Here is a 57,671-nt window from a genome sequence, read left to right on the forward strand (position 1 = left end):
ATTTAATAATGGTTCTGCTTCGTCGCAATCTGCTAGCATGGTTTCGTAAAAGTTTTCTGCTTTGGTGTATTCTTTGGTTTTTTGTATTTCTTGATTGAATGCGGCTACTTTTAAGAATGAATCGTCTACATTTGGAGTTTTGCCTTCTAAGAGTTGTTGCAAATCACGTTTGAATGTAGAGTCTGATAAGGCGTCGAAGATGATGTGGTGGAATCTAGCATATAATATGTTGCTGTCTTCTTTTTCATGAATCAGGAATCTGCATAGTGATTCTTTTAAGTTGAATGGTTTGGTTAGGAATTCTGTGATGCAGTCCTCATCAACATTATCTTCTACTGTAATCTTTGGTTCTGATCCTTTTATTAGGTGAGGTATTTCATACTCATCGCTTATGCACATGCCTAGGATAGGGTGAGCATTGAACATATTCTTTAAGTTTTTGATTATATGTTCGTTGGCATATTTTTTTGGTATTTTCATGGTTAATAGTATGATATATGAATCCTTCTTGTCATTTGCAATGATGTCTAAGTATACATTTAGCTGAGGCTCATTTAATGGACATGGTTCTTCAAGTGTATATATGTTTAAATCAAGGGTTTCGTCTTTTATGTTTGCTGCTATTGCTATTGGTGTGCGTAGGCTTAGCACGTCTGCAGCTGCAATGTTGTAGTCTTCGAGGTGGGATAATAATCTTATGGCTGTTAGGGAATCCCCACCAAGGCGGATGAAATCATCGTATATGCCTATTTTGTCGTTGCGGAATACTTTTTCAAAGGCTTTTACGATTGCTTTTTCGTTTTCGGTTCTTGGAGCAATGTAATCTGCATGTAGGCTGTCTGTATCGACTTGAGGTAAAGCACGCTTATCCACTTTGCCGTTTACAGTTAAAGGAATGCTTTCTAGTCTAATAACAAATGAAGGGACTATATAATCAGGTTTACGTTCGCTTACATATTCACGAACATGGTCAATCAAATCATTGTCATTTAAATAATTATTATATGAATAATTGTCATCTGAATCGTTATTATCTAAATCATTGGATACAACGACATAGGCTACTAATTCGTTGTTGCCGTTATTATTGGCTGTTTGGACTGTAACATCTTCAATGAATTCAATGTTTCTTATTACTGATTCGACTTCTGTGAGTTCGACACGATTTCCTCGGATTTTAACTTGGCTGTCATTACGGCCAACAATGCCGATTGTTCCATCAGGCAGCAATCTTGCCATATCTCCTGTGCGATACAATATATCATAATTGCAATCGCTGTTAAATGGATTCTTAATGAATGCTTTTTCTGTCTCTTCTTCACGGTTTAGGTATCCTGCAGACAGTTGATAGCCTGCAATGCATAATTCTCCTACTGCACCGAAAGGTACACGGCGATGTTCCTTATCTAAGATATAAACTTTTGAATTATAATTCAAGGCACCTACTGATGAAGGGTCCAATTTATCTGCATTATTGGTTGATGTGATAAATGCAAATGTTTCTGTAGGTCCAAAACTATCAAACAATTCATAATCCTTAGGGTTTGTGATTTCCCCTAGCTTTTCTCCACCAACGGTTAAAGCATTTAAAGTTGAATCATGGACATTTTCAATAAAGAGCTTTCCTATTTGGGTGGTCATCATAGTATGGGTAACTGATTGTTTGCAGAAATATTCATTTAAATCGCCCATATTCAATTTGATGTCTTCTGGAACTATGGATAAGCAAGCGCCGCTATAGAAAGTTTGACATATTGCTTGAGATGCTGCATCAAAACCGATTGAGGAATAGAGGGTGTAAACATCATCATTGCTTAATCCGCTTTGGTCAATGTAAGCTTCGATAAGATTAAGGATAGCTTTTCTTGTGATTTTTACACCTTTTGGAACTCCGGTAGTTCCGCTTGTGTACAGTATGCAAGCTAAATCATTATAATTTACTGATAAATTATTTAAACTGCCAATGCCCTCATTAGCAATGTCTGAAACGTTTATAAGAACAATATCCTCTCTAATGCTTCCATAGATATCATTACTGCTAGCATTTCTGCCATCATCACTGCTAGCATTACTGTTATCACCACTGTTATTCTCGCGAATATTATCAATTATCTCTTTAGCTCGGATATAAGTTTCATCACTTACAAGAATTGCTTTGGCATCTGTATCCTTAATCATAAACTCTATTCGTTCATTAGGGTAGTTGTCATCTAAAGGAACATAAATTGCTCCTAGGGATAAAATTCCTAAAGTAGAGAACATATAGTGCTCTGATCTTTCAGTGAAAAATCCTACGCAATCGCTAGGGGCAATGCCTTCATCTTTTAAGCGTTTGGCGATTTTATCTGCAATATAAGCTCCTTCGCCATAGGTATAGGACTTATCATTCATAGTCACAAGCTTCTTATCCTGGCCTTTTGCAAGATTGTCATTAAAGGCATCTAATATATCATCATATCCTAAAGTGTGCTCGGTTATATTTAAATCATTAAATATATGAACATCATCATCAGAAACATAATCAATATCCTTTAATTCATTTTTATCCAAGAATCCAAATAAAACTTCTTTAAATACATTAACAAATCTTTCTGCAGTATCCTGACTGAACATATCTAAATGACTGACACTGACAGCAAAGCCGTCATTCAAGTCATTAACTACACATAAAAAATCAGAAATGCGATCAGCATCATCACTAAATGTTATTTCATCACTAATCTCTTGAGTATCATTTAAATCATAATTATATTCAAAGGAAACGTTATTAATCAAATCAAATTCCCTTGCAAGAAGTCTAAATGGATAAGTGCTATTGGACATAGCCTCTAGAATCAAATCAGAAACATCACAAACATAATCTGTGATAAAATTATTTTTACAATCAACAATAATTGGTATGGTGCGAACAAACATGCCTAAGGCATTCTGATTGTATGCTTCATGACGGCCATGTTCTGTGAAAGTGAAATAAACTTTATTTCCTCCAGTAAACCGTGAATAAGTATATGCAAAAACGGCATTTAAAAAACCGCCAATGCTGATACCATTTTTCTCAATAAATGAATCTACTCTATCACGAACATGAGGAATAGGGAGAGTGACACTGCCTGTGGCGCCTTCAACATCTTTCAATATATGCTGAACATCATCATTATCTGCAAACAGATCTTTAAAGAATTCATAAGCGGTTTCATACCTTAATTCAAATTGGGAATTAAAGGAATCAATGCTGCTTTGAACAAAACCTAAATCAATATGATCATCTAATTTCCCTTCAAATGCTTTACTAAACTCATTATCCAAAATTGCACGGGAAGTTGCATCACTAATTATGTGATGCATCTCATAAAATACAAATCGGCTATCATCTCCGTCAACAATGAAAAATCTCGCCATAGATTTATTTAAATCAAAGGGCTGAATAAAATTAGCATAATCTTCAGATTCTACAATTTCAATTGAAGGAAAACTGTCACAAACTAAAATAGGCATGTCATCTGTGTCTAAAATTCGACCTTTCAATATTGGGTGCTTATCGATTATGGAGCAAATGACATTTTTAATTTCATCTACTGAATGATCTAATCCACAATCAACAAAACCTGGCACAGAGTAAGCAGTACTTTTATCATTAACCTTTTCATCCAGATAAACACCTAATTGGGATTCAGATAAACAACAAACAGTATTGTCTTCTTTAAATTCATAATTGGCAATGAATTTCATTTCAGATTCGATAGTTTCAATAAATAAATCAAACCTTTTCGCTAAATATGTGTCCATTGCATAATTTCCACCGAAAAGATAGGAATCTTCTAATGGTATTGCATTGAGAGTGATTCCATAAGACTCTGAATCCAACAAATTAAAATTAATCTCATTGCCTTGAGTCAAATAATAATTTATTGATTCAAATAACTTATTTTTAAATATAAATTCTGTACTTAAAAAGTTAAATGTAACTGGGCAATGCCTATATTCAAATTCCTTATTGTAAAAATCAAAGATGCATAATTTAGACCTAGATGATTAACATCTTTAAATGAGGTTTTAAGACTATAAACATCTTTTATTAAGGAAATATTATCATATTCACAATTCACATCAACAGCAACTGGATATTGGCTAGTGAACCATCCAACTGTTCTATTAAGATTGGCTATGCTCTCATCACGACCATAAGATTCACGATTGAAAATAATGTTTGAATCATAAACTTTCTTATACGCTCGTGAAATTGCTAAAGCTAAAAATTCATCTTCGGATAATCCTAATAAGTTATTAGCATCAAAATTTGAATCGACTTTAAATGAAAAAACATTAGATGGTCCTTTAATTTCGGAATTATCCAATAAACTATGAACCTCTTTCCAATGTTGTTTTTCCTCAATGGAAATGTCTTTAACTAATTCTTTTACATCCTTTATCCAATTTTTATAAGGGTATGGTCTTGATATGTCTATTTCTTTTCCCGCTTTTAGACGATAGTAAATATAAGTCAAGTCACTAAGCAAAATATTCCAACTCACTCCATCAACAATCAAATGATGAATAACAATCATAAGATAAGAAATGCCCTCATAATGAATCAAACTAACATCAATTAGTTTATTCTCAAGGTTAATTGAGTATGATGAATCAATAAAGATATCCCAAATTGCTTTTTCAAAATTCTCTAAAATGGAATATTCATTAATTTCAACAATGTGAGTATTTAAAGGCAATATCTCTTGAATTTGCTTTCCATCTTTATTATTATATCTTACACGCAAGATATCATGGATATTAGTCAATTCATCAAAACTTTTCTGTAAAATATCCTTATCTAAGTTTTCTTTAGCCTTTACTATAAACTGCTGTATGAAGATATTGCTATTGATTTGATCAAAGAAATACTCTTGAATAGGCAATAAATCAATAAGGCCTTCAGTTGATTCATAATGGACAGCTTCCTTATTTTCCTCTAAGTTTTGTGCAATTAAATAAGGGGGCCTATGATTTAAAATATTGCCTGCAGTGCAAAAAATATCCTTTTCTTGAAGCATGGAAATAAGACGAATGGCCTTAATTGAATCTCCGCCAAGACGAACAAAATCATCAAACAGACTGATATTCTTCTGTTCAAATACTGTTTCAAAAGCATCAATTATATGTTTTTCAGTTTCATTAGTTGCTTTGACATAATCAACGTGCAAACTATCCAAATCGACATCAGGTAATGCTTGACGGTCAACTTTGCCATTTACATTTAATGGAATATGGTCTAATGGAATAACAAATAATGGAACCATATAGCTTGGTTTATGTTCCCCTACATATTCGCGAACACGATCGGCTAATTCATTGCTGTCCAAATCATTAGACACAACAACATAAGCAACCAATTCATTGTTTCCTTCATTTAAGATTGTTTGAACAGTAGCATCAAGAACAAAATCAATTTCACGGATTACAGATTCTATTTCTTGCAATTCAACACGATTGCCTCTCACTTTTATCTGGCTATCACGACGGCCAACAATACCTAATGAGCCATCAGGCAGAATTCTTGCCATATCTCCTGTACGGTATAATGTGCCATATTCTGGATTATCATCAAATGGATTTTCGATAAATGCTTTATTTGTTTCTTCTTCTCGATTTAAATAGCCTTTAGCGACTTGATAGCCTGCCAAATACAATTCTCCAACAGCACCATTTGGAACGATTCTAAATTCATCATCTAAAATATATGCTTTAGTGTTATTGTTTAATAGACCAACAGAGGACTCATTGATCTTTAAGGAATTATTGATAGATGATACAAATGCGAAAGCTTCAGTTGGTCCATAAGCATCTATTAACTGGTAGTTGTGGGGACTGTCAACTTTACCTAACTTTTCGCCTGCTGCAAGCAAAACATCTAATGAAGTTTTCTCAATGCTTTGCATAAATAGCTTTGCAACTTGGGTTGTGATGAATGTGTGAGTCACGCCATGATTCATGAAATAGTCATTCATTTTTATCATATTGGACCTTAATTCTTCAGGAATTACACATAAGCAAGCTCTGGAATAGATGACAGCAGATATTACAAAACTGGATACATCAAAACCGATAGATGAGTATAGTCCAAAGATATCTGCGCTGCTTAAGTCATAAATATCGACGTAAGACTGTGAAACATTTAAAAGAGATTTTCTAGTGAATTTAACTCCTTTAGGGATGCCAGTGGTACCGCTAGTGTATAATATGCAAGCCAATTCACCGTATTCAATAGGCAATTTATTCAAAGAGCCGATATCCTCATTAAGGATATCTGAAAGATTTAAGATGCTTAAATCATCATTTTTAAGGTTTTCTACACGTTCAAGAGTTTCATTGGAAACTATGATGATTTTAGATTGGCTATCTTTTATTATGAAATCTATACGTTCCTCTGGCAATTTATCATCTAAAGGAACATAAGTTGCACCTGCAGATAAGATACCTAAAACACAGAACATGTATAATTCTGAACGATCCACTAAGAATGAGACATTATCTTGGAGTTTGATGCCTAAATCAACTAATTTTTTGGCTATTTTGTCTGCAATAAATGCTCTTTCGGCATAAGTGTAATTAGTATCTTTAAAGGAAACCAAATTATTGTTTTGATTCTTAATGAGGCAATCATTGAAGGCATCTAAAATATCATTGTAATTCAATTTAGTTTCAGTAGAGTTATATTGATTTATAATGTCTAAATCAGATGCTAATGTGTAATTAATGTCTCCTAATTTGTTGGCGTTGAGCATTCCATTTAAGATTAGTTCATAAGAAGATGCAAAGGATTTTATGAATTCGTTGGAATATTTGTCTGAGTATGTAATGGATAAATTATAATTGTCTCCTCTTTGAATGACTTCCACTGTTAAATCAGCAATCATGTCACTCATTTCTTGAATTATGCTGCTGTCAGTCTTAAGGATTTCATCTTCTTTTATCCAGTCTGGCATAAATTGGAATAGGATGTTTGAATTGATGTTATATTCATTTGCAAGTAATCTGAAAGGATAATAATTATATTTCATTACATCATAAACTCTATTTGAAATATAATCCATAAATGAATCAATATCTTGGTTTTTACAATCAATAATTATTGGCAGGGTATTTGCAAACATTCCTATTGAATCAAAATTATTAAATCTGCTGCGTCCATTTTCTATAATGTTAAACAATGCCTTTTCACTGCCAGTGAATCTGGACAAGGTATATGCAAATACACTAGTGAATAATGCATTCTCACTAATCTTATTTCTTGAAAAAAAGTCAGTTAAGTCTATATCTAATTCACTGGAATAATATCCGGAACTTTCACCGCCAATAAGATCTATCAAGTCATTAGTTTCATCAATATCTATTAGCATATTGTCATAAAATGATTTGGCTTCAGAATATTCCTGTGTTTTTTGAATTTGTTGGTTAAATGCAGATACCTTTAAAAATGAATTTTCAGGAGGGATATATAATCCTTCAAGAATAGTTGATAAGTCCCATGTGAATACTGTTTTAGATAATGCATCAAATATGATATGATGGAATACCTCATATAAGCTATAATCCTCATCATTTAAAACAATCAGGAACCTGCATAATCCTTCATGCAAATCAAATGGTTTGGTTAGGAATTCTTTCAAATAATCATCATTGCATCTGATTCAATGACAATAGGAGGTTTAGATCCTTTTACTAAATATGGAACTTCAAATTCATCACTGACGCACATGCCTAAAATCGGGTGAATAATTAGGATTTCCTCTAAAGCATTTTTGATTGCATCGATATCATATTCCTTTGAAATTCTCATATGCAAAGGAAGGATATTAGTGTCAAATTTATTGTTTGCAACAATATCCAAATAAACATTTAATTGGGATTCATTTAAAGGACAGCCTTCATCTAAGGAATAAACATCAGAATCAAATAGATTCTCAACAATATGATTTGCAATAGACTGTGGAGTGCGTAAACTCAATATATCTGCAGCAGCAATATTATAATCCTCAAGATAAGGCAATAGCTTAATTGCAGTTAATGAATCCCCACCTAAACGAACGAAATCATCATAAATACCAATATTTTCCTGATTGAAAACATTTTCAAAGGCTTTCACAATTGCTTTTTCGTTTTCGGTTCTTGGAGCAACATATTCTGCATGTAGACTGTCTATATCGACTTTAGGTAAAGCACGCTTATCCACTTTACCATTTACATTCAGAGGAATGGAATTCATTTTAATAACAAATGATGGAATCATATAATCTGGTTTACGTTCGCTCACATATTTGCGAACATAGTCAAGCAACTCATTGTCGTTTAAATCATTATTATCTAAATTATCTAAATTATCTAAATTATCTAAATTATCTAAATTATCTAAATTATCTAAATTTTCTAAATTATTTTCTAAATTATTTTCTAAATTATTTTCTAAATTATTTTCTAAATTATTTTCTAAATTATTATTGTCTAAATCATTGGATATGACTACATAGGCTACCAATTCGTTGTTGCCATTATTTTGGACTGTTTGGACAGTAACATCTTCAATGAAATCAATAGTTCTTATTACTGATTCGACTTCTGTAAGTTCTACTCTATTTCCTCGAATCTTAACTTGGTTGTCACGACGGCCAACGATGCTTAATGTGCCGTCACTTAAGAATCTAACCATATCTCCAGTGCTGTAGATGCGGCTATAATTTTCATCGTCATCGAAGGGATTTGCATGAAATGCTTTGCTGTTTTCCTCTTTTCGGTTCAAGTAGCCTGGTGTTAATTGATGACCTGCAAGGTGTAACTCCCCTACTGCACCAATAGGTACACGGCGGTGTTCCTTATCTAAAACATAACCTTTTACATTGCTGATAAAGTGTCCTATGCTGGAGTGATGAATACGTTTATTTGCAAAGATGCTGGTGGACACTGCAAGGTTTTCTGAAGGGCCATAAGTTTCAAATGGGCCGATGGAATCTGGTGCATTCAATTCACCAAGTTTCATTCCGCCGAAGCATAATAATTTGATTGTAGTGTCCATACCACTTTCAGCAAACAACTTACCTACTTGACTTGTGATATATGTATGGGTACAGCCATGCTCAACATAATAATCATTTAAGGCCTTTAAATCTAGTCTAATATCATCTGGAACAACATATAATGAACCTCCAGTTATGACCGGTGAATAAACTGCATGTGTATGCATATCAAAGACATAAGAGCAATGCATTCCGTAGATATCCTTAGATGTGAATTCAGTTTCATTAACCTACCATGAAACAAAGTTATTTAAAGCTTTTCTAGTTGTTAAAGAACCTTTTGGGGTTCCGGTAGTACCGCTGGTGTAGAGAAGAATTGCAATGTCGTTTTCATCAACATCTGCATGATCCAAATGATTTAAACTACCAATATTCTTGTTGATATAATCTGAAACATTTAAAATGCTTATATCCAAATTATTTTCAGTAATGATTTCATTCATGCGCTGTTTGCTTTCATCAACAGCAATAACGACTTCACATCCACTGTCCTCAAGCATTAGCAAAATACGTTCATCAGGATAAGAGGTATCAATAGGAACATAAACTGCACCAAGAGACAAAACACCCATGCTAGCTAAGAGGAACCATGCAGAGCGAGGAACAAACAAAGCTACAAAATCCTGTTTGCTGGTGCCTAGGCCTTTAAGGCCTTCAGCAACTTCATTAATTATAAATGCACTTTCTCCAAAGGTGTAAGCCTTATCCTTATAACCAACCAATATATTGTCTTCATATTTAATCAAATTATCATTAAATGCATCTAAAATGTCATCATATTCAAATTCATGTTCTGTTTGATTATATTTATCTAAAAGACTTATATCCTCATTTAATGTATAATTAATATCTGATAACTTATCTTTATGGGTCATATCCTGTAAAATCAACTTATATGAATCAACAAAATGTTTAACATAGTCTTTTGAATATTTATCAGAGTATAAAACTCTAATTGTAAATCTATTCTTATCAGAATCATATATGAAAAACTGATAATTCTGCATTCAAATCATGATTTAATTCATCAACAGAATAACCAAACTTCTCCTTATCCAACAAATTACTAAAAAGATCATGTGAATATTGGAATAAGATATTAGAATTCAAATCAAATGCATTGGCTAAAAGACGGAATGGATATAAATCATATTTCATCACAGAATTGATCACATTTGAAGAAACATCTAAAAAGGAACTAATGTCCTGATTTGAACAATCCAATAAAACAGGCAATGTGCGAACGAACATACCTACAGATTGGGATAAATCAATATGGCCTCTACCATTTTCAACCAAATTAAATAAGACTTTCTCGGAACCTGCAAATCTGGATAAAGTATAAGCAAAAACAGATGAGAAAAATTGATTGTAAGTTATTGAATTATTTTGCAAAAATGAATCAAGATATTCTTGGTCAATATCAAATGTATCAATAAATTCAAAATCAGAGCTGTCATAGGATAAATCCACCAATTCACCTGCATCATCCCTATCAGCCAATATTTCCTCAAAAAACTCTTGAGCATTTGCCATATAATCTGAACTGATATTTTCTTCAAATGAAATTGCTCTTAAAACACCATTGTCAATAAAATCATCATCATATTCATTATTCAAAATAGAGAATAATTTATTTAATAAAATGTTCAAGGAGGTACCGTCAAAAATCATGTGATGAATATCTATACATAAAAAAGAAGAATCATTATTTTTCACAAATAGAAATCTGGATAAGGATTCATCAAAATTAAAAGGCTGTACAAAGGAATGCAAATCACTTGGGAGACCTTTATCTATTTTTGGCTCGGCGTCAAAACTAAATGACAAAATACCATTATCATTTATTATGCGAGCTTTCAATATAGGGAAACAATCAAACAAACTGCTTAAAGCTTTTTTTATATCAGCAAATGAGTAATCATTTTTAAATTCAATTTTAAATGGATTATTATATGCTGTGTTCATTTCCTTAACAGTTTCATCAAGATAAACATTTAATTGAGATTCAGAGAGAGGACATAAATCCTCAAATGAATAACTGACAGTATTGGATAAATGACTTTCCAAATTATATTTGATATGATTTGCTATATTAACCGGTGTGGAAAGCTCAATTATGTCACTGGAAGATAAACTAACACCTAAGTTTTGATTTAACAGCATCTGCAGATTCATTGCAGACAAGGAATTGCCTCCCCACTCTACAAAATCACTGTCAATTAAAATAAAATCATTATTCAAAACTTCTCTAAAAGCCTCTAAAACAATGTTGAGGGTCTCGTCATCAACAATATGTATTTCAGTAGTTTCTCTGATATTTTTCAATGCAAACTTATCAATCTTACCATTTGCATTTAAAGGCATCTCCTCTAATTCAATAAAAAGAGAAGGAATCATATAGTCAGGTAATTCAAGCTTCAAAGCCTTTTTAACTTTCATGATATCGAAATCAGCATTGGTGGTATAATATGCAACAAGATTATCATGATCCACATCCAAATAAATATCTCTAATCTCATCAAAACCTTTCATGATGTTTAAAATCTCGTTGGATTCAATACGAAATCCCCTAACAGACAATTGATCATCTTCACGACCCATGATTTCAATTTCGCCATTGAAATTATAAAATCCAATATCCCCTGTTCTATACATTCTCTTATTATCTTCACAGGTACTGTAAGGATTGTCCACAAATTTTTCATTTGTCATTTCTGGATTATTGTAATATCCTGGACTTATGTAATCACTTGATATGCATATTTCTCCCGGAACACCAATAGGCATTTGATTTCCCTGTTTATCTAAAATATAAGCCCAAGCATTAGTGACAGGCTTACCAATTGGCACATGATTATCCTTAATGTCATTTAAATCATAAATTTTTGTAATGCCATAATTGATTTCTGTTGTACCATAAAAATTAACAATTTTAGTATGTCTTTCCTTTTTACTTAGTTCGTTTAATTTTTGCCCCTGCTAAGATAAGATAATCAAGTTTCAAATCTTCATTTTCAAAAATAGGAACACCTACGCTCGGAGGCAAAACTAAACTATTCATATGATTTTCTTTAAGTTCTTTAATTAACAGTAAACTATCTTTTCGCTCTTTTTCATTGAATATCCTGAACATCCTCCGAAGAATAGTGCATAAAATATTACAGATGAAGCAATAAAACTAAAACTGAGATAAGAGCCAACAACATCACCATAAGAAAAATTAAAAATATCCTTAAAAGAATAAGACAACAATGTAATCTGTTTATTTAAAACTTTCACTCCTTTAGGAAGGCCTGTTGTTCCTGATGTGAACATGATTGAAAATAAATCCTCACCATTTCCAATAATTTCCAATTCAACATCTTCGCTGTCATTTAAATCATCTATACAAATTACATTAATTTTAAAATCATATGATTGTGCAAATTCTTTTGTTGTAATTATGCTTTTAGCTTCACTAATATTTAACATATGTTCAATCCGCTTGATAGGATATAGTGGATCAACTGGAATAAAGCAAGCGCCTATTTTATTCAATGCCAATACTAACTCTGGAAAGTGATAAGTTCTTGGAAGCATTAAAGCAATATTATCCTTTAAAGATATGCCATGGTTTTCTTTCAAATCATAAGCAATGGAATTACTTGATTTTTCCAACTCTCCATAACTTATCTGTTCTAATCCATCATCTACTGCAATGGCATCAGGATGAATAATTGCATGCTCACGAAAACCTATTGACAATGTTTTATCTTTATTGACTTTTCTTGTTTTTCCTTTGCAGAAATCAGAAAGCAACAATTGCTCTTCTCTTGAAATAATGTTTATGTCTTTTAAAAGTTGATCATGGCAATTGGAAAGATTATCGATTAGTGATTTGAGATTATTCCCCATATGTTGGATGTAAATGTCTGAAAATATATCAGAATTATAAACCAAATCTAAATAATCATCATAAATGTTTAATGTTAAAGCTGAACCCTCTCCATTTAAAATATCAATATTATCAAATCCGCTAAAGTCATAAATGGAATAGGAAGTCAAAGTATCATCAATATAATAATCAATATCTACTTTAGTGTGTTCTACTGCAAGGTCAAAATAGATTTAAATTCAGATAAATATTCAGTAAAGGAATTATTTTTTAGAAATTCAATTTTTAGTAATGCATCTTTTTCACATATCTTTACATCATCATTTTCATAAGGAATGCTTGTTTTTAAAAGACAGCCTTTAGTTCTATCTATTTTAGACAGGTATAATGAAAATATTGAAGCAATAAAATCAAACTTTGAAGTTTCATTATTCATTAAAAAGGAATCAATACTTTTTTTATCTAAATCAAATTTTAATTTTTTATAATTTTTTGATTTGAGATTATAGAATTTAACATAATCTCCCCCATCCAAAAGATATTCTTTCCAGTAAGCAGATTCATTTTCAAAATCAGATGAATTTAAATAATCAGTTATTTTATCTTTATGTGCTAAAAGCTTATTTTCAATGGAACTTTCATTTGAATTATTAAAAAGCTTATAAATTTTTTTCATGATTGAATAATTAAAAATTGATGAATGTATATTGGCTAAAATTATCAGATTTTCTTTATTTTTTAAAACGAGAAATTTATAAAGTGGAACATTAACAATGCTGTCAAAAGAGAAATTAAAAAAATCATTGGTAATTTTATCAATATTTTCCTGTGTTTGATTTGAAATATCCTCATATTGATAAATATCTTGATTAACTGCAATATACGGATTAAGCTTTTCATCAAACTGAAGATTTAAAAAACTTCCAATATCTTTAAAGACCAAATCCAATTGGCTTTTATTAAATAATCTAGAAATAAATGTAAATTTCACTGCATAATTTCTCATTTTAATCATACCTAAAAATTTAGTATTTTAACACTTCATAATTTCTCATATTAGTCATACCTAAAAATTTAGTATTTTAACACTTCATAATTTCTCATATTAGTCATACCTAAAAATTTAGTATTTTAACACTTCATAATTTCTCATATTAGCCATACCTAAAATAAATTTAGTATTATAATAAATAATTATAGTGTCTTAATAATTTATATATTTACATATATTCTTAAATTAAATTAAATAATTTTTTAAAAATAGCATGTTTTTGAAATTAAAAATAAAAAAATTAAAAAAATTAAAAAATACTTTAAGAAAAAAATAAAATAATTTTGCAAGAAATCTTCAAATAATAAAGGTATATGACTTAAGTAAAATCAATATAATTTAATTATTTTTCAAATTTCATAAAGGACTTAATGATTTCTTCAAAGCCTTTTCCTTCTGATGAAGCTTCAATTACTTGTTTGACTACATCAAAAAGATTGTGTTTGTTTTCAGCAGGTGCTTCAACAGTTTTTGCACTGCCAAGAGCTAATGCAATATCTTCTTATTTAACAGTTTGTCTTTTCGCAGCTTTTGCGTTTTTAACTGCTTCTTTAGCAACTGCATCTGCTTTGTCTTCTAAGTATGCTACTAATGCATCTACTGCATCAGCACTTACTCTTTCAGCACCTTCTTCTTGAATAATCCTTTTTACAGGAGCTTTAGGAATAGCCATATTTTTCATCTCGTTATAATTGTATAATTCTATTATATCTTAATTATTATTAAAGTTTTTCCATCTTACTTACATTTATTAAGTTTTTATTTGATTAAAAGAATGCAAATTTGAAGAAAGTAAAATAGATTAATGGGAGTATTTACTTCAAATAAAATAACTTCCCTAGAACAAGATAGAAAAGTTTCAGTAACATCCTTTCATGTGATTTCTTGAATTTTTCCATTTTTAAAACATAACTTATTATATTATATGGGATATAAATAGTATTAATTAGTTTAGTTAACTCTAAATCTGTTAATTATTAAACCGACTATAATAATTTTGTAAAAAATTATTGTTTTTTTCTAATAGGGCTTTATAAGGAATTTTTTATGTGAAATAATCATTGTTTTTTTCTAATAGTGCTTTATAAGGAATTTTTTATGTGTAATATCTTATTGTTTTTTTCAATAAGGGCAGTGAAATGAATTTTTTATGTGAATAATATTATTGTTTTTTCTAATAGAGCAATAAAAGGAATTTTTTATGGTAGATATTGTTTTTATATTAAATCTAATTGACAGCGTCATGTATTATCCTGTCCTGATTATTGTTATGGCAATAGCAGGATTGTATTTCACCATTAGGACAAGAGGTGTCCAGATTAGGCTGTTTGAGGAATCCCTTAGAATAATTAAGGAGCCTCCTGAAGATGATTCTGATGTTTCTTCATTGCAGGCGATGCTGGTTTCAACAGCTTCACGGGTAGGGACAGGTAACATTATCGGAGTTTCAACAGCAATCTGTCTTGGTGGTCCTGGAGCTTGTTTCTGGATGTGGGTTATGTGCATTATAGGTGCTGCATCTGCATTCACTGAAAGTACACTTGCTCAAATCTATAAAAGAAAGGATTCTGAAGGGCATGCTTACGGAGGTCCTGCATATTATATTGAAGAGGCTTTGCATAAGCATAAGTTGGCAATGCTTTTCTGCATATTTTTAATTGCTACATATGCAGTAGGATTTAACCTATTGTGCTCTTATAACCTTCAGTCAACATTTATGGATTATTACTTTTATCATCCAACATATACTCCAATAATTATAGGTGCTCTCCTTGCCATATTTACCGCTTACTGTTTATTTGGTGGAGGCAGTAGAATCATTAGGATTACCAGTACAGTTGTGCCATTAATGGGGGTTTCATATGTGATGATCTGTTTGATGGTTATAATTTACAATATACAAAACGTTCCTGCAATGTTTCTTTTAATATTTCAAGATGCTTTTGATTTCCATTCTATCTTAGGAGGAGTTGCTGGTTCCTGTATGGTATATGGGATAAAAAGAGGTTTGTATTCAAATGAAGCAGGGGTAGGTTCTGCACCAAACGCTTCAGCATCTGCAAATGTTTCACACCCTGCAAAGCAAGGCTTAGCTCAGACATTATCTGTTTATATTGATACATTACTTTTGTGTACTGCTAATGCATTGATGTGCTTGTCTACTGGTGTTGCAAGGGATGCAGTTGTTTCAGGTGCACCATATGTGCAAAATGCGATTTCTACAGTCTTAGGTCCTTCAGGTCCTATATTTATCACTGTTGCAATGGTGCTTTTTGCATTTACTACGTTGATAGGAAATCTTTATTATATTGACAATGCCCTGATTTTCTTGAATAATAAGAAGGTTCCTTCAGAGAGATTCATGAATATGTTCTATGTATTTGCAACATTGATTGTTTTTGTAGGGGCTATCATACCAATGGATGCAGCATGGGCTATGGCTGATATTACTATGGGTGGAATGACATTAATCAACCTGCCTTGTTGTGTTATGCTTGCTAAAGTTGCCGTAGACTGTCTAAAAGATTATGAAAAGCAGAAAAAAGCAGGTCAAACTCCTGTTTTTAAAGCAGACTCTATTGGGTTGAATACTGATGAAATAGATTTCTGGAAATGATTGGATTTTGGTCTAATCTAATCTTCTTTTTTTTATTTGCTTTTATATTTTAAGTTTGGCTTTTGGTTTTTTCACTTCAAGTAATTTTTTAATAGAAAAAAATAAACTTACTTTAACTTGTAATAATTTTCATTAATCATTTACAAGGTTTCACCAAACATTATCAAGTTTTCCTCAGGAATTCCAGTAATGATCTTATTGTTCCAGTCTCTAAAAATGACAAGCAATTCTTCACATAGGTCCTGTCCTTTTTCAGTTAAGTACAATATGTTTTTTCTATTGTTTGAGTATCTATCTCTTTCTCAATCAATTCTTTTTTCAATAGCTTTTTTGTTACTTGGCTGATATTTGCTTCTGTGATATGATATCTTTTAGTAATATCAATTTGATTAATGCCCTCATTATGATAAATCTCTATTAAAATAAGGATTTCATTAGTGTTTACTCCAAGTGATTTAGCCTTTTTCCCAAAAGTTGATTCATAATTTTTAGTTAAATTGTAAAAATATATTAAATGGTGTGGTATTTCTACTGTTGGTTCAATCATCTCAATACTCCTAACATAAATTTTTTATAATAATATTTTGTTCTTTAAAATATAAAAACTTTTTATTTTCAATAATTGAAAAATTGTATGATTGATTAAAATTTTAATCTATTTGTTGACAATTTGGTAACATTTGTTAAATTTTATTTAATTATTCTTTATTTTATTAATTATTTTCTATTTATTCTTAATTTGTTAATCATTAATCTATTTACTCTTAATTTGTTAATCATTAATCTATTAACTCTTAAATTGTTAAGATTTGCTTTATTTGATGTTTTTTGCTTATTTTCGTCCTTTTTCTTCTTTTTAATTTTCTAATGTGTTTTTTATTTTTTTCTTCTTTTTAATGATTTTAGATTTTTAATAAATTTTTATATTTTATAAAATCCAAATATATTTTCATGTTAGAATTGAATGAATTACTTGATATATTTAATGCTGGCGATACATTAGTTATGGATATTGAGGCTGTAGAAGCTTGTAACTATTATAGTATTGAAGCTCAAAAAATTACTTGTGGAATGAATTATAATTTCCATGATCTGGATGAAAGAAGGAAATTGTTCTCTGAATTGATTTCTCAGGAACTTGATGATGAATTTAGGATTTTCACACCTTTCTTCACTGATTTTGGAAAGAATATTCATCTTGGCAAAAATGTATTTATCAATGCAGGATGCAAATTTCAGGATCAAGGTGGAATTTATATCGGGGATGATGTATTGATTGGCCATAATGTTGTTATGGCTACTTTAAATCATGAAGAAAATCCAAATAATAGGGCTAATTTGATTGCTTTTCCAATAAACATTGGAAATAAGGTTTGGATAGGCTCAAATGCAACTATTTTACCTGGTGTCACAATAGGTGATGGTGCAATTATTGCAGCAGGTGCAGTTGTAACAAAGGATGTTGAGGAAAATTCTATAGTTGCTGGAGTTCCTGCTAAATTCATTAGAAAAGTTAAAACCGAGGAATAAACTTATTTATTATTCTAAAATTTTAATGAAGAATCGTTTTTTTATTTAAAATCATAAAACAGATGTTTTTTTATTCAAATCATAAAGATTAATGTTTTTGTATTTAAAATCATAAAACAGATGTTTTTTTTTTTATTCAAATCATAAATATTAATGTTTTTGTATTTAAAATCATAAAGCTGATGTTTTTTTTTAAATCATAAAACTAATGTTATTTTTTTTTATTTAAATATGAATAGGATGATTTTTTCATTATCCTAAACCTTATTAAGTAGAATAGTCTTTTTAATGATTTTGAATAGAATAATATTATATGAAATTTAGGTGATTATTTTGGCTACTTTTGAATCAATAGATGAAGCAAGAGAATTTTTTAAAGGAGATAAATTTGCAACAAACATTGGAGTAAAATTAGATGAGCTTGAAGAGGATTCATGTGTATGCAGCTTAGAGCTCTGTGATGACTTTAAGAATGCATATGGTGCTGTAATGGGTGGAGCTATCTTTACCCTTGGGGATTTTGCATTTGCAGTCTTATCTAATCAATTGCACAGACCAACAGTTGGTCTTCAAGTAAGCATAAATTATTTAAGCGGTTCTAAAGGTGAAAAGCTCATAGCAAAAGCTACAGTTCGCAAAGATGGAAGAACAACTTCTGTATTAAATGTAGACATTACAGATGACACAGGGCGAGATATTGCTCAGTTTGTTGGAACTGGTTACAAAATGTAATTTTTTCATTCTTTTTTTAAATAATGGTTCATTTAGCAAAACTTAAAATTGATTAAATATTTTTTAGAAATTATGATTAAAGTGTAAATTATTTTAATTAATAATTACAAATAATCATATAATTAAAATTTTTATTAATTAATGAGGTATTAACGGTGATTAAATGGCAAAGGAAAAAAGAAGTAGTTTAAATCCATTTACAGGTAAAAGTCATTTTGATATTGTTAATGATGACCAGTTTTTAGAGGATTCATACAGACAGTACTATGGAATGATTCAAAAGGCTCAAGTCTTGGATAATACTCCTGATGGCCAAGTAGTTAGAAATGTAACTATTCGACTGATTCAAGCTGTTGAAAACTATTTAACACAAATAGGCCGAATGGATTACATTGAAAACTATTATGATTGGGATGTGCATTTATTGGCTGATCAAACCGTAAATGTCTTTTGTATGCCTGGTGGAAAAATAGTGATGTTTTCAGGTATTCTTAATATAGCAAATACTGAAGAGCGTGTAGCTTTTATATTAGGTCACGAAATGGCACATGCATTGCTTGACCATTCAAGAACCCGTGCAAGTGTTGAAAGTGCAAAGAATACACTTGCAACTGCAGGATATTTTGGAAGCTTTATTTTAGACATATTCGGTATGGGTGCAGTGGGAGACATTACAAGAGCATCTATTAATGCTGCAAATATTGGAGCAGACTTCTTATTTGTAAAGCCATTTGGTAGAGACCAAGAATTGGAAGCAGATAGATTAGGAATGCTTATTATTCATTGGGCTGGCTATGACATTAATCAGATTCCTGCATTTTGGGAAAGCATGAGTCAAAGAGGAGGAAATGACTTTGACTTCCTGTCTACTCACCCATCTGATGATAAAAGAATTGCAAATATGAGAGCATTGATTGAGGAGATTAACAGCGGTAAGGATTTCACTGCAGGACCTGTCATTGGTGATGCAAAACCAGTTAAAGAGTATGGTAAATCTGCAAGTCCTGCTCCACAAGCTTCTCAAGGCACTGTTGGTCCTAAGTGTGGTGAAAAAGCAGATCTTGATGATAATTTCTGTACAAACTGCGGTCAAAAGCTAAAATAAATTCTCTTAATTTTTAATTTAATTTGATAAAGGTTTTTTAAACTTTTATTCATTTTATTCTTTTTTTTATCTTTTTTTTTTTACTGTTTTTTGGGGGTTATTCGTTTTATTCTTTTTTTTATCTTTTTTTTTACTGTTTTTTGGGGTTATTCGTTTTATTCTTTTTTTATCTTTTTTGCACGTTTTTGGATTATACAAAATTGCAGTGAAAAAGTAGAAGAAATTCCTTTTTCAGTATGGCTTGTTTTCATAAAATATATATTAATTAATTAATTAATAAATATTGGATTATATTTTTTATATAAATATAATAAATATGGGGGATGCTTGATGAAATATAAAGGGAAATTATATTTTTTATTAATACTCTTATTTTTATCAATAACGGTTGTTTCGGCAGCTGATTTAAATGACCTTGCTGTTGATGGGCCGTTAATTGTTGATGAGGAAAATTATTTACAAATAGATGAGAGCTCTATTGTTGATGAGGAAGATTCGGAAATTGATGAAAACTCAATTTCTCAAAATAATGATGATGGCAAACTATTGGCCGATGATCCGGAACCTGGAACATTCGATGACCTTCAAATTGAGATAAATGAAGCTCCTGTCGGATCTACTTTAGATTTGTATAGGGATTATACAGGACATTACGGTTCAAGAATCCAGTTTAATAAAAATTTAACCATTGATGGACATGGTCATAAACTTGACTGTTTAAATCAAGATGGTTGCTTTGCATTTTATTCAAGCAGTGGATCAATAGTATTAAAAAACCTTATAATTTGTAATGGTAATAATGACTTTACAAAAAATGGTGGTGCCATTTCTATTGTAGGCTCTGCAAAATACACAATCATCAATTGTACATTTCGCGATAATGTGGCAACTGAGAATGGTGGTGCAATATATTGTGAAGTATCTGATTCACTTGTTGTTTGGAATTCCACATTTATAAACAATAATGTGAAAGAAAGAGATGGTGGAGCTATATTTTTCTTTGAAAAAATTTCTATATATGGTTCCTATTTCGCTTCAAATTATGCGAAAAAAAATGGTGGTGCAATTTGTGGTAAAAAAACACAGTATGGAAGTAATATATTTATAGGCGGTTAGGATAATCCCATTCCTTTAACTCTTCTTGTTAAAAGAGTATGGAAGTAATATATTTATAGGCGGTTCTACATTTGAAGGAAATACTGCAGATTTGAATGGTGGTGCTGTTTATAATGATTATGGAATTACTGTTTGGAACTCAACTTTCAAGTCCAATACTGCAAATGAATATGGTGGAGCAATATATGGCAGTGATGCAATTTATATCAATGATAAGCATCAGTCTAGTGAACCTATTTCATTCTTTATTGACAACAAAGCAAAGGAATATGGTGGCGGAGCCATATATTCTAATGGCAATGCAAATATATATAGTGCATATTTTTATGGAAACAAAGCATGTACAGATGGTGGAGCAGTTGATACCTCTTCACATTGTTATGTGTATGATTCAATATTTGATTCAAATAGGGCAGAAGGTGCCAAAGTTCAAAGATGTTGGGGTGGAGCCATAAACTCTTGGGAAGAAGCAAATGTTTATAGTTGTAAATTTGTAAATAACTTTGCAGAAAATAGTGGTGGAGCAATACATGCGAAAACTGCTGCATTATATGGTAACCCTTCATATTTTGAGAATAATGTAGCATATAAGTCTCAAGGTGGTGCAATATATGCTGGTTCATTTAAGGATGATATTCTTAGTGGAATATTCATAGGCAATAAGGCTGGTGAAGGTGCAGTTTCCAGTGATGATGGAGGTGCAATTTACATTTCTAATGAACAAATGGATGTTCTTACCATTTCAGGATGTGTTTTCATAAATAATTATTGTACTGATGAAGGAGGAGCAATTTATGTGGACACAAGTGATGACCGTATAAAATTAATCTATAATGTTTTCAGTGGCAATAGAGCTGGCGATAAGGGTCAAATTGTATATAACTGTGGTGATTATGATGCAGTTGAATACAATTGGTACGGATTAAACGATCCTAGTTTTTCAGACCAATTTAAGGAATATCATGCATTGCGTAGTGGCACTGACTATTCCGTTTCTAACTATGCAAAGCTAAATGTAAAATTAGATGCAACTGAGATTTATAAAAACAGCCCATATAGTGCATCAATTTATTACACTGATAACAATAATAATCCGTTATCAAATCAAATTCCTATATATGGTCTTGAATTTACCGAATATGGTGCAAATTACTTAGATCTTCAAGAAGGAAGCAATCAGGTTATTTTTGAGGTAGTTTTCCTTGAAAATGATGGAAAATTAAAAATACATCTTAATAGTCAGGACTTATATATAGCACCATCCGATATAAAGGATAAAAATGTCACATCTGTCATAATCTACTCCTGGACGATATTGCGGATATTGAAGATTTGTATGTATATTTCAATATTGACGGCATTACCGACCCAGTCTATGTGATTAAGGATAATGAAGGCAACATTGTTAAACAAGGAAATATTATTGGCAAAAATGATTTTACTGTAAGCGGCTTATCTTCAGGATTTTATTCATTAACTATTATAAATCCTGAAGGTCAGACTTCTCTTTCAAGCAGTGCAACAGTAAAATTTGTTGTATATACTGATGTAAACGCAAAAATTTCTGCAGACAACAGGATTTATGGTCAACCTACAACATTTAACATGACCCGTGATGTTGATGGAATATACATAATTGATATTGTAGGTTATGGCAAAATCCAAATTAACGTCATAAACGGAACCGGTACAAAACAGGCTTACCTTCCTGCTGGAGAATATCGAACCGTCACCTCAGCTGAATGTGGTTATTATAGGTTAGACTGTAAGGAAGCATCATTTGAAGTTGAACCTTCTGAGATTAGCATATACTTTGAGGAGCTTTATGATGTGGTTTATCCGAATAATATTCACGGATATATTTTAACTGATATTTCAGGGGGTTATGAATTAACTATAGGAACAAAGACACAGAAGATTTATTTGGATGAGGAGTTCTTTTACATAATTGATGAAAGTTTGGATGCTGTAACATATAATATAATTGTTAAAAGTCTTTGTGGTGAAGATTATTATCCTACAGTTGCAACAGCTGTTGTACATGTTTTAAAACAGAATGTCACACTTTCACTATCCCTACTTGATGGTGATTTTGGAAGCCCTACTATGGTTATGGCACACTCAAGTGTTGATGGGGAATACACAATAAGGATAGGTGAAATCGAAAAGTCAGTAAACATCACAAATAACTTTGGAGTAGTTGATTTCGGTATTTTAGATGTAGGAACCTATAATGCATCAATCACATATGCCAGAGACAGGAACCATAATTCTGCTTCAAACGAAACTACATTTACAATCAGTCAATCAGACTATTCATTTAAGTTGTATGTATCTGATGATAAGTTCATTTATGGTGATGAAGTCGAGATAAAACACAATTTGCCAGATTCAGCAGAAGGATACATTTTATACTCTCTAGCTGATGGAACTTTCCTTGCTAACTTGACAGTAGGTGAAACCCTTAAGATATCCACATTGAATGCTGGGGAAAACTATATAACCGGAGTGTATTCAGGGGATTCCAATCTCAAATCCTCATCATGTATCTTAAATCTGACAATCGATAAAGCGCCAAATAATGTTGTTGTTGATGTTGCAAATGTAACTTATGGTAATTCATCCATAATCAATGTCACTGCGGATGTTGATGGAGATTATATTGTAAACATCAATGGAAAAGAGACTGTTGTTAATGTTAGGGATGGTGTTGGAAATTCACCTGTTGATTTGAACGCTGGTGAATACACTACAAGCACAAGATTTGACAATGGCAATTATGATACTGAAATCAGTGAATCTGTTTTCAAAGTTTATAATGCAATAAACAATGTAATAGTGAATGTTGAAGATGTCATTTATGGGGAACAGTCCCTAATTATTATTATTGCAGATGCTGACGGCAATTATATAGTTAATATTAATGGAAAGAGAGTTACTGTTAATGTTGCAGGAGGCAAAGGAAACGCAAGTGTGGCATTGGATGCAAATAATTATACAACAAGCACAACATTTTCCTGCGAGGATTATGATACAATTATCACTGAAGCTGAATTTGAGGTTAAAAAAGCAGTTAACAATGTATCTGTATTTGTTGGTGATGTTGATTATGGGGAAGCTGCTTCAATTAATATAATTGCTGATGTAGATGGTGATTATACTGTCAATGTAGGTTCAAAAAGTCTTGTTGTTACTGTTGAAAATGGTAAGGGCTCAAATTCAATCAGTTTGGATCCAGGAAGCTATGAAACTCAAATAAGTTTTTCCAATTCTAATTATGTTTCTAATTATAATGAAGCAACATTCAATGTTTTTAAAGCGAAAGTTAGTTTAATGATTACTGTATCCGCCTGCACTTATCCTAATGAGGTTAGTGGAGCGGTATTTGCAACTGTTGATGGTGATTATACCATAACAATTGGAAACTACACTGAAATTGTGTCAGTTAAAAATGGCGCTGGAAATTTCAATGCTGGAATATTTGATGCAGGAACATACATTGCAACAGTTTCATTTGAAGGGGATGACACTTATGATGCAATTGAAAATATGACCTCATTTGAAGTTAAAAAGCAAAAAATCTCCTTTAATATAATTGTCAATGATAGCGACATTTATTATGGTGAAAGTGTTAAACTCACTCCAATATTTGAAGGGGATGCCAACGGCACAATTAAATATTCATTAAATGAAGGAACTTTAATTGATGAACTTCCTGTTAGCGAATCCTTAATCTTGCCTCATTTGGATGCAGGATTCTATTTGATATGGGCTGATTATAGTGGAAATGAAAATTGTGAATCTCTAACAACCATATTAATGATAAGAGTAAATCAGTTACCAAACGAGGCACACATAAGTGTTGAGAATGTAAGTTATGGAACATCTGCTGTTATTAAGATTAGTGCTGATGTTGATGGTAATTATACTGTAAACATTAATGGAACAACTATCAATGTCAACGTTTTAAACGGTCAGGGTAATGCTTCAATTTTATTGGATGCAGGTATGTATTCCACTATCACTGACTTTAACAATAGAAATTATGTCACTGTATTCTATGACTCTAATTTCGAAGTTAAAAAAGCTGATGTAAATTTAAGGGTTGTTATTGAAGATAAAGTTTATTCAGAGGAGATTGGTGGTACTGTTTATGCAGATGTTGATGGTGAATATACATTAACAGTTGGCAGTATTGAGACCGTTGTCAATGTTGAAAATGGTATTGGTGAATTTAACCTCGGAATATTGGATGCCGATACTTATGAAGCCACCATATCATATATTGGTGACAATAATTATAATCTGACTTCAAATACAACAAGATTCACTGTTAATAAGGCTGATACTGAGTTAGCGGTTTTCGTTGCAGATGCAATCTATCCAAATGAAGTCACTGGTGCAATTATAACCAATTGTAACGATGATATTGAAGTATATATAAACGGCACATTTTTCGAAAAAATCGGTATTGGAGATTTAGCAAGCTTTAGTCTTGGTAAACTGGATGTTGGCGAATACAATATCACAGTTAAATTTGATGGAAATAAAAACTTCAATGGCGCTTCAAATAGCTCAAAATTCAATGTGGCTGAAGGCAATCTTACATTTGTAATCGACACTAATGTTAGCTCATTTGATTATGGGGACAGCATTGTAATTAACCATACAATTAATGATGATGCAACTGGAACAATCAAATACTACCTAAGTGATGGCACATTATTAGGAGAGGCTGACGTAAGGGAGAACTTTACATTGCCTCGTTTGGATTCTGGGGAATACCTGATTATCGCTAACTACACTGGTGACCATAATTATCTCTCTGCAGTGAGTATGCTGAAAATTAAAATCAATACTCCAACAGGTAATGTTGTTGTTAGTGTCGAAGATGTAAGCTATGGAACTCCTTCTGTTATCAATATTGTTGCAGAAGTTGATGGAACCTACACTGTAAAAATCAATGGAAAAACAGTTACTGTTAATGTTTTTAATGGTGTCGGTAGCAATTCAATCAGTTTAGATGCAGGATCATATTCCACAGAAACTTCATTTTTAGGCAATTATGATTTGAATGTTACTGAAGCTGATTTTGAAGTCAAAAAGGCTGAAATGTCATTAAACATAAGTGTGGCTAATGTCACTTACTTGGAAAACGTTGAATATGTAGTTTATGCCAGTGTTGACGGCATGTATAATGTAACTGTCGGAAGCGCTTCCATGACTGTCAATGTTATAAATGGTATCTGCAAGTTTGATGTAGGTGTATTGGATGCTGGAGATTATAATGCAACTGTAAGATTCAGCGGATCTAAAAACTATAACAACAATACAAATGCTACCAACTTCACTGTTGAAAAAGCAGACATATTCTTGTTAATTTCTGTATTAAACTATACTTATCCTGATGATATTGAAGTATATGTTCATTCAAACTATGATGGGGAATATGAAGTAGATCTCGGTGTTTGCAATACAACTGTCGTTGTTGCTGGTGGTTTTGGCAGTACAAACATCGGAAAATTAAATGCAGGAGATTATACTGCAGTCATTACTTTTGATGGAGATAAAAACACCAAAAACCAGACAGTTTTAACTGAATTCCTTGTTAGTAAGGCACTTCCTGAATTTAAGATAGCAGTAAATGACACTGAGTTTGATTATAGGGATATTATTTCAATTACTCACACATTGCCAGAGGATGCAACTGGAACAATCACCTATTTCTTAACTGACACAACAGAGCTTGGTCGTCTGACAGTTTCTTCAAACTTTACTCTCCCTAGATTGGATATTGGAGAATATTCAATTGTTGCAATATACAGTGGGGATGCTAATTATGAGGCTAATCTAGATTATGCCGACTTTGTAATCAAGGGTGCTCTAAACAATGTCGCTGTCTCTGTTGAAAACATCACTTATGGTGAAGAATCAGTTATTGAACTTTCAGCTGATGTTAACGGATTATATCACATTGACATTAATGGAACCATCTATAATGTCACTGTTGAAAACAATATTGGAAGCATATCAATTGCTTTGGATGCTGGCGAATACTATGCTAATGTATCATCTGCAAATGATAATTACAATATAAAATCCCAAAACGCCACATTTGAAGTTAAAAAAGCTGTAAATGAAGTGGTGATATTGGCAGATGATGTAGATTATGGCCAAGTGTCCCTTTTCTTGATTGCAGCGGATGTTGATGCAACATATACTCTGGATATTGGCCGAACTGTAATTGATATTGTTGTTGAAAATAAGATAGGATATGCATCTCTCTATTTGGATGCAGGTTCATATTCCACAAAAACCACATTTATCCATGATAATTATGAAACAATAGTAAATGAAGTTGGATTCATTGTCAATAAGATAGATAATGACTTCAGAATCCTTGTAAACGATATTGTTTTAGGATCTTCTTCAATTATTAATTTAATAAGCACTATTGATGGCATCTATGAAATATCCATAAACGATACTGTAGGAAATATCACTGTTAAGAATGGTGTAGGAAGTTATGATGCAGGAATTCTTGATTCTGGTGTTTATGATCTAACATTAAAAGTATCGGTAACAATAATGTCAATCCATGGAGTGGAACAGCCACTTTCACAGTATTCGTAGCAGAAAACTATGTAGTTGTCTCTGTTGATGATGTTTCTTATGGTGAAGATGCAGTGATTGTTGTTTCTGCTGATGTTGACGGCACTTATGTGGTTGATGTCAATGGCACCAACGTAACTGTTGAAGTGATTGGTGGTAAAGGCAATACCAGTTTGTCTTTACCTGCTGGATCTTATTATGCTAATGCGACATTTGATAATGGTGAGTATCTGTCCATTATTACCAATGCTACCTTCAAGGTCCTTGGAGAAAACAAAAAGACAGCCAAAGACCTTCAGGATTTAATTGATAATGCTGTTGAAGGATCAGTTGTTGATTTAGGCAATTTTGAATATGAAAATGTTTCAAACATAAACATTACCAAAGACATTACCCTAAAAGGTGAGGTACAACCATTACTGGAGCTGGTGATGGCAGCCCTATATTCAACATCATTCCTAAATCTCAGGATGGGCCTAATGAGGTAAACATCACAGATATCTCATTTAAGTTGAATAATGGGGACACTGTCTTTAAGGCAATTGCAGATAATAGCACAAGCAAAACTTCCATTGATGTTGCTAATATTAACATTAAGGACAACACATTCTCTACAATTGACGATAATGTAGTTCCAGAATCTGTCACAATATTCGTGCTTGAATCTGAAAGAGGAATTCTATCTCCTACAGGCACAATAAACATTACAGGAAACACAATTGATGCAGGTGTAGATCCATTTAGATTTGAAGTAACAACCATTAATTCTGGAGAGGATATCAATATCGTTCCTCAAAACATCACTCCTGAAAGAAAAGCTACTGTGATTGTTTATGAAAATATGAACACTACTGCTGTCTCTCAAGCTGATGGGGGGGAAACCGGTGAATACTTCACTTGGAGATTAACAGATGATGATGGAAATCCAATTGCTAACACTCCAATGGAAATCGGTTTCAACGGTGTTGTATACACCTACGAAAAAGATGGAATCATTACTGATGATAATGGATATGCTAAATTACAAATCAACCTCGGATACAAAGGTGTTTATACTTTTGCTATCTGTTTCCTCGGCAATGACGAATACAATGCTTCATTCGTAGTGGCTAAGATTACTGTAGACACTCAAAAACCAACTCTATCTGTTCCTAACAAATCTTACGCAGCTTCTGCTAAGACTAAAACATTAACTGCAACATTTAAGACTGCAAACGGAAACCCAATTGCAGACAAATGGATTACTTTCACAGTTAATGGAAAAACCTATAAGTCAAAAACTAATGCTAAAGGTGTAGCAAGCGTTAGTGTAAGTTTGAATAAGAAAGGAACCTACAGTTTCGTAGCTAAATTCGCTGGTGACAGTACTTACACTGCAATCAACAAAACAGCAAAATTAACAATTAAATAAGAAATTTGTTTTTAATAAAAAAGAATAGTTTATACGATTCTTTTACTTTTTTTTTAATTTTTGATATTTTTCTAGTTTTTATTTAATATTTCCTAATTCTTTCTAAAACTTAATCGAATAACTCTTTATCAAATATCTGCTTTTTTCAGCACTGTTCATATTCTGGATTTTATAATAGTTTAGGAATCCCTCTTGAATGTCATAGATAAAAAACATTTTTCCATTTAATATTCCAATATCGACTCCCTTAAAGAAGACATGCTTTAAATAAAGGTTAACCAATTCTTTAGCTTCAAATTCCCCTTCAAGATTTGAATATAGGTCAGATACAAACATGTCATGTGCTGTAAATGTGTCAAAGCGATAATAGTTTTGACATGCCCTTTCTGCATTGTTTAAATTAACCTCTAGAATATGGAATAACTTTTCAAATAAATCCTCATTGATGGTTGAATATTTCTCTTTCAATTCTCCATTTATTTTCTCTTCATCTAAAAAGCTCATTATTCCATCTTTTTTAATTCTTTCTGTATATTCCATGACTTCTCTATTAATGGTGTATGGAGAATCTTTGATTTGCTCGCAGCTTACATTTATTCCATTGACTTCTCTTTTTTCTTCATATTTCTTGTTTCTATAGTTCAGCTGTCTAGGATTTGTTTCCCTTGTTGACTTTCTGATTTTTATTGGAGGTATGACTTTCTTAAAAAAGTCTATCTTAAAGCTGTACTCTGTATAATAGTCATAGTCCCTTTCCATATATTCATTGTAATTTTCCTTATTCTCAAGGCAATTGTTTAGTTTGATTATCTTTCCAACGATTATTCCAAACAGTATTCCTTCCTTAAACACTTCATCATAAGCTTGCTTTATATTTTCCTGAAGCTCTTCATAGTCATATTTGATTAGATCATTGGATTCAAGCAATATCTCTAAATCTATGTTTATGTCAATAAGATATTTGTGTATGTCATCTTCTACTCCCATATCCTTTAAAACAGGTTCTGTAATTTCCAAATGCTTTTCATAAAGCTCAAAGATTTCATTAATCAGATAACTCATATTTTCACCTTTTAGCTATTTCTTTAACTATTTTCACATTTTAGCTACTTCGCCTTTTTTTTAGCTGTTTTCCTTTTAATATGGTGTTTTCAGCTATTTTACCTTTTTTTTTTTTTAACTGTTCTCCTTAGCAGTTATTGTTTTTAGCTATTTTACCTTTTTTTTTTTTTTTTTTCTTAGCAGCTATTGTTTTTAGCTATTTTCTGTGTTTTTATACTTTTTTAAAATATATTCGCTGTGCTCCTTTTGAATGTACATCATTATTTCAGTTTCACTAAGGTACTTCAATAGTTCAAAGTTAATTCTTCCATTCTGAATGTCTTCAATGACTATCCTAAAACCTACCTTTATTCCTATATTCATCCCAGTATCTATCATAAGGTCAAAATACTCATCAATGATTTCCTTGATTTTGTATTTTCCTGTTCTATCCTTAAAAAATCGAGATCTTATTTGTGGGTTTAGGTTTTTTGAATCTAATTTGATTGATTTTTTAAATCCGTATCTTGCCTTTTTTCTATCAATTTCAAATCCATCTAAAAATCCTTCAAAAAGAATCTTCTTTATTTCCTTATGGTTTTTGTCAATGATTTTGGAGATTAGGTGAACTTGCTTCACTTCCTTTTCAAGGTCGCTTATATCATCTTCCATTACGATTTTGGCTCTATTCATTCCATCCTCTTTCCATTCATTGAAAGTGGACTTTGACTCATCGAATTTAGGGAAAAGCTTATTATATTCATCTAAATTTATTCTAAGTATTTCATCTTTAGTCATCGGCATTTCCAGGACCTTTTTGATCATATGGGCTTTTCCAAAACCTAAGCCTAATAAAATTCCTTCCTTAACTGTTTTTTCATAAAAGTCATCAATCAGCTTAAAGGAATCTGCGTCTTCATTTAAAAGATTTACGCTATCTAAAATCACTATCAAATCATGATTAGCATTAGGTTTTGAAATAAATTCACTTTCAAGCCTAAAATGTTTTCCCATCAGTTTAAAATTTTCATTTTGCTGCTTTTCAAAATTATTAAAAATTTCATCAATCATTATTTCACCTTAATTATACTTAATATTCGTTAATTTTTTATTTAACTTTATTATATAAATTATTATCGGTTATAAACTATTTTTAGAATATTATAACAAGATTAAAGCAATTTAACAACTTTATTTTAATATGGATTTCATTTTGTAATTTTTCAACAAAATTAAAAATTAGCAATGTATCTTTTTTGGGTTTTATTTTAAAAAAATAAGTAAAAATAGGGATTTATAATTTTTTTTTTTAAAATTGTGTTGTTGAAAAAAAGTTATTTTTTTTTAAATATTTTTTTAAATATTTTTGGTGTTTTTGATTTTGGTGTTTTTTGGTTTTTTAAGAAAAGATTGATATTTGTGGGAAGATATGTAGATAGGCAATTATTTATTTTTCAAAAAAAGTTTGGATTTAAAATAATTAATTATTTAATTAATTAAATGATAGTTTGGATGAGTAACTATTTGAAATATTATGTGTATTTTTAATTAAATTAATTGAATTTTCTTATCATTATTTTGCTTTTATGAATTTGTGCTTTTGCACTTTTTTTCGTTGAACTTTATTGGGGATTTTTTTTTTTTTTTTTTTTTTTTTTTTTTTTTTTTTTGTTCACTTCTCATGTAAGCCATAGTCAATGTATTGGCTGATGATTTCCATTTTTATCAACTTCATTTCAATCTATTTCCACTTGGAGCTGGTCTGGCCTTGGGTTCTTTTCCTGAACAATAACTGAAAATGAAGAATAGCTATTCTTATCGATTACTGGAGAGATTCCTCTAAAAATACAGTCGAAGTCCCCTGTATTGCTGATGTTGAATTGAATGTCTTCTCCTAAGTTAAACTCTTCAAAGTATTGTATTGTTTTATTTGACTCTTCAATAGGGACTATTATATTGATTATCAGGGATTCATTCTTTTCATAGATCTTAACGCCATTTAAGTTAATGAACAATTCCTTTATTTTAGGTCGTTTAATATTTCCATATTGTTTTTTAAATACTACATAATTGCTTTCATCCATAACATCACCTTGATAGTTATGTATATAAATTTTGATTAATATATAGTTATAAGGAATTAAAGTTTCTGATAATTAGAAAATAGTTAGATTATTTAAGTTTTAAATAATTGGACTTTTTTCACATGGGATTTTAAGAAATGGGAATATAAAACTAATCTTTTTTAATTTATTATTTTAAGAAGGATGGATAAAAAATTAATTTTTTAAATTAATTATTTTTTTTAGAATGGATAAAAAACTAATCTTTTTAAATTAACTATTTTAGAAAAAATGGAAAAAAATTCATTTTTTTAAAATTTGGATTTTAAATTTAAGAAAAATTTAAAGATTTTGTGATAAAATGAAAGGAAATATTGAAAATTCGGAAGGAGTAGACTCTATTTTGGGAGATCCTAAGGCAGCTTTATGGAAAATGTCTATTCCATTAATTATTTCATTGTTTATTACAAGTCTTTATAGTGTAATCGATGCAATTTGGGTCTCTGGCTTAGGGGCTGATGCATTAGCTGGTGTTGGCTTTGTAAGTCCTATTTTTATAGCTTTAATGGGAATTGGAAATGGTCTTGGTGCAGGTTCTGCTTCTGCCTTATCAAAATATATTGGTGAGGGAAATAATGACAAGGCAAATAATGGTGCTGTTCATACAATTTTCATTACTGTAATTATTTCAATAATCACTACAATTCTCTTATTGCTGTTTTTAAAGGACATTCTCCTTGCAATGGGTGCAGGGGCTACAATTGATTATGCAATGGATTATGGTGTGATTCTTTCTATTGGTTCAATTCTTGTTATCTTATCTAACTCATTATATGGTGTTTTAAGAGGTGAAGGAGATGCAAACAGGACCATGTATGCTATGCTTTTCTCTTCAATTCTCAATATGATTTTAGATCCTATATTTATTTATGTTCTTGATTTAGGGGTTCGAGGAGCAGCTATTGCTACATTGCTTTCATTGCTCTTTGTAAATCTGATATTGTTTTACTGGTTCTACATTAGAAAGAACACTTACTTGAAACCATTTTTATCCAATTATAAGTTTAATAAGGGCATTGCCTTAGATATTTTAAAAGTGGGATTGCCTGCAAGTTTGGAATTGATAAACAATGCCTTATTTGCAGCATTATTTTCACTTCTTCTTGTTGTTGTGGCTTCAACTGATGCTGTAGCGGTTTATTCAACTGGGTGGAGAGTTGTAACAATTGCAACAACTCCTATTCTTGCTATAGCCACTGCTTTGATTTCTGTTGTCGGTGCAAATTATGGTGCTAAAAGGTATGAGGAAATATTGGTTGCTCATAGGTATTCCATGAAAATAGCCATTTTATTTGGATTCATTGCTGCAATTATTGTTTACCTATTTGCTCCACAAATAGTTTCAATATTTGCATATGCCGGCACAAGTACAAGATTAGAGCCTCAGCTTGTTGCCTTTTTGTCTGTTATAGTCATTTATTTCCCAACTATGGGATATGGATGCACATCAACCTTTGTTTTCCAGGGAACTGGAAATGGAATAACTGCAATGTTTCAGATAATTTTAAGGGAAACTGTTTTCACTCTCTTCTTTGCCATACTTTTAGCTATTGTTTTAGGTTATGGTGAGTATGGAGCTTGGTGGGGAATCATTCTTGGGGAAGTGGTTGTAAATACAATAACTATGGTTTGGGCTGATTGGCATATTAAAAAGTTGATTAAGTCTAATGCTTAAAATCTAAAAATCAGCTTTAATTTTAAAATGAGTTCAAAAAAGGTTTTATATATTTAATTGATTTATTTTAATAATTTAAAAGTAAAAAAAGTTAATAAATTCTAATAATAGAATTTATTAATTAAAAATTTTATTTTATTTATGAATTAACTGGAAACTTGTTACAGTTAATAATAGATTTTATTAATTGAAAATTTTATTTTATTTATGAATTAACTGGAAACTTGTTATAGTTTTCAGTTCTATTTTTAATTTCTTCAAAGCTATCATCAATCAATAATTCTCCATCCTTAAATACGGTTCTTAATTGATCTTCACCTTCAGCATCTTTTGGAACAGTTGTAAATTCAAAATCATCATTTCTTAACAATTTGAATCTTCCTTTTTTGGATTTTTTACTGCTGTCCAATGGCTTTTTGAATATGTTAATCCATTCCCCATTTCTAAGTTGGGCAGAACATTTGAATGCATTCCTTTGGGTGTCTCTGTTTACTGCAGTATGCAATCCTCCACCCATTCCAAAGATAAGGTTTTCAGCAGCCCCTCCTTGAGCCTTTATGCCAAAGAGTATGTCTCTGATTTTATGATAATCCAAACCGTCTCCCCAAAGAAGACCTATATTTGCTTTGAATGTTTTATATCCTTTGGAATTTTCTTGGCTTCCAAATCCTCTTTCAATTGTTTCAAGACATTCGATTGTAGTTGAGTTAGGTTCTCCGCTATCTGGCCTGAACACTACCTTGTTTCCTTCAGTTTTATTTAGGAAGCTAATGATTTCATCATTTAGTTCATGTCCTTTAATGCATGCATTTTCCAGGAAATTCTTATAGTTGTAGCTGTCTATTACAATTGACAATATTCCATCATGGGCATTTTGGACAACGTTTATTGCCTGATCCATTTCACCTTCCGGACCCATTGCAGTCATTACGCTATGCTCAGTTGCCTGAACTGAAAATCCTTGAATCTCATTGCTGTTGTAATAGTTTGCAGGTATTGCAAGTGCTGGTACAGTATCTGTACCTGAAAAGCTTAATAAATGAGCTGAACCTGCCAATCTTGATGATTCAGTTGAACTTGCTCCACGATAACCGAAATCATGCAACATAAAGTTAAGATTGTCTTTAGATGATCCCGTTATATCTAAATAGAAATTGCAAAGCTTTTTAACTTCTGCAGATAATGTTGCAATAGTTGATGGGTACCATACTTGAAGAAGGAGTGATTCGAGATAATTAGGCAACCAGTATGCATGCTTGTCTGTATTTTCTATAGTCATTAATGCATTGCCTACATTAACTGGTGTTCCTTCTGGAACCGCTTTTATTTCAACAGGGAGTTTTCCATCAAGTTCCTGTGCAATGTACATCCAGTCATCAGTGTTGAAGATTCCTGATGCAATATGTGCATCTACGATTTTCTCTGCTTCCAATACTTTTTCTTCATTTACTACACTGCCTTCAAGGTATTTCTTGAGGATGTATTGCAGTCCATAAAAAATTGTTTTGTTAAACTCTGCACCACTTCTGCTTTCAAGGTAGGAATAAATCCTTTCAGTGCCTTTTGGGTATAAGTAGTGGTGGGTGAGTTTATAGCTGTCTGTCAATAGGCATATATTATTCTCAATCATATTATCGCCCTTTTATAAATGTTGTTTTCAACTATTTATAAAGTTTTTGGTGATATTTTGGTTTGATTATTAATTGAAAAATTTCATAGATATTTTCATTGTTTTGATTTTCATGTTCTATTAATGAAATATCTTATATTTACACTGTTTTCTTTTCATTAAAATTCTATAGTAAATTTTCTTTAATATTAGTTATATGAGAACATATCAAAAAATAGGTAAATATTATTATTAATTGTTTATAGTTATTTTTTTAAAAAAAAGAAAGGTGGAAAATAAAGAATTTACTTTCCTAAAATAAATTTGTAAAGAGGAGGTTCCTCAAAAATCTATGGCATAATTTAGAGTACTGTCATTTCAATTGCTTCTGCTTCGTCATATACTAGACTAAGAATGCCTTTATTAGCGGCATTTTCAGCAATACGAGCTCCATTTGTTGATGTTGGGGTGAGGGATGATCCAATGTAACCTCCAACGATTCCTCCAACGATTCCTGCTGCTACTGATCCTCCAATACAAATCAATGCATGCTTTAATCTATTGAAATGAACATCATAATGGGAGTTTATTACTACTGAAGCACAAAGTCCTCCTACAGCAAGACCGAAAACACCACCGACAGTTGCACCAATTAAAGGGTTTGCAGTTGCAATTCCTGCAATAGTACCTACAAGTAAACTTCCAACAATACATGCTGTTTCTATTAAAGTAGTTTCTGCAAGAGACATACTTTTAGCAACGGTAACATGGAGTTCATTGTTGCTTATATTTGATGGGATGTTTTGACCATCATATATTAATTCTCCATTGTCTCCAATGCAGATGTCATCACCTTCACCGTTTTCTGCATCGTTGTTTACAAATGAACAATTATCCAAATGCAAATATCCTTGGTTGAAGATTGCGCCTCCATGCTTTGCTTCATTGTTTTCAAAATGACAGTTATAGCACATGGTAATACCTACATTAAGCATTGCTCCGCCCCAGTCCCTATCAAAAATGTAATCCTTTTGATTGTCTTTAAATGTTACACGGTTAAATATGCAGGTTCCTGCCATGTTTTCTAATCCAGTATTGAATCCAGTGACAGTCAAGTTATTTGCTGAGAATGTTATGCCATCATTTTCCATTTTAACCCATGTGTTCTCATCTCTATCATCGGAACTGGTTTTAATTATTGCTCCATTACCTGCTACATTGAATACATGGAATCCAGGGAATCTGGTTTGATTGTGTTTTTGCAATCAATTGTCATTCCTTTCTTTAAATTAATAGTCAATACTTTGGTCTTGATATTTTCTAAGCCATCTTGTTTAGCATACTTCATTACAGGCTCCAAACATGATTCAGTGGTTATTATTGCAGTCTTATAACTGTCGATGTCATTAACATAAAGGTTTTTTGTAATGTCAATGTCTAATGAATAACTGTTGTTTAACATTAAAGGGAATACCTCTGCAATTTCTTTTAAATTCTTGAAATTGTATCCCTTTGAATATAGTATTCCATTGTCAGTGAAGTTTCTGTATATGGTAAATATTAAATCTTCAGTATCATTGAAATATTCAGAGTAATACCCAGTATCATTATCCAAATAGAATATTCCTCCAATTGCAATGGATTTATATAATAATGGGATAATGTCAAGTTTCTTATCTGCTACAGCAGTCAGATAGGAATTATGGAACAGTTCTGGATCCAAATTGGATTTCTTACCATCATACCATCCTTTGATATCAGTGGATAAACAATTAACGAAAGATATTTTTTTACGGTCATCAGCGAAATATACTGCTTCTCCACTAAGTCCGCTATCACAATTTATAATTAAGGAATTGATGACCTTATTATGGTATCCTCCCATAAAAATCGCACCACCAAAGGCACTTGCAGAACTGTTTAGAAATGTGCATGATTCTATTTTTCCCATGTTTCCATTCCAATATAGTGATCCTCCATTAACTGCACTGGTTCCAATGAAAATACAGTTGCTTAGTTCATTATAATCTCCACTAACTGTAACAGGGCTATAAGCACTGTTATGTCCTAAAATGTACTTTCCTTTAGGAGTATGAGATTGTGTATTTTCAAGACTAAAATTTGGATTTTTGAAGGTTATGTTACTGATTGACACTTCATCGGCAGTTACATTAAAGATTCTGGAATCATACATGTTTCCATATAATGTATGATTATTACCGTTAATTGTAACTCCTTCCACATCAAATAAAAATGGTTGGTAATTATTTGAAGAGAAGTCATAATCTCTATTTAATTCGATTACAGAACCTGGACTTAATTCGCCTATATCATTAATAAAGTCTTCATAAGTTCCAGGGGAATTATTTTTTGGTGTAGAATCATCATCACCAGAAAATAATTCTCCAGGAGCATTTTCGCTTTTATTTAGGTTTTCATCATCTTTTGGTTCATTAAAACTACTTAGTTCATTATCAAGGTTTTCATCATTTATCTTCATTTCATTCATGTTTGAGGTTTCTTCAAGAATATTTCCATTAGCTAATGTTGCATTGTTAATGTCGCTTGCAGCAGATGCACAGGAAATTCCTATTAAAAAACGAAAACAAAATAGTAAATAAAATTGTTCTTTTTAAAATATTTTCATTTTTTTCATTTTCATTCATCCTTTTGAAATAAAACTTTCATACGTTAACTATACTTATGGTGTTAAACACATATAAAGATTTTCGAGTGTAAGTGCTTACTTACATGAATAATCTAATAATTTTGCCTTATTTTTAATTTTGCATTGATTTGAAAGGTTTAAATGAAAATTAAGCTATTTTTAGCTTTAAAAAATAAAAATAAAAATAATGAAGTCAAAAATAAACAATGTTTATAGAAATAGTGATTTTGAATTTTTTTTCAAAGAAATAGACTATTTTTATATTTAATTAAATGATTCATAATTTTATTCTGAACATATTTCATAAAAAAATAAATTAATAAAAATTTTATTTTCCTAAAAAATTAGTGAAAATAAATTTTAATATTCATTATTAAGCAATCAGAAATTTTAATATTCATTATTAGGCAATCAGAAATTTTAATATTCATTATTAGGCAATCAGAAATTTTAATATTCATTATTAAGCAATTAGAAATTTTAATATTCATTATTAAGCAATCTGGTTAAATTTTATTTTTAATTAAAAACGGACTTCTGCCCTATCCTTTTTTTAATGTAGGATTAGGAATATCTAAATTAGATGACCTAATGTCATGTCTATATCTTCATTGAAAGGAATGTATCTCTCTTTAATATCTGAAGATACATATTTGTCCAGTTCGTTTTCGGGTACTAAATAATAGTTACCATTATGCTTTACAGTCATTTCCAAATGGCTTCTATTGAATCTTGCAAGATAAACATTTTCATAGGATTTGACAATGTCATCAAATGGGAATCGAATTATTATTGGTGTGTTAAAGCCTATTCCAAATTCCAAAAGAAGTAATTTTCCATTTAATGCTTTTTTTCTAAAATCGACATAATTTTGATTTTGCTCATGCCACTGTGGTCTTCAACAAAATAACTGTCTTTTCTTAAGTTCAAATCCATTTCCTCTCCACAAACTGGGCATTTTGGAACAAGTTCGCTTGGTATCTTCAAGTCTTCATCAGTTTCTTCAATCATTTCCAATATCAGTTCCTCATCATCATACAATTTGTTGTGACAGGCTTTTGAGCATTGTATTTTGCTGTATGTTCCCTGTGTTCTAAAGAATCGGTTTTCATCAAATCCAGACTTAAGGAATTGGTCATCTGTGTTTGTTGTAATGACAAAGTAATCCTTATCCTTTACAATATTGAATAATCTTTTATAAAGATCAGTTCTTTCCATTCCAATATTGTTTACAAAAACATGCTTTGCAAAGTATGCCCACCTTTCTTCTGAAGACTTAAATGGATAGAACATAGATGAATACATGTCTTGAAACCCATATTTTTCAATGAATTCTGGAAAATTGTCTGTAAATCTTTTCCCAGCATATTCAACTCCTGCAGCTGTTGATAGTCCTGCTCCCGCTCCTATTAATATGTAATCAGCATCATTAATCTTTTCTTTTAATTTTTCAACTCTTTCATTATAGCTTTCCATAAGGTTTGCTCCTATTTTTTTTATCTGTATGCTTATTTACCTATTTTTCTAGTTTTTTATTTTCTATTTTTTTTTATCTGTATGCTTATTTGCCTATTTTTCTAGTTTTTTATTTTTATTCTTTTTATTTATTTGCTTATTTGCCTATTTTTCTATTTTTTTACATATTTTTTTAAATATCTAATTTTTCTTTAATTTTTTAGGTTTTTCCTATAGGTTTCAGTTGCTTCATCTGAAAATGTATTGAAGATTATCTTTTCAAGGCTTGTGTTTGGATTATTCTTTAAGTATTCCCTTACAGTCTTAATTGCTAATTTGGACGCTTGGTCTTTTGGGAAATTGAATACTCCTGTTGATATGGAACAAAATGCTATTGATTTTAGATTGTACTCATCTGCAAGTTCCAAACAGGATTTATAGCAATTTTCAAGTTCTATTATCTCCCTATCGTTAGGTTCCTCTCTATAGGCAATGGCAGGTCCTACAGTATGTATTACATATTTTGAAGAAAGATTATATGCAGATGTGATTTTCGCTTTTCCATTTTCCTCTTCATGGCCTTGCTTTGTCATGATGTCATAACAATCCATTCTTAACTGAAATCCTGCAGCTGAATGGATCTGATTGTCTATGCAGTTGTGGAGTGGTATGAAGCATCCTAACATTTGGCTGTTTGCAGCATTTACGATTGCATCGGCTTGAAGGCAAGTGATGTCTCCTTGCCATAATGCTATTTTTGAGTCTATTTCATCTGTGTTTTGATTGATTGATTGATTCTATATCTGTATCTAAAACCAATTCCTTATTAGCAGTTTCTTCACTAAGGATTCTGTCTTGAATTTCATAGAACTCATTACTTAATTGCACTGGAGTTTGTGTATTCATCAATGCCCTTAGCAATTTTCTCTTTTCATCATAGTCATTAGGAATTTCCATATTATTGTCTATTCTTTCATTTGAGGAAATCAATTCCTTTATAAGAAAATCTATTTCAATATTTTTATCAAATTCTTTCATCTTTAACCTCATGATTTGCAATTCATTATTATATTAATATTGTTCGTGTATATATAAATCTTTTTTGTAACTGAGAAGTAACTGTTTGTTTGCATTTGTAATTTTTTTTGTAACTGAGAAGTGACTGTTTGTTTGCATTTGTAATTTTTTTTATTAAAAAGTACTTGGATTATAATTCTACTTTGGTTGGTTTTTTTATTTTTTTTATTCATTTAAATACTTGATTTAGTTAATAACTATTGCTTTTCCTTTAAATAGTAAAATCTTTATATTTTATTCAATAAATCTAAAATCAATTAAATATTAAGGGTTGTTTTTAATGGAGTTCAATATTGTAAAAGAGTTAAACGGACAGTTTGATCCTATTGTATTGATTAAATCTGATGAAAAGCCAGAAGATGCATTGGCACCTAAAGTAGGTAGAGGAGGTTGTGTGATGTCTTTTGTAGGCCAAACAATTGCAAAGAGAAAAGTTACTGCTTTTGGCCGTGAAAACATTACTTGTGGAGGAGTCTCTGCCGGCTTTGGTTGGGGAACTGGATTCAAGACAGATGAAGATAGGGAATTTCAAGCCACCTTCTTATCCTTGGGAACGGAATCTGCAAAGGATAAGGATGCATTTCTCCATAGGTTAAGCTTTATGCCAAAGCCTACTCAGGAAATGTTTAAGAAAGGTGAAAGAATCTTTTCAGATTTTGATACAGCTTATGAAAACATAAGCAATAGGCCATTATATGATGAAGGTGAATATGTAATCTTTAAGCCAATTGAGTTGCTTGAAGAAGGTGAAATTCCAGATTCTGTAGTCTTTACATTAAACACTATGGAATTATCTGCTATTTTACAATTGAATGGTTCATTTAGAACTGAAAGTGCACATATCATGACTCCTCAAGCATCTGCATGTCAAGCTATAGGTGCATTCACTTTTGAGCAAAATGACAGTGATAATCCTGTTCCAGTTTTAAGTCCTGTTGACTTTGTAGCAAGGGCTCATATACGAAGATTGATTCCAGATGAATATATGAATTTATCTATGCCTTGGAGCTTATTCCTAAAATTAGAGGAACTTAGTAAAAATAGTGTTTTCCAAACTCACTTTTGGGATGATTTTGGAAATAAATAATAATTTATATTATTTTTTTATATAATTTTTTTATATAATTTTTTTATATTAATTTTAATATTTTTTTATTTTTTTTAGATTAGGTTTTTTGTTTATTTTTTAATATTTATTTTATTATTTTTTTTTATTTTTTTTAGATTAGGTTTTTTAGTTTATTTTTTGTATTTATCTTATTATTTTTTGTTTATTTTTAAAAATTAGGATTTTTCGATATTATTTTTATTTTATATAATTATAATCTTTTAAATATTTTTTTAAGATAAAAAAAGAATTATGGATTAATTTTATTAAAATCATGTAAAAAAAAGCATTGAATTGAAAAAATAGATAATATAAATTAATTAGAAATAAAAAAAGAAAAAAGAAGTAAGTAAATTTAGCTTAATTGATTTACTTTAATTAATGATTCAACTGGGACTCCATCTACTTCTTCGAGTCCAGATTTGTCGATTAAAACAGTTACTACGACTGGATCTCCACCATGGTCTTTAACTACTTTAATAACGTCTTTTATTGTGTCTCCACTTGTAATTACGTCATCAACAACAACAATCCTTTTTCCTTCAACAGTTCCGAAATTGCTGCTTATTGCACCTTCATCACTGTTTGTTGGATTGGTTCTGTGTTTTTTAGGGTGGAAAATAGATATGCATGTAGTGGTTCCAGTTAACTCTTCAATTACATCTGCCATCATAGTTGCAAATGGAACTCCACTTGTTGCAATTCCTAAAACAAGGTCAAGATCTCCATGTTTTAATGCAATTTCACTTAAGGCTGCTGAAACATATCTGAGTCTGGTTGCGCTTCCTCCTAAACTGTTCCAGTTAATTGCAATGTCTACAGGTGCGTCACTTTCGTCACTTGTTTCAGGTTTTTGTAAAGTTAACCATTGTGCAGTATCCATTGATACATTAAGCTCATCTGCTATTTCACCAGTGGTGAATCCATGATTTCTAAGTTCCTGAGCTCTGTTAATAAGGTCTTGGTTCATTTTTATACCTCGTTATCTTTAAGTTGATTTTAGTAAATATTTTTAGGATATCTTTGAATTTTTGTTTTGTGTTGTTTTTATAATATTTTAAAATAAAATTAAAAAGTTAAATTTCAATTATTTAAAATTGATTGGACTATGTTCTTTAGATGATTTGTTTGCTGCGAGAACCATCTTAAGAGCTTTAAGACCATCTTCTCCAGTGATTTCAGGTTCTTCATCTGCATCAATCTTGCAGAGGAATGAATTTAATTCTTCACTTAATGGTTCTACTGGAGTGATTTGAATGTCTTGTGCAAATTTACCGAAGACTTCAATGCTTTGGTCTATGTAGTCAATGGTAATGATTCCATCGGTACCGGTAATTTCAATTTGTCGACGTTTGTATGGAGTTAACCAATTTGCTTCTAAAATACCTGTAATGTCTTCTTCAAAGCTTAACATAATTTCTGCATGGTCTTCAAAGTCAGATTGATCTAATCTGCTGCTCATGGTAGCATAGATTTGTTTGACAGGTTCCTTAATCAAGAAGTTCATTACATCTAAATCGTGAATTGCAAGGTCGATTGCCACTCCTACATCCTTGATTCTTGGTGGGAAAGGACCTACTCTTTTAGCGGAAATGGTTACCAAGTCACCGATTACTTCGTTTTCAATTAATTCCTTAGCTTTTTGAACAGCAGGATTGAATCTTTCCACATGTCCAGTAGCAAGCTTAACTCCTGCTTCCTTAGCTGCTTGAATCATTTCTTCAGCTTCTTCTGCAGTGAAAGCTATTGGCTTTTCCACTAAAACATGTTTGCCGTATTTTATTGCTTGCATAACAACTTCGTGGTGGAAGGTTGTTGGCACACATACGTTTACTGCTTCAATTTCAGGATTTTTTAATAAGTCTTCAATTTCAGAGTAACCTTTAGTGTTATATTTCTTACATACTTTGTCTAAGGTTGGTTTAACTACGTCTGCCACTGCTACAAGATTGGCATTATCTAATTTTGAATATACACGTGCATGGTTATAACCCATTGCACCTACACCTATAACTCCAACATTTATGGTTCTCAAAGATATTCCTCCAATTATTCAACTATATTTTTGTGGTTTATAACTTATAAATATTATTAAAATTTTATATAAATTAATATAATTTTTTCTTAATAATTATGTTAAATAGATTTAAATTGCTTGAAATTAAAAACAAGATAATTTAAAGGTTTATTTTTATAAATAAAATAAAATATGTAATCTAAATTAAAATATATTGGATTTTTGTCTTTTTTATAATTTTGACCATTTTTTGATTTCATGAAAATTCAAGTTTTTTCATGAAATGAAATTTTTTTATAAAAATCCAATTAGATTTACATATTTTTCATAAAAATTATAGAATTAATTCATTTTTTTTTAAATTAATATTTTTTTAAATTAGATTTTAGAATTAATTCATTTTTTTTTTAAATTAATATTTTTTTAAATTAGATTTTAGAATTAATTCATTTTTATTTTAATTACTATTTTTTTCAAAAAGGTAAATTAAGTAATTAATTTTTTTAAATAAATTCAAGCATATCTCTGCCTATTTTTCTTCCCATAGTTTCAGCTTCCTTTATGCTTCCGCTAAGGGTTTCCTTATATAGTATTTCACCATTTTTATCAAGCAAAATAGAATTAAGAACTAATTTATTGTCTTTTATTTGAGATATTGCTCCAATTGGCCATTGACAGCCAACACCAATCTCTTCAAGAATGGTTTTTTCTGCTAAGACTTCCTGGAATGAGAAATAGTGGTTTAGTTTTCTGATTGTTTCCTTGTATTCGGAATCTTTTCTGGTAATGACTGCTAAAGCCCCTTGACCTGCTGCAGGCATTATGTAATCTGTTGGGAACTTGGTTTTTATGTATTCTTGTAGGCCTAATCTATTTAATCCTGCTTCTGCCATGATGGTAGCATCAACTTCTCCATCCATGACCTTTTTGATTCTTGTTTCTACATTTCCACGAATAGGCTTCAATTCAAAATCCTTATCATGAAGCTTGCAGAATGCTTCTCTACGTAAACTGCTTGTTCCAAGTGTTGAACCTTCTTCAAGTTCCTTCCAACTGTAGTTTGAAATCAAGACTTCATTAGGGCTTTCTCTTGGAGGGACTGCTACAATTTCCAAATCTTCATCCAATTCGGTTGGCACATCCTTTAAGCTGTGGACTGCAAAGTCCACTTCCTCTTCAAGAAGTGCATTGTCAAGTTCTCTTGTAAAAAGTCCTTTGGAATCCATATTATATAATTGGGAGTTAGTGATCTTGTCTCCCTTTGTTTTTATAATATTCTTTTCCACTTCTTCTCCAGTGATATTGTATAAACAGGTTCTGATATAGTCTGTTTGTACAAGTGCCAGTTTACTTCCTCTAGTTCCAACAATCATCTAATCAGCCTTAGCTATTTATTTAAATATTTTTAGATTTTTTAAGATTTCTTTCAAATCTCTTAAAAATATTTATCATAATAATTTTGTAAATTATTCTTAATAAAATTAATCATATAATTATTATCTTTAATATTTTTTTATCGAAATATATATTTTTGAATTTTTATTTTCTTTAATTATTTTTATTTTGAAATGGTTTTTTTTATTTTTATTTTCTTTGAATTATAATATCTTGAATTATAATTTTTGTATTTCTTTTCTAATCTATATTCAATGAGATTAACGTTTGCTAACTTGTGAATAATTAGACCTGTAAATGAATAGGATATTTTTATTGTTTTTAATTGCAAAATCTTGAGCTTCTTGGTAATCATCTATAAATCTAATTTTAAAATTGTCTTTTTCTTTTATTTGTTCATATAGGCTTTTTCCTACATCATCAGTTAAGATTAGGTTTGTATTTGGATTTTCGGATAGGTATTCATACAGGAAATCGGATAATTTCTCTTCATCTATCTCTTCACATGTAACTCCATACTTACCGCCAATGATGATGAAGTAATCATCAATGTCCTTTATCATCCTTATTGAACTTTCAATAGCCTTTGTATTTATTCCTGGATTGATCTCTTCAATGATTCTTAAATTATCTATTTGTCTCACATTTGTTCGACCATCGATTCCTTTAAATTTTGATAAAGCATTTTGAATGGTTTCACCATCTATGCCTAATGCTAATGCAGTTGTTGCAGATGCTAAAACATTCAGTACATGATGAGGTCCTGGCGCAAAGACAGATAGGGTCAGTTTACCATTTATTAATTTTTCATCATTTGTCTTTAAGTCATGATATGCAATTCTGACATTGGTCTTATCGATATCATAGTCTGTTTCTTCACAATAGACATTCGCTTTACTGTTTTTTAATGAATATGAATTTATCTTATTCTTATACATTTCCTTTTCTTCACTGTAGAATTCATTTAATGTTTCATGTTCAATAGTGACTAATGGGGAGTTGAAAACCTGCTTTTTAGCTTTCCTTGCATTAGATTGTCCTTTTGCAATGGAATAGTTTTCAACAAGGTTAGTTAGGATTCCAATATCTCCCAATCCACATATTCCTAATGAATTTTCAAAAATGCACATATCATAATTTAGATTTTTATATGGATGGTCGTTAAAGTCTTTAACCAAGTCATTCTCTTCAATCTTTTCGTCTAAATTCAGTTTTGCATCACATATTGGAAATGTGCTGCATTTTGGGTTTGCTATTTTCTTAGCAAGCTGAATTGTGTTTATGATGTTTGCTGGAGTTATGCTTATGTTCTTTTGTAAAATGAGCTTTTGTTCACTGTCTTGGTTTTTTCTAAATAAATAAGCTCCTAAGCTTGACAGCAATAGGGTGTTTTTATTGTTTTCCATGAAAATTTCTTTTAATAGGAATGCAGTGCTTGTTTTTCCTTTAACTCCAGTTATTTCTATAGTTTTAATGTTTTGATTTATTGTCTCCTTTTTCCAATCGGATAAAACCAATGCAGTTGCTTGGTGGTGATTGATGATATCATATTGGTTTAGGATATCCTCATCATTTGCATTGATTAAATCCGCTATTTCAAGGAGCAAATCTTGGATGTTTAAGGATGAATGTATAGGGTTGATAATCAAGTCTTTTTCAGTTTTGTTTTCATTTATTATCTTTAGTGAATTGGATTTCAGTTCATTTTTAAAATCATCTAAATCCTTGATTAGATTCACATTATAAGTGTTTAAAAGAGTTTCATCCTCTTCCTTTAATGTATTGTATAAGTCATAGGCAAATACTTTTTCGTATTGTTTTGATTTAGAAAGTTCAGAGGATATCTTTACTCCTCCGTGTGTTAAATCAACTAAAAAAACATTCATTCTTTCACTCTTTTAACTTTTTATAATTTTTTAACTTGATTATTAAAATATAGTTTATTAGATTATATTATTTAATAAAATATGAAGATTTAATTTTCCATTTGATTTTTTCTATTAAATTATTTAATGAAATTTTGATGATTTAATTTTTAATTTATTTTTTCTATTAAATTATTTAATGAAATTTTGATGTTTTAATTTTTAATTTGATTATCCCATTAAATTATCTAATTAATTATTGGAATCTTTTTTTGATTTTTTTTCCATTAAATAGTCTAAAACTAAAAATTCTTTGAAAAAAAAAGAAAAATTAGAGTATTTTATAATACTCTATTTATGGTGCTTATTCCACCTTCATTTAATTTGTCCTTAACTTTCTTGTAGAAGTACTTATTGTTGATTCTCATAAAGTAAACGTCTTTTTTAGACTTTTTGATTACGAGCTCTTCCATGTAGTTCACTTCTTTTTGGATTTGTCCATCCATTACGAAAATAGCTTTTTTACCTCTTTTAAGAAGTTTTATTCTGATTTCACTTGTATCAGAAACTACAAATGGTCTTACTCCTAACTTGTATGGACAAATTGGTATAATGATAAATGCACCTACCTTTGGATCTACAATAGGTCCTCCAGCAGACATTGAATATGCTGTAGAACCACTTGGTGTGGATATGATCAATCCGTCTGCCCTTAGCTCTTCCACAACTTCTCCGTCAACTGAAATCTCATAATGGAGCATTTTCGCAGGTCTTGCAGTCATTATTACAACTTCATTCAATGCACGGAAGCTTTGGTTTTCATGGGAAATGATAATCTGTGTTCTTTTCTCTTTAGACCATTCCCCATCTAAGATTGCATCAAGAGCTTCGAAGGTGTTTTCCACTTCAATCTCAGTTAGGAATCCTACTGTACCCATATTGATTCCGAATATTGGAATCTCTTTGGTTAATTGGTTTTGTGTCCTAAGAAGTGTACCGTCTCCACCGAGAATGATTGCCATATCACTTCTAAGCTCATTCAATTCCTTAGCATAATCTCTAAAATTGTAATTGAAGTTTAGGCTTTCGATATGCATTGCAATTTCTGGAGTTTCATTCATTGTTTTTGCAATGATCTTATGCAATTCTGGGTTTTGCTTTATCTCTTCCAATTTCTCAGCAAGGGATGATTCAATAACAGTTTCCATGTTCTTTTTTAGCAAGGTTTCAAATATCTTAAGTGAGAACAATACTGATTTGTATTCATCCACTCTACTTACAATTGCAACGCTTTTAATCATGTCCAATTCGTCGTTGTTTATGATTTTGATGATTTGATTGTGCAAGTCTTCATTTCCTGCACTAACGACCACTGCCTTTTCATAGATGCTTAATCTGCTGTTTAGCTTTTCACCGTATTTATTGGTTACAATAGCACCAGCCTCTTCTACAATGAGCTTTGAAGCTGCTATGTCTATGATTCTACTTCCCCTTAAATCGAGGAAAGCATCATATTTTCCGCTTGCTACATAGGCAAGCTCCAATACTACTGAACCTAATACTCTCATTCTTCTTGCAGTGTCTACTAATTTGGATACGGATAATGTTTTGCTTTTGGTGAACCCTCCTAAGCTGATTTTTGTTAAATCGCTTTGACTGCTTGGAGTCATTGGCTCTCCATTTCTCTTGGCACCATTTCCTTTAATTGCTTCGTAATAGTTTCCATTAGCATAATTTTTAACAAAACCAAGTTGCACATCATCTAAGGTAGCTTCCCTTCCTTCAGGAACATTAGCTACAGCAATGGACATACCATATGCAGGAATGTTCTTTATTGCATTGCTTGTTCCATCAAGTGGATCGATTAAAAATAAGAAACGAGGTTTTTCTTCATTTTCCCTTTCTTTTTTAGTTTTTGGTACATTATTAAGCAATTCTTCACTAAGGCTGATGGATTCCTGTTTTCTTTTTCCCAGTTTAAGCTCTCCTATCTCTTCACTGATTAAGTAAGATTCAAAATCAGCTTCTTTAAGGAGCTTAATTACTTCATCTTCTGCAATAATGTCAATATAAGATGTAGGAGTGCCATCTGCACCTATTTTCACAAATTCTCCTGCCTTAGGATTTCCAACTTGACCTTCAAGGAGCTTTTCAACTTTTTCAAAAACTGTGGTTGCAATATTTCTACAGATGTCTATATCTTCTTGATTCATTCTATCCCTCCTAATCATATTTTTTTTTATTTATTTGATTATTCTGAAGTTTTCACTGTTTTTTTAGTAATTCATTTTTTTGTGTTTGAATTTGATTATTCTAAGATGTCATCTCTTATGTAGATTACTGCTGCAATTGCAGATCCAATTTCTTCAACAGTATGATGAGCCTCTTCTACAATCAATTCATTTATCTTAACATTGCGCTTGTTCATCATGTATTTGACCATTTCCATTGCTTCATTTTTAACATCTTCAGGGTTTTGATTTATGCCGTTTGTTTCAACAACACAACCTAATTCCTCACCTATAGCTACAGCAATGCAAGCAGTTAGCTTATCTCCTTTTTTATTTGAAGTCAGGCTTGATAGTACGCAATTTACCATAGATCCTGCCTTTAGCTTTGGCAATTTTTCAACTTTAGTATTGGCTTCAAGCATGCTTGATACCTTTATTAAGTTCACATCACCAATTTCCGCTTCATATAGTGCATTGTCAAAAGCATTTAGTTCGGTTGGTCCTTCTGAATTTCCTGAAACAATAGCTATTCTCATTATACCACACATTTATTTATCTTATAAAAATATTTATTTCTTATAATATATTAATTCTATCAATAATAATTATTTATTCAGGATTGATTTCATATTTTTTTAAATTTTTATCTGCAAATCCAATTTTTCATACGAAAGTTTATATATAATTTTAAATTAATATATTAATAATCTATATTTTAATTAGGTTAACCGTATTTAATTTTGATTAAATATAAATAAATTATTAATTTAAGGCAATTAAATTATTAATTTAAAAATTATTATTTTTTTAATTATTATTGTGAGGTTATTTTAATGTCAACAAAAGTTGTAGAACTTAAAACCGTAAAAGTCGGAAAATATATTGTATTAGATGGAGAAGCTTCTAAAGTAACTAGCTTAACCACTTCATCTCCTGGTAAGCATGGAGCTGCAAAAGCAAGATTAGAAGCTGTCGGTATTTTTGATGGTCAAAAAAGAAGTTTAGTAAAACCTGTAGATACTAAAGTTGAAGTACCTATTCTTGACAAAAGAATCGGTCAAATTTTAGCTATTATGGGTGACCAAGTTCAAATCATGGACTTAGAAACTTTTGAAACTTTTGAATTACCTATACCTGCTGAATTCGATGACGAAATCAGAGGCGCTGTTGGTACTGACTTAGGTGTAGAATATATCATCGCGTTAGGTAATATGAAAATCATGAGAACTAAAAAAGTATAATTTTTTAGTTTTTTTACCTTTTTCAAGGATTTTAGTAAAAATCCTATTTCAATCTTTTTTCAAATCAAATCTAAAATCAAATCAAACTTTTTTTATTTTTTATATTTTTCTATTTTTAATTAATTACTTGATTAACTAATAGTTTTTAATTAATCAAATAATTAATTATGAATTAATTTAATATAATTTTAAAAATATATTTGATATATTAATTAAATTTTAAATTCTAAATTTTAAATTATAAATTAATTTAATATAATTTTAAAAATATATTTGATATATTAATTAAATTTTAAATTCTAAATTTTAAATTCTAAAAATTAAAATTATTAATTTATTAATGTGATAAAATGCTTTTTAATACTTATGAACCGTGGAAATTTGCTTTTTCAAGTGCATCTGATGACTTGTCCAATTTAGGTAATGGAGAATCTGTAGATGATTTTGCAAAATCTAAAAAGTGGGGGATCATTGGAGTTCCTTTTGACAGCACTTGCTCTTATCATCATGGTTCAAGGTATGGTCCAACAATTATAAGAGAGGCATCATTTGGCTTTGAACAATACAATTCCACCTTTGAAAAGATTCTGGATGGTGAATTCTATGATTGCGGTGACTTGAATGTTGTTCATGGAAACTGCAGCAAGACCTGTGATGCTTTAGAGGATTCTGTAAATGAATTGATTGAATCTGGTATTAAGCCAATCATAATTGGTGGAGAGCATAGCGTAAGCATTGGACCTATTAAGGCATTAGCTAAGTTGGAAGAATCTAAAGACTTAAGCAATATCACTGTAATTCATTTGGATTCTCATAGAGATATCATTGATGAGTATATCGGCGAAAAGGATTCTCATGCAACAATCATGAAAAGGGTTCATGACTTGAATCCAAAGGAATTGATTCAAATAGGAATAAGGTCCTTTTCCCTTGAAGAAAAGGAATTTGTAGAAGAGCAGGATAATATCAGCAGCTTTTTGGCAAAGGATCTTTATGATTCTTTTGAGATTCTTTTAGAAAAATTCGATTCAATTGAAGGAAAAGTCTATGTCTCTATTGATATGGATGCATTTGACCCTGCTTTTGCACCATCAGTTGGAAACCCAACTCCTAATGGATTGCACCCTGTAGATGTTGAAAATATTTTTGATGCATTGGCAAGCAATGAAAAGATAGATGTTATTGGTTTTGACCTTGTAGAAGTAGCAAGTGATAGATTAGGTGATGTAACTGCAGTCCTTGCAGCTAAAATGATTTATGACTTTTTGACTTTATTTGCTTGAATATTTTTTATTTTTTCAATATCATTTGTTTTTATTTGCTATTTTCAATTTTTAAGTTTTTGGGTTTGAAATAATTTATTTTTCATTGTTCAATTTTTTAATATTAATTTTGAAATAATTTTGAAATAATTTATTTTTCATTATTCAATATTTTTTACAAATAATATAAATAGTACTTAAACACATATTTTAATTATAATTTATTATTTAGTATGATTATAATCAATAATCAAAATGGTTATTTTATTAAATAAAGAATTATTTTAATCATATTTACAAAATTAAAAAAAATTAAGGAGATTTTTAATGTATAAAAGAGAAATAGAATTATCTGGTCATATCATTGATTCTTTAACTCTTCCTAAAACCATGGACATTATCATGGATAAGGGTGGAGACTTTGATATACTAGAGTTTGATATAGGAAAACGCAAATCTGATACTAGTAAAGCTAAGATAATGGTTTCAGCTGAATCTCCCGATATTTTAAATTCTATTCTTGATGAACTTAACTTTATTGGGGTTTCAATATCTGAAATTGAAGAGGTCAATTTAGTCCCTTCTCCAAAAGATCAAGTAGCTCCAGAAGGTTTTTATTCAACAAGCCATCATGTAACTCATATTTTTTATAAAGATGAATGGATTCTTGTAGATGAAATTGAAATGGATTGTTTGATTGTTATTGATGAAGAGAAGAAAACTGCAAGATGCAAGCCAATTGCGGATATTAAAAAAGGCGATTTGATTGTAGTTGGCAGAGAAGGAGTAAAAATCACACCACCTCAAAGGTCAAGAGGTAAGCAAGGTGTATTTGAATTCATGAACAGTGATGTTTCTTCTGAAAAGCCAATGATGAGCATTATTAATGATGTTGCTGCAGAAATTAAGAATGTAAAGGCTAATGGCGGTAAGATAGCACTTGTTGGAGGTCCAGCTATTGTTCACACAGGATCTGCAGGAATCGTTGCACAGCTTGTAAAGGATGGCATTATTGATGTTATTTTTGCAGGAAATGCTTTAGCTACCCACGATATTGAATGCGATCAATTCGGAACTTCCCTTGGTGTAAACGTTAAGACAGGTGAAGTTGTTGCTCATGGTCATACCCACCATATGAGGGCAATCAATAGAATCAATAGGTCTGGTTCAATTAGGGAAGCTGTAGAAGACGGAACATTAAAAAGCGGTATAATGTATGAATGTATTAAGAATGATGTTCCTTATGTTTTAGCAGGTTCCATTCGTGATGATGGTCCACTTCCAGATGTAATTACAGATACTGCTGAATCTCAGAAGCTTATGCGTAAGTATGCTCAAGAAGTTGACATGGTTATTATGATTTCAACTATGTTGCATTCAATTGCAACTGGTAATCTCTTGCCTTCAAGAGTTAAAAGTATTTGTGTAGACATTAACCCATCTACTGTAACTAAACTTGCAGATAGAGGCAGTGCTCAAGTTGTAGGTATTGTAACTGATGTAGGAGCATTCTTGCCAGTTTTATATGATGCTTTACAAAAATAACTCCAAACTTTAACTCCAAACTTTTACTCGCCTTCGGCTCGCAAAAGTTTGATTAAAATATTTTTAATTGTTAGGAGTATTTCCTAATTTTTACTTTTTTTATTTTTTTATATTTTTTGACTATTTTCATTATTTTTACTATTTTTATTTTTTAACTATTTTTATTTTTTAACTATTTTCAACTATTTGTTGCCTTATTTAATTTTCATATTTTTCAGCTATTTTTTTTTTAAGAATTTTAAAAAATTTCACTTATACTTAATTTTATTAAGTTTTTTTTTAGAAAATTTTTTTATTAAGTTTTAATAGATTTTTATTTGGATAAAATTTATTTTAATAATTTATTAAAATTAGGTTTTGAAATTAAAAAAGTTTTAATATATTTTTTGGATAAGATTTATTTTAATAATTTATTAAAATTGATTCTTAAAAAAAGTATTAGATTTTTTCGTGGTGTTTAAATGGGTGAAAAAATTATTAACGTAGAAGGCAATGAGATTATAGTCTCTGCTGAAGGCATTGATGACTTTGAAGTGTCTGATATTACCTTGGAAGATGCACAGGAACCTGAAGGCGACCTTGTCATGACTGTAAAGATTTTAGAAGTGGAATTAGGTGAGGTTTATCCTGCTGTTTTAGTAATTGAAGATGGATACTTTAAAGAGGTCATTCCAATTATCACTGATGACGATGATGCTCTTGATTATGATTATGAAGGTGTAATGATACCTGGTTTTATTGATTCACATTGTCATGTTGAAAGTTCAAAGATATCTCCTGCTAATTTTGCCAAGGCTGTTATTCCTTTTGGAACTACTTCAGTTATAACAGACCCTCATGAAATAGCAAATGTTCTTGGAGTTGAAGGAATTGACTTTATGGTGAATGATGGTAAAAAAGTTCCTTTTGACTTTTATTATGATGTTCCTTCTTGTGTCCCTGCTACTCCTTTTGAAACTTCTGGTGCTGTATTAGACAGTTCTGTTGTGGAAGAGTTATTAAAGAGGGATGAAATGGTTGCTCTTGGTGAAATGATGAATTTCCCAGGTGTGATAAATGATGATGAGGAAGTAATGAAAAAGATTGAAGCGGCTAAAAAATTAAATAAGGCAATAGATGGTCATGCACCTCTCCTTACTGGTGAAGATTTAGTTAAATATGTTTCTGCAGGCATAAGCACAGACCATGAATGCAGCACATTTGAAGATGCCATTGAAAAGAAGAAATTAGGCATGAAAATCATGGTTCGTGAAGGGTCATCTGCTAAGGATATGGACAAGCTATTGGACATTGATAAAAGGCTCAATTACTTGATTGAAGAGGAAATGGCAGGAAATCTTGAAGTGGACAATATTGATGAAGCATTGGCTATTCCTTCATTTGACTTCCTGGTTTGTGATGACATCAATGCAAGTGACTTGATGAAAGGCCATTTGGATCAATTGGTTAAAAAAGCAATTTCATTAAAGATAAATCCAAAAGAAGCTATTAAAATGGTAACCTTTAATCCTGCTAAACATTATGGTTTGGATGGAGGTATAATAGAAACTGGAAGGGTTGCTAATTTCGTTTTAGTGGATGATTTGAGAAACTTAAATGTAAGCAAGGTTTGGATTCATGGTGAGCTTGTTTATGAAGATGGTGAAGTTCTGTTTGATGTAGAGCCATATGATGCAAAGAACACCTTTGATTTAGATGAGGTCATTCCTGAAGACTTTGATGTAATAATGGAAATGGATTATGTAAGTTCCCTAATGGATGAAACCACTAATGTCTTTGTTAGGGTGGCTAATGATGGAGAGTTGGTCACTGGAAAATCAGAAGAAACCCTTTTGATAAAAAATAAGGTCATTCAGCCTGACTTGAAAAAGGACATCATCAAGATAGCTGTTGTTAACAGATATGGTGGAAATAATATAACAAATGGTTTCATTAAAGGATTTGGTCTTAAAAGAGGAGCTTTTGCATCTTCTGTTGCACATGATTCCCATAATATTGTAGTTGTAGGTACAAATTCTGAGGATATGGCAGCTGCAGTCAATTTGATTAGGGAAAAGAAGGGCGGACTTTCTATTGTGTCTCAAGAAGACAATATTAAAGAGATTCTTGAATTGCCAATTGCAGGTTTAATGTCTGATAAGGATGTTCAATATGTTGGACCTAAATTAAAGAAGTTGATTGATATAACTCATGAATTAGGATGCACTATGTCTTCTCCATTCATGACTTTGTCCTTTATGGCATTGGTAGTTATTCCAAGCTTTAAAATAAGCGATCAAGGAATGTTTGACTTTGAAAGCTTTGGATTTATAGATTTAATTAAGCAGTATTTGGTTTAATTTTGAATATTGAATTAACGCATTTAAAAAACAGTATTTAGTTTAATCTTGAATAATTTTTTTAGATTAATTCAAGATTAATATTCTTTTTTTATTTTTTTAGATTAATTCAAGATTAATATTCTTTTTTTATTTTTTTAGATTAATTCAAGATTAATATTCTTTTTTTATTTTTTTAGATTAATTTAATATTAATATTTCTTTTTTTTAGATTAATTCAAGATTAATATTTTTTTATTTTTTTAAAAATAGTTTTAAGCATTGTTATTTGAAAAGAGTTTGATAGTTACTCTAAATTATCTTTTTTCAGTAATACCTTAATCAAACTCTTCCAATACTTGTGTTAGGTCCATGCCTATTCCAATTAGTTCCCATGCTATTATAGAAACAGTTTATGCTGTTTATCTTTGATTGGCTTAAAGTGTAGTTTAATCTGATGACTATACTGTCATCGAAATGACCGAATTTTTTATTCATATAAGCTAACTGAAAGCCATTTAGTTGGAATTCCATCATAGCTGCCATAGGAATTGCTTACAAGCACTTTTTTGCCATCTTTGCTAATGTCTAAAATGCTTACATAATGGTTTTGTGCATGGAATACTAAGGCACATCCTCCTTTTTTAAGTTCATTTAAACCAATGGAGAATGAATCCCTATAGAAAGTAGTGCATGTGAAATTATGCTTCTTCAATCCTTTTATCAGATCTTGAATTCTAGTTCCATCCCTATTTGTATTGGCAATATATGCTATGCGCTTTTCACAAACGTAATTTCTTAGGACTTGACTACAGACACTTGCAGATGTTGGACCACAGGTATAGATAGTATTCTGAACGTCTCTAACTTCTGAATACTTGTATGCCTTTCCCTTTAAAGACACTGTTATTTTTCCTGGCCAGTATCCATGCTTATTTGCCTTAACCAATTTTTTATTGATTTCCCTTTCAATAACATTCCATTTTTCACGTATGATTATATGATACCTATTCGGATGGCTTTTTGTTTTGAATAAAACGTATTTGGTCAGCTTATTGTTTAGGAATAGGCAATAACTGTCTCTTTGAAGCACTTCCAAATATTGTGACCTTTTTAGAGTGTATGTTGCACTGCCATCTCCCATAACATAGCTTCTAGGCATGTAATCAAGGTTTGGAACTCCATGGAAACTGATATTATGTTTAAATGGGTCCTTTAAAGTCTTGTTTACACAGGCAAGCTTCTTCTTTAGATAATATTTTCCATATTTAACATATACAGTATAATTTCCAACTATAAGGTTAGGTCTTATGATAATGATTCCCTCAGAATCGGTTTTTTGAGTAAATGATTTACGGCCAATTTTTATTTTCATTTTCTTATGGACAATGTCTTTTTTTGCAGCGGCCTTTAAGTAAATTCTCAAATATCCATTTGTTAATATTTTGTAGTTTCCTATTTTGAAGTGAAGGGATCTTGTAACATAGAAATGGAAATTTTTATAAGATACATAAAAGTATTTGTCTCCTTTGAATTTAGCCTTAATGTAATATCTGCCTGGGCTTTCCTTAATCTTTAATTTTACATAACCCAGTTTGTTTGTTGTTTTTATGTAAGTTTTCTTTTTGAATTTTAGGATGACTTTTCTTCCAGCAATCTGTTTTTCATCTGCACCGAATAAATAGATGTGCAGTTTGTTTTTTCTCACAACAAAGTTTTTAAATTTTTTTATTTTTGTTTTTAATTTTGAAACTTTTATTGTGATGTTTCTGGAAACAGGATTGAACTCATCATCCCCATTAAAGTTAAGGGTGATATTATAATAATTTGGAGTATAGAACATGTTTATAGTTGATATACCCTTGTAATTGGTAGTGGCAGTAACCTTTTTATTATTTATACACATGGTTATTTTCTTATTTTTT

Annotated in this window: 42 protein-coding genes and 1 pseudogene (1 of these 43 running past the window's edge); 15 read left to right on the forward strand and 28 right to left on the reverse strand. The window is 30.8% G+C overall.

Going from position 1 to position 57,671, the window contains the following annotated elements; translation table 11 throughout:
• From QZV12_RS06985 to QZV12_RS07025, 8 genes and pseudogenes are all read right to left on the reverse strand, one after another.
• Nucleotides 1–3,864, reverse strand: a 3,864-nt coding sequence (locus tag QZV12_RS06985) for an AMP-binding protein (RefSeq protein WP_295619331.1), incomplete at its 3' end; no start/stop codon positions are given.
• A gap of 83 nt (nt 3,865–3,947) precedes the next feature.
• Nucleotides 3,948–7,664 (reverse strand): non-ribosomal peptide synthetase, encoded by a 3,717-nt coding sequence (locus tag QZV12_RS06990; RefSeq protein ID WP_295619334.1) that lies wholly within the window; start codon nt 7,662–7,664, stop codon nt 3,948–3,950.
• On the reverse strand, nt 7,661–8,701 hold the full coding sequence (locus tag QZV12_RS13675) for a phosphopantetheine-binding protein (protein WP_366925548.1): 1,041 nt from the start codon (nt 8,699–8,701) through the stop codon (nt 7,661–7,663). The genes QZV12_RS06990 and QZV12_RS13675 overlap by 4 nt, the downstream gene beginning before the upstream one ends.
• Before the next feature lie 99 nt (nt 8,702–8,800).
• Nucleotides 8,801–10,072 (reverse strand): annotated as a pseudogene (locus QZV12_RS07000) (AMP-binding protein); the annotation flags it as partial.
• Entirely contained in the window at nt 10,044–11,999 is a 1,956-nt protein-coding gene (locus QZV12_RS07005; protein ID WP_394350728.1) for a condensation domain-containing protein, read from the reverse strand. The gene QZV12_RS07005 and the pseudogene QZV12_RS07000, both read right to left, overlap by 29 nt.
• 153 nt (nt 12,000–12,152) lie before the next feature.
• Nucleotides 12,153–13,112: an AMP-binding protein gene (locus QZV12_RS07015; protein ID WP_295619337.1), complete on the reverse strand. Its 960-nt coding sequence runs from the start codon at nt 13,110–13,112 to the stop codon at nt 12,153–12,155.
• Nucleotides 13,113–13,153: 41 nt separating this feature from the next.
• Nucleotides 13,154–13,948 (reverse strand): hypothetical protein, encoded by a 795-nt coding sequence (locus QZV12_RS07020; RefSeq protein WP_295619339.1) that lies wholly within the window; start codon nt 13,946–13,948, stop codon nt 13,154–13,156.
• A 547-nt stretch (nt 13,949–14,495) separates the two neighbouring features.
• Nucleotides 14,496–14,675 (reverse strand): histone, encoded by a 180-nt coding sequence (locus QZV12_RS07025; protein WP_366925546.1) that lies wholly within the window; start codon nt 14,673–14,675, stop codon nt 14,496–14,498.
• 519 nt (nt 14,676–15,194) lie between these two features.
• On the opposite strand from QZV12_RS07025, the gene QZV12_RS07030 reads away from it, so the two are divergent.
• On the forward strand, nt 15,195–16,610 hold the full coding sequence (locus tag QZV12_RS07030; RefSeq protein WP_295619342.1) for a sodium:alanine symporter family protein: 1,416 nt from the start codon (nt 15,195–15,197) through the stop codon (nt 16,608–16,610).
• Between the two features lie 140 nt (nt 16,611–16,750).
• Here QZV12_RS07030 and QZV12_RS07035 read toward each other — a convergent pair whose 3' ends face one another.
• Together QZV12_RS07035 and QZV12_RS07040 are read right to left on the reverse strand one after the other, a co-directional pair.
• Entirely contained in the window at nt 16,751–16,876 is a 126-nt protein-coding gene (locus QZV12_RS07035; protein ID WP_295619345.1) for a hypothetical protein, read from the reverse strand.
• Nucleotides 16,867–17,157, reverse strand: coding sequence for a helix-turn-helix domain-containing protein (locus QZV12_RS07040; protein WP_295619348.1), 291 nt, complete (start codon nt 17,155–17,157; stop codon nt 16,867–16,869). Before QZV12_RS07040 ends, QZV12_RS07035 begins: the two co-directional genes overlap by 10 nt.
• Before the next feature lie 404 nt (nt 17,158–17,561).
• On the opposite strand from QZV12_RS07040, the gene QZV12_RS07045 reads away from it, so the two are divergent.
• The 8 genes from QZV12_RS07045 to QZV12_RS07080 all read left to right on the forward strand — a co-directional run bounded on the left by QZV12_RS07045 (nt 17,562) and on the right by QZV12_RS07080 (nt 29,116).
• Entirely contained in the window at nt 17,562–18,140 is a 579-nt protein-coding gene (locus QZV12_RS07045; protein ID WP_295619351.1) for a sugar O-acetyltransferase, read from the forward strand.
• Between the two features lie 333 nt (nt 18,141–18,473).
• Nucleotides 18,474–18,872: a PaaI family thioesterase gene (locus QZV12_RS07050; protein WP_295619354.1), complete on the forward strand. Its 399-nt coding sequence runs from the start codon at nt 18,474–18,476 to the stop codon at nt 18,870–18,872.
• A gap of 163 nt (nt 18,873–19,035) precedes the next feature.
• Nucleotides 19,036–19,977, forward strand: coding sequence for a M48 family metalloprotease (locus QZV12_RS07055; protein ID WP_295619357.1), 942 nt, complete (start codon nt 19,036–19,038; stop codon nt 19,975–19,977).
• A gap of 330 nt (nt 19,978–20,307) precedes the next feature.
• On the forward strand, nt 20,308–21,093 hold the full coding sequence (locus tag QZV12_RS07060; protein WP_295619360.1) for a hypothetical protein: 786 nt from the start codon (nt 20,308–20,310) through the stop codon (nt 21,091–21,093).
• 25 nt (nt 21,094–21,118) lie between these two features.
• Nucleotides 21,119–22,474: a hypothetical protein gene (locus tag QZV12_RS07065; protein WP_295619363.1), complete on the forward strand. Its 1,356-nt coding sequence runs from the start codon at nt 21,119–21,121 to the stop codon at nt 22,472–22,474.
• Nucleotides 22,426–27,726 (forward strand): Ig-like domain-containing protein, encoded by a 5,301-nt coding sequence (locus QZV12_RS07070; protein ID WP_295619366.1) that lies wholly within the window; start codon nt 22,426–22,428, stop codon nt 27,724–27,726. Before QZV12_RS07065 ends, QZV12_RS07070 begins: the two co-directional genes overlap by 49 nt.
• A gap of 53 nt (nt 27,727–27,779) precedes the next feature.
• Nucleotides 27,780–28,193 carry a hypothetical protein gene (locus tag QZV12_RS07075; RefSeq protein ID WP_295619369.1) on the forward strand — a complete coding sequence of 138 codons (414 nt, stop codon included), beginning with the start codon at nt 27,780–27,782 and terminating at the stop codon, nt 28,191–28,193.
• A gap of 23 nt (nt 28,194–28,216) precedes the next feature.
• The gene (locus QZV12_RS07080; RefSeq protein WP_295619371.1) at nt 28,217–29,116 is read left to right on the forward strand and encodes an Ig-like domain-containing protein; all 900 of its coding nucleotides are present in this window, start codon (nt 28,217–28,219) and stop codon (nt 29,114–29,116) included.
• A 102-nt stretch (nt 29,117–29,218) separates the two neighbouring features.
• Here QZV12_RS07080 and QZV12_RS07085 read toward each other — a convergent pair whose 3' ends face one another.
• The 3 genes from QZV12_RS07085 to QZV12_RS07095 all read right to left on the reverse strand — a co-directional run bounded on the left by QZV12_RS07085 (nt 29,219) and on the right by QZV12_RS07095 (nt 32,241).
• Nucleotides 29,219–30,178, reverse strand: a complete 960-nt coding sequence (locus QZV12_RS07085) for a hypothetical protein (protein ID WP_295619374.1) — start codon at nt 30,176–30,178, stop codon at nt 29,219–29,221.
• Between the two features lie 192 nt (nt 30,179–30,370).
• Complete coding sequence (locus tag QZV12_RS07090; RefSeq protein WP_295619377.1) at nt 30,371–31,228, reverse strand: hypothetical protein; 858 nt, start codon at nt 31,226–31,228, stop codon at nt 30,371–30,373.
• A 665-nt stretch (nt 31,229–31,893) separates the two neighbouring features.
• A complete protein-coding gene (locus QZV12_RS07095; RefSeq protein WP_295619380.1) occupies nt 31,894–32,241 on the reverse strand; it encodes a hypothetical protein in 348 nt (115 codons plus the stop codon).
• A gap of 340 nt (nt 32,242–32,581) precedes the next feature.
• Here QZV12_RS07095 and QZV12_RS07100 point away from each other — a divergent pair, with 340 nt between their 5' ends.
• Entirely contained in the window at nt 32,582–33,955 is a 1,374-nt protein-coding gene (locus QZV12_RS07100) for an MATE family efflux transporter (protein ID WP_295619383.1), read from the forward strand.
• A 205-nt stretch (nt 33,956–34,160) separates the two neighbouring features.
• On the opposite strand, the gene QZV12_RS07105 is transcribed toward QZV12_RS07100, so the two are convergent.
• From QZV12_RS07105 to QZV12_RS07135, 7 genes are all read right to left on the reverse strand, one after another.
• Nucleotides 34,161–35,585, reverse strand: a complete 1,425-nt coding sequence (locus QZV12_RS07105; RefSeq protein ID WP_295619386.1) for a nicotinate phosphoribosyltransferase — start codon at nt 35,583–35,585, stop codon at nt 34,161–34,163.
• Between the two features lie 341 nt (nt 35,586–35,926).
• Nucleotides 35,927–36,829: a hypothetical protein gene (locus QZV12_RS07110; RefSeq protein ID WP_295619390.1), complete on the reverse strand. Its 903-nt coding sequence runs from the start codon at nt 36,827–36,829 to the stop codon at nt 35,927–35,929.
• Nucleotides 36,778–38,073 (reverse strand): hypothetical protein, encoded by a 1,296-nt coding sequence (locus QZV12_RS07115; protein ID WP_295619393.1) that lies wholly within the window; start codon nt 38,071–38,073, stop codon nt 36,778–36,780. The genes QZV12_RS07110 and QZV12_RS07115 overlap by 52 nt, the downstream gene beginning before the upstream one ends.
• Before the next feature lie 733 nt (nt 38,074–38,806).
• Complete coding sequence (locus QZV12_RS07120) at nt 38,807–39,055, reverse strand: hypothetical protein (RefSeq protein WP_295619396.1); 249 nt, start codon at nt 39,053–39,055, stop codon at nt 38,807–38,809.
• Between the two features lie 17 nt (nt 39,056–39,072).
• Nucleotides 39,073–39,708 carry a hypothetical protein gene (locus QZV12_RS07125; protein WP_295619397.1) on the reverse strand — a complete coding sequence of 212 codons (636 nt, stop codon included), beginning with the start codon at nt 39,706–39,708 and terminating at the stop codon, nt 39,073–39,075.
• 191 nt (nt 39,709–39,899) lie between these two features.
• Entirely contained in the window at nt 39,900–40,475 is a 576-nt protein-coding gene (locus QZV12_RS07130) for a protein-ADP-ribose hydrolase (protein ID WP_366925550.1), read from the reverse strand.
• Complete coding sequence (locus QZV12_RS07135) at nt 40,456–40,725, reverse strand: hypothetical protein (RefSeq protein ID WP_295619400.1); 270 nt, start codon at nt 40,723–40,725, stop codon at nt 40,456–40,458. The genes QZV12_RS07130 and QZV12_RS07135 overlap by 20 nt, the downstream gene beginning before the upstream one ends.
• Before the next feature lie 319 nt (nt 40,726–41,044).
• On the opposite strand from QZV12_RS07135, the gene QZV12_RS07140 reads away from it, so the two are divergent.
• Nucleotides 41,045–41,851, forward strand: coding sequence for a DUF169 domain-containing protein (locus QZV12_RS07140; protein WP_295619403.1), 807 nt, complete (start codon nt 41,045–41,047; stop codon nt 41,849–41,851).
• Between the two features lie 376 nt (nt 41,852–42,227).
• Here QZV12_RS07140 and QZV12_RS07145 read toward each other — a convergent pair whose 3' ends face one another.
• The 6 genes from QZV12_RS07145 to QZV12_RS07170 form a co-directional block, all read right to left on the reverse strand.
• A complete protein-coding gene (locus tag QZV12_RS07145) occupies nt 42,228–42,842 on the reverse strand; it encodes an orotate phosphoribosyltransferase-like protein (protein WP_295619406.1) in 615 nt (204 codons plus the stop codon).
• Between the two features lie 117 nt (nt 42,843–42,959).
• A complete protein-coding gene (locus QZV12_RS07150; protein WP_295619408.1) occupies nt 42,960–43,907 on the reverse strand; it encodes a Gfo/Idh/MocA family protein in 948 nt (315 codons plus the stop codon).
• A 485-nt stretch (nt 43,908–44,392) separates the two neighbouring features.
• Entirely contained in the window at nt 44,393–45,262 is an 870-nt protein-coding gene (hemC, locus tag QZV12_RS07155) for a hydroxymethylbilane synthase (RefSeq protein WP_295619411.1), read from the reverse strand.
• A gap of 282 nt (nt 45,263–45,544) precedes the next feature.
• Nucleotides 45,545–47,170, reverse strand: coding sequence for a coenzyme F430 synthase (gene cfbE, locus QZV12_RS07160; protein WP_295619414.1), 1,626 nt, complete (start codon nt 47,168–47,170; stop codon nt 45,545–45,547).
• 320 nt (nt 47,171–47,490) lie between these two features.
• Nucleotides 47,491–49,362, reverse strand: a complete 1,872-nt coding sequence (locus tag QZV12_RS07165; RefSeq protein WP_295619417.1) for a bifunctional NADP phosphatase/NAD kinase — start codon at nt 49,360–49,362, stop codon at nt 47,491–47,493.
• A 95-nt stretch (nt 49,363–49,457) separates the two neighbouring features.
• Nucleotides 49,458–49,916 (reverse strand): pyruvoyl-dependent arginine decarboxylase, encoded by a 459-nt coding sequence (locus QZV12_RS07170; protein WP_295619566.1) that lies wholly within the window; start codon nt 49,914–49,916, stop codon nt 49,458–49,460.
• A gap of 297 nt (nt 49,917–50,213) precedes the next feature.
• On the opposite strand from QZV12_RS07170, the gene QZV12_RS07175 reads away from it, so the two are divergent.
• From QZV12_RS07175 to ade, 4 genes are all read left to right on the forward strand, one after another.
• A complete protein-coding gene (locus QZV12_RS07175; protein ID WP_295619420.1) occupies nt 50,214–50,621 on the forward strand; it encodes a translation initiation factor IF-5A in 408 nt (135 codons plus the stop codon).
• Between the two features lie 350 nt (nt 50,622–50,971).
• Nucleotides 50,972–51,904, forward strand: a complete 933-nt coding sequence (gene speB, locus QZV12_RS07180; protein ID WP_295619423.1) for an agmatinase — start codon at nt 50,972–50,974, stop codon at nt 51,902–51,904.
• A 306-nt stretch (nt 51,905–52,210) separates the two neighbouring features.
• Complete coding sequence (locus QZV12_RS07185) at nt 52,211–53,428, forward strand: TIGR00300 family protein (RefSeq protein ID WP_295619426.1); 1,218 nt, start codon at nt 52,211–52,213, stop codon at nt 53,426–53,428.
• A 584-nt stretch (nt 53,429–54,012) separates the two neighbouring features.
• Nucleotides 54,013–55,767 carry an adenine deaminase gene (ade, locus tag QZV12_RS07190; RefSeq protein WP_394350729.1) on the forward strand — a complete coding sequence of 585 codons (1,755 nt, stop codon included), beginning with the start codon at nt 54,013–54,015 and terminating at the stop codon, nt 55,765–55,767.
• A gap of 321 nt (nt 55,768–56,088) precedes the next feature.
• Here ade and QZV12_RS07195 read toward each other — a convergent pair whose 3' ends face one another.
• The gene (locus tag QZV12_RS07195; protein ID WP_295619432.1) at nt 56,089–56,244 is read right to left on the reverse strand and encodes a hypothetical protein; all 156 of its coding nucleotides are present in this window, start codon (nt 56,242–56,244) and stop codon (nt 56,089–56,091) included.
• Nucleotides 56,237–57,671, reverse strand: the 3' portion of a protein-coding gene (locus tag QZV12_RS07200) for a cysteine peptidase family C39 domain-containing protein (protein ID WP_295619434.1). It continues 548 nt past the right edge of the window; the window shows 1,435 of its 1,983 coding nt (coding positions 549–1,983); its start codon lies beyond the right edge, outside the window; it ends in the stop codon at nt 56,237–56,239. The genes QZV12_RS07195 and QZV12_RS07200 overlap by 8 nt, the downstream gene beginning before the upstream one ends.

The organism is uncultured Methanobrevibacter sp., from assembly GCF_902769175.1.
Classification (GTDB): Archaea; Methanobacteriota; Methanobacteria; order Methanobacteriales; family Methanobacteriaceae; genus Methanobrevibacter.

What these genes read in the sequence shown, in the direction of transcription:
- QZV12_RS07185 (WP_295619426.1), top strand. Translation starts at nt 52,211, where the DNA reads ATGTATAAAAGAGAAATAGAATTATCTGGTCATATCATTGATTCTTTA.
- QZV12_RS13675 (WP_366925548.1), bottom strand. Translation starts at nt 8,701, where the DNA reads ATGGTTAGATTCTTAAGTGACGGCACATTAAGCATCGTTGGCCGTCGT.
- QZV12_RS07055 (WP_295619357.1), top strand. Translation starts at nt 19,036, where the DNA reads ATGGCAAAGGAAAAAAGAAGTAGTTTAAATCCATTTACAGGTAAAAGT.
- QZV12_RS07135 (WP_295619400.1), bottom strand. Translation starts at nt 40,725, where the DNA reads ATGAAAGAATTTGATAAAAATATTGAAATAGATTTTCTTATAAAGGAA.
- QZV12_RS07105 (WP_295619386.1), bottom strand. Translation starts at nt 35,585, where the DNA reads ATGATTGAGAATAATATATGCCTATTGACAGACAGCTATAAACTCACC.
- QZV12_RS07025 (WP_366925546.1), bottom strand. Translation starts at nt 14,675, where the DNA reads ATGAAAAATATGGCTATTCCTAAAGCTCCTGTAAAAAGGATTATTCAA.
- QZV12_RS07085 (WP_295619374.1), bottom strand. Translation starts at nt 30,178, where the DNA reads ATGAGTTATCTGATTAATGAAATCTTTGAGCTTTATGAAAAGCATTTG.
- QZV12_RS07040 (WP_295619348.1), bottom strand. Translation starts at nt 17,157, where the DNA reads ATGATTGAACCAACAGTAGAAATACCACACCATTTAATATATTTTTAC.
- QZV12_RS07030 (WP_295619342.1), top strand. Translation starts at nt 15,195, where the DNA reads ATGGTAGATATTGTTTTTATATTAAATCTAATTGACAGCGTCATGTAT.
- hemC (WP_295619411.1), bottom strand. Translation starts at nt 45,262, where the DNA reads ATGATTGTTGGAACTAGAGGAAGTAAACTGGCACTTGTACAAACAGAC.
- ade (WP_394350729.1), top strand. Translation starts at nt 54,013, where the DNA reads ATGACTGTAAAGATTTTAGAAGTGGAATTAGGTGAGGTTTATCCTGCT.
- QZV12_RS07195 (WP_295619432.1), bottom strand. Translation starts at nt 56,244, where the DNA reads ATGAATAAAAAATTCGGTCATTTCGATGACAGTATAGTCATCAGATTA.
- QZV12_RS07090 (WP_295619377.1), bottom strand. Translation starts at nt 31,228, where the DNA reads ATGATTGATGAAATTTTTAATAATTTTGAAAAGCAGCAAAATGAAAAT.
- speB (WP_295619423.1), top strand. Translation starts at nt 50,972, where the DNA reads ATGCTTTTTAATACTTATGAACCGTGGAAATTTGCTTTTTCAAGTGCA.
- QZV12_RS07140 (WP_295619403.1), top strand. Translation starts at nt 41,045, where the DNA reads ATGGAGTTCAATATTGTAAAAGAGTTAAACGGACAGTTTGATCCTATT.
- QZV12_RS07115 (WP_295619393.1), bottom strand. Translation starts at nt 38,073, where the DNA reads ATGAATGAAATGAAGATAAATGATGAAAACCTTGATAATGAACTAAGT.
- QZV12_RS07165 (WP_295619417.1), bottom strand. Translation starts at nt 49,362, where the DNA reads ATGAATCAAGAAGATATAGACATCTGTAGAAATATTGCAACCACAGTT.
- QZV12_RS07125 (WP_295619397.1), bottom strand. Translation starts at nt 39,708, where the DNA reads ATGGAAAGCTATAATGAAAGAGTTGAAAAATTAAAAGAAAAGATTAAT.
- QZV12_RS07020 (WP_295619339.1), bottom strand. Translation starts at nt 13,948, where the DNA reads ATGAGAAATTATGCAGTGAAATTTACATTTATTTCTAGATTATTTAAT.
- QZV12_RS07175 (WP_295619420.1), top strand. Translation starts at nt 50,214, where the DNA reads ATGTCAACAAAAGTTGTAGAACTTAAAACCGTAAAAGTCGGAAAATAT.
- QZV12_RS07095 (WP_295619380.1), bottom strand. Translation starts at nt 32,241, where the DNA reads ATGGATGAAAGCAATTATGTAGTATTTAAAAAACAATATGGAAATATT.
- QZV12_RS07100 (WP_295619383.1), top strand. Translation starts at nt 32,582, where the DNA reads ATGAAAGGAAATATTGAAAATTCGGAAGGAGTAGACTCTATTTTGGGA.
- cfbE (WP_295619414.1), bottom strand. Translation starts at nt 47,170, where the DNA reads ATGAATGTTTTTTTAGTTGATTTAACACACGGAGGAGTAAAGATATCC.
- QZV12_RS07170 (WP_295619566.1), bottom strand. Translation starts at nt 49,916, where the DNA reads ATGAGAATAGCTATTGTTTCAGGAAATTCAGAAGGACCAACCGAACTA.
- QZV12_RS07060 (WP_295619360.1), top strand. Translation starts at nt 20,308, where the DNA reads ATGAAATATAAAGGGAAATTATATTTTTTATTAATACTCTTATTTTTA.
- QZV12_RS07145 (WP_295619406.1), bottom strand. Translation starts at nt 42,842, where the DNA reads ATGAACCAAGACCTTATTAACAGAGCTCAGGAACTTAGAAATCATGGA.
- QZV12_RS07045 (WP_295619351.1), top strand. Translation starts at nt 17,562, where the DNA reads ATGTTAGAATTGAATGAATTACTTGATATATTTAATGCTGGCGATACA.